Genomic DNA, 57671 nt, shown 5'->3' with positions numbered 1-57671 from the left:
TGGATGTTGATAATAATCGCCTAAGTACTAAAGAAGGAATAACCTATACGTATGATTATCTAGTAGTCTGTCCTGGATTAGTGAATGACTTATCCTTGATAGAAGGACTAGCTGATGCTGTAGAGAAAGGTGTGGTGTGTAGTAATTATATAGACCCAGAATATACTTGGAAGCTATTACAAGAATTTAAAGGAGGAACTGCTATTTTTACTCAACCGAATACACCTATTAAATGTGGTGGAGCCCCTCAGAAGATCATGTATTTGGCATGTGATTATTTTCGCAAGAAAGGAATAGATAAGAATACTAAAATTCATTTCCCGATGCCTGGGAGTGTTATTTTTGGAGTTAAACCTATTGCAGAAACTTTAATGAAAGTAGTTGATAGATATGGTATTGACTTTAGACCTTTCCACAATCCGATTAAAATAGATGCTGATCATAAAAAGGCTTATTTTAAACGCACGAATATGCCAGATAATAAATGTGTGGTAATCTCTGACGGCAGTACTACTGTAGCTGATGACAGTGTAGTAGAGATGTCTTTTGACTTCTTACATTTAGCACCGCCTCAAGTGGCACCACAGTTTGTAAGAGAATCTAATTTAGTAAATACTGCTGGTTGGCTAGATGTTGATTTAAACAGCTTACAACACAATAAGTATACTAATATATTCGGGCTTGGAGATGTGGCAGGTTTACCTACAGCTAAGACAGGTGCTGCAATACGTAAACAAGTTCCTGTAGTGGTAGATAATTTATGTAAGCTATTAGATACTAAAGAAGCATCTAATAAAGGATACGAAGGTTATTCTTCTTGTCCATTAGTGACAGGTTATGGTAAGATGGTGTTGGCTGAGTTTAATTATAAGAATGAGTTTACGCCTGATCCTAAGTTAAAGCAAATATTTATTTCGAATAGTGATCAAGAGCATTGGCGCTTATGGATGTTGAAGAAATATATGTTGCCCTATTTATATTGGAATAAAATGATGAAGGGGAAGCAAGTGTAGAATGTTTTATCTTTATCCTCTTAAAAAGAAGAATATGAAATTTCCAAAAGAAATAACAGATTTTATAGCAAAAGAGATAGAATGCACTCATTATTTTATGCCTCAGTTTTATCCTCAACACGGCGATATTGAAGGTTTTCAAGATGGGTATAAGTATAATAGCGTTGAAGGAAAGGATATCACAGGAACTAAGGAAGGTGATTTTCATCCTAATTGGTATGTAATATGTGGAGGTTATGCACAAGATCCATATTGGATAGATATCACAGAAGAAGAAAAAGGCTTTCCTGTTTATTTTGCAGAGCATGGAGTAGGTAAGTGGGAACCATTATTAGTTGCAGATTCTTTAGGTGAGTTTGAAGAGTGTGTGAAGTATATGATTTATTTGACAGAATCTGAATTGTCTAAAGAAGAAATAGAGAGATTGTATAATGAGCGTTTTGATTTAGATAGCCCTTTTTGGGAATTGGTGTGGAGTGAGTTTTCTTTTGACGAAGAATAGTGAAGTTGGTTAACTATGATGTAATGAGTTATTGCCTTTTAAGTGTATTATTTTAGTATTGTTAAAAAGGTGTTTGATATGTTTAATTTTATGTTCTTAAATCATTTTATCTTTAATATATAATAATGGTTGTTTCTTTATTAGGAAACATTTAATTTTGTAATCTATTGATAATGAAAGATGGTTTAAAGTTTAATGTCATTTTTTTAGAAGAAGCTAAAGAGTTTTTAGACCATTTAGATTCTAAAGCTAGAGCAAAGATTATTTATAATATAAATAAAGCAAGCATCACTTCAGATATTGAATTATTTAAGAAGTTACAAGGTGATATATTTGGGAGTTTAGAACAATGTATAGCTCTTTTTATTATAGGCTATTTGCCTTTTGGGATAAGTCAGATAATAAAAATACAATGGTGATTTCAACACATGGTATTATAAAAAAAGAGGATAAAATTTCTAAAAAAGAAATAGAAAGAGCTGAACGATTGAGAGATGTCTATTTTAATAGTAAAGAGAAGTAAAATGAAAACATATAGCTTAGAAGAAATTACTGATTTATATATTGGTGAGAGAGGAACAGAGAGTAGAGAAGAGTTTGATAATGAATTAAGGCTTGACTTGTTAGGACAACAAATAAAACAAGCAAGACAAAAGCGTAATTTAACACAAGAGGAATTAGGTCTCTTAGTAGGAGTAAAAAAAGCTCAGATCTCAAAGATAGAGAATAGCACTACAGATGCTCGTCTGACTACTTTATTAAAAGTATTTAAGGCGTTGGGATTAAAGGTGAGTTTTAATGTTGAGTTAGATAGTCAAGCAACTATTTAAGAATTGGATAAGGTATATCGTAGGCTATCTTTTAGATAGCCTTTTTTGTATCTAATAAATAGTATTTTTACTTAAAAGAACATCATGAGAAGTGATAATATAAAGTGGGCAGCTTTAGTACCAGAGTTTGTAGTATCTGATTTAGCTAGTAGTTTACAGTTTTGGTGTGATTATATAGGGTTTGAAGTAATGTATGATCGCAAAGAAGAGTACTTTGCTTATTTAGGTATGGGAGATGCACAAGTAATGCTAGAACAATATAATCCTGCTGATAGAGAATGGGAGACAGGGATATTAGAAAAGCCGTATGGTAGAGGAATAAACTTTCAGATAGAAGTAAATGCCATAATACCTATTCTAAAACGACTTCAGGAAGCTAATTATACTTTATTTATTGATGCAGAAGAGCGTTGGTATAGAGCAGACGATGTAGAGTTCGGTCAGAAACAGTTCTTAGTACAAGATCCTGATGGGTATTTATTGAGATTAATAGAGAACTTAGGAGAGCGAAAATTAGCTGAATAAAGTGATTGCATTAGAAGACATAAGTCAATACTTTAGTGCTGTGATAAAACATAGAAGAGATGAAAACAAGAGAAGAGCTACAGGGTAAGTGGTATAAGAAAGGCGAGAAGTATGCTAAGGAGATTAATGAGATGGTCGCTTTCGGTACAGAACACGGCTGGGATAAATGGGATGGTGAAGAAGCAGAGGACACAAGAGGTAAACTTGCAGAAGCAGTTATTGAGTTATTAAGAGAAGCTAATGTTAATGGTACAGTAGATACTTTTAGACAAGAGTTTCCTCCTGCACATGCTCCTATTATACCCATGTTAGATGACAAAGGGAGTTATATAGGAGATATTTGTTATATAGCAGAAGATAGTGTTGCTTTTATGCAAGGGACTTCTTATGAAGAGCGACAAGCATATATAGTGAAAGGAACAGAAGTAGTTGCATTAGACAAAGAGATTAAAAGTATCGGACAGTCTATGCGCAACCTTGTTTATGCGATAGCGTATGCAGATAAGATAGTGACTCGTCAAGGATGGGAAGGAGAAATTATAGCAGAGTTTACATTAGATACTTTAGCGAATATAGGAATTACAAGACTTATTCCTTTTAATGATGGACAGAAAGTCTTGTTCATCTCTTCAGAGGGAATTTATTTATTAAATACTAAAGAAGAGAAACTGTTGTTTCCAATACTAGAAGAAGGGGAAGAAAACAATGGATTATCTATGGATCATGCTACTTTATCTCACGACAATAAGTATATTGTAGTAGGAGAGCAGTGTAGTGATCACATCGTTTTGGACAGTGAAGGGAATAAAGTAAGATCAGTAGGACCACAATCTGAGTATCCTCATTATTGTTTGTTTACTAAAGATGATAAACAACTTTTGACTAACTCTTGCCATTTTTACAATGGGATATCGATAGGGGTAGATGGAGATAAGTTAGATGGAATGGATATACCAGGATGGGATGATCATGAGGATATTACGATATTAGATGAAGGAATGCGTGTGTATGTTGGTGTAGCTTTTAATGACTACTATATCTTAGGAGATGCTTATGGATATATCAGAGCAATACATAAAGACGGAAGAGAGCTGTGGCAACATTTCTTAGGTTCTACCATAAGTGGAATGGTATTATCAGAAGATGAGAAGACATTATATGTAGGTACATATGCAGGTATATTACACAAGCTGACTTTGAATAAGCCTGTAAGAGATACACATACTATTGGTACTGCTGATATTTATGAAGACTTCCGTTTGTTACTTTGGAAGAATGAGAATAACGTATTGGTTTGGTAATCAATTGATATAAGAATGAATAAAGCTACTTTACGATATGTTAAAGTAGCTTTTTTTTATACTAAAGGTTTTAGTTAAGTAGTTATCTATAGAACACTTAACTAAAACTTATAATTATGAAACGCTTAATTTTATACAGTATTCTACTGATTACTTCGATGTGTTTAGGACAGAATGCTAAGACTGACTTAGAAACCTATGTCCCTAAAAAAGACAATTACTCTTTTACTACGATTAAATTTAATGTACCTGCCTTTCATTGGAAAGAAAAGATAGATAGTGTTTCTTTTGAAGGTAGTTTAATCATACCTAAGACAGGCTTCGATAAAGTAGTGATTATTAAACCAGGTACAGGATATAATACACGTAATACACATAGCTATTTAGCAGAAGCCTTATTAGATCACAATATAGCTGTATTTAGATATGATGAAAGAGAGAAGGGAAATTCAGGAGGAACAGGAGGTGGAGATATGTCATATACATCTACCATGATGGGAGCGGAATTAGCTTCTGCCTTTCAGATGTTAAAGAAGAGAGAAGAGTTAAAGGATAAAAAGATTGGATTGATAGGACATAGCATGGGAGGGATTGCTATTATGGATGCTTATGCTCATTCTTTTGATCCTGATTTTTTAGTGATGTTATCATCACCTGTTGTTTCTGGTAAAGAGATGTTTTTATACCAACTAAGACAAGAGAAGAATGGTTTTCAAGATTATTTTGCCTATGATACTCAAGAAGAAAAAGAAAAGGTGTATAATGAATTAGTTGATTTTTATATTGCCAATAAGGATGAGAAGAACTATTGGAGGTTGTATAAGAAAAAAACGAAAGAAATAGGATATACCAATAAGAGATATAACACAAGATTTGGATTCCTAATAGGACGTGCAGCAAAAGATTTAGTGGCAAAGGATAATAAGGATAAGTATAGAGAGATCGCTATACCGATGTTTTATATGATAGGGGATCAAGATGTATTAGTAGATCCTATCGAGAATGTTGAATTGCTTAAGAGTTTTCACAATAAGAATATAACAGTAGAAGTATTAGAAGGAGAGAATCATTTCTTTGCAGATGGAGAAAGCTATGAAATCCATCAAGAACCTAAACAAAAAATAGTGGACTGGGTGTTAAAGCAATAGTTGATTTAATTAGCATTTCAATACCTTATCTTTACCATTATATTAAGAATTGATAGAGTAAATTAGAGCTTTATAATTTCACTCTATACCTCATGCGACATTTAAGATATATAGTAGTGGCACTATGTGTTACTACATTCTGTATTGGACAAAATCCACAAGACAAAAACACAAGTATAAATGACAGTTTAGCTTCTTTATATCAATCTAAAGAAGAAGTAAACCCAGGTAATAAACTTACTCTACAGCAGTATGTAGAAGATCTTTATATTAATACCTGTAAGTTGTATCACAAGGGAGCTATTCCTACTATAGAACCTGGGAACTTTAGTGTGATGGTAATAGATAAAAAAGGAGATGGAAATACGATGATGAAGTCAAAAGACTTAGCCTTGTTAAAAGTAGAAGATGTAAAAGAAATACGCTTCGAAAAGTCAAAACAGACAGATGTCATGTATGGCTATAAAAAAGGTGATTTTGGGATGATTGTCATTACGAAATAGATATAAAAAGAGGCTGTAATCCCATTACAGCCTCTTTTTGATTAACTTAATTATGGTTTATACTGAGGGTTTTCTTTGTAGAAGTTGTTCCAAAAGCCATCATTGTAAGATACCCTATCTAGTAAAGTTTTGCTTTTGTTTTTAAATTCATACTCTATGAATTCGACGTCATTTGTTTTTAAATCAAATAAATGTGAGTCAGTAGAGTTGGTGAAATTATGTTTTTCTCCATTATGATAAGTTTCATCACTAAAGGATCTATAGAAGAAGTTAGTAGCATAGTATTTACCATTATTGAGGAGATCTTTGAATACGCTGATATTTTCTTCCTTAGCAGTCCTTAATGCAATACGCTCTATATTAAAATTGTGTTTATACTTACTTTTTAAATAGTCAGCATCTAATGATGATTCCCATGTTTCAACCACTTTTACTATGGCATAGTTATCTTGATTAATATAAATTCTACCTGAGTATTTAGAGGGATCAGCTTTATTAGTGTAATTCCAACCCTCTCTCTCTGTTTCGAATGCGATAACATATAAGTTACTATCATTAGGATCTTTTGATTCTATAAACGAGAGTTTAAACTTCTTGTATTTTCTTTTGTGTAATATATTAGAGTATTGAATTGGATTCTCTCTGCCTCTAAAAATATGGTCTGTATTTTTTATGTTCTTAATACCTCTATTGTTCCATTTTACTTGTTGTACCTCAAAAGTTGTTCTGTTCAAGCCTAAATAGGTTTCCTGGTAATCTTTAGTTATTATTTCAAGGTCAAATATTTTAGTATCGTTCTTATAGATTAATTCATGACTAAATCTAGTGAAGTTAAATGGTTCAGTAGGGTGGTTCTCAGCTTTCTTTTTGATAGCAAGGCGGAGTACTTCTTTTGGAGTAAGTTGTTTGGTGATAACTAATTCATCTAGTAAGTCAAAGTTGGCTTCTAATGAGATAACAGAAGCTAATTCATTTAAGGATACAGTATAGTTATCATATCCTAGAGCTTGTATCTCTAGTGTAGAGTTACCTTTTGTCTTAGGGTCAAAAGGAAGTTCATAATACCCATTGTCATCCGTTACTCTATAGATATCTTGTTCTACTAAGATAATAGTTGCAAAGGCGATAGGCTGTTGAGTATCTTTATCTAATAGTTGCCCTTTAAAAGAACCTTGTTCTTGTTTGATTTCTTTAGAAGGTACAGTTACCTTGTTTTGGGTATCTTGTTTCTTTATCTTTTTTCGTTCTGCTTGTGAAGCAGTATTTAGAAATATATAACCATCGTGAAATAAGTCTAATCTCTCCTTAGTATACTCTACGAAGTGAAGTAGCCTTGTATCCATAGGTAGATGCATTGCTTCCTGATTAGAAGAAATATACAGATAAGGAGTGTTTAACTTTTGTAACTGATCTTCAAAAGAACCTTCTTGAATAGGAGTAGCATGTAAGGTACGTGTCCCTGTATCGAACAGGGAATCATTGGCATGTAATGTACCTAGACTAAATACTTTCTCTTTATAATAATCTTTTATTTGTCGTCCCATAGAGATGAAGGCTCTTGCCTGTACATTTCCACTATTCGGGTTGCTGTACATAACATGGATATTATCAGCCCATACCATGATTTTTTCTTGAGGATGCCTTTTAATATACTGTATTAAGTTATCCGCCATCTGTTTATCGCGATAGTTGTCATCTTTAGAGGCAAGGTCACTTGTCATAATTGGTTCTTTCGTATCATTGACTGATTGTGCAGTGCTTAGAAGACCTTTAGTGATTTGTACCCAAGTAAGATTAGTGTCTGTTTGAGGTAACTTCTCTATAGCAGTAATTATTCTTTTAAGCTCTTTTTCAAAAGCAGTAAACTTGATATCTTGATTATCGTATTTATAAGTAACTAGCAATGCCTCTAATGCGATACCGAAGTCATCCGAGTCAAGCTTTAAACTTATTTTTTGTTGCTCTAGGTAAGTAAAGAAGTCTTCTATGAAGATATCCTCATTTAGGATTTGCGAGTCATATCCTATCACTTTAAGGTTGTTATCTTCTATATACTTAACTAATCTTTGAAACTCTTGACTATTACTCCATGTACTAAAAATAGCTTGATTAAACGCATCAGGATTAAACCCCTGTTGATTCATCTTCCATATATCATATACAGGAGACTCCATAGCGAAAGTAGTAAAGCCCATTTCTTGGTGTAGGTATTCAACTACTCTTGCCTTCATCTCAAAGATATTATCATACATATGTGTTTGTTCTCCTAACATGACGATTTGCTTGTCTTTGAGCTCTTCTTTAAGGAAAGACAGGTCTGTTAGTTCCTTAGTGTCTGGTGGAAGTAGTGGCTGTATTATTAACTCTTGTGCTTTAGTCATGGTGATTACTAAAGCCATTAGTAAGGTGAATAAAAATCTCATATTATAGTGATTATTTCTAGTTGGTTATAGATATAACCTTAAATATAAGGTTCATATTGTTTAATCAGAAGGTGTTATTTGATTGTTTAACATATTTGTCATAAGGTGTCATGTATTTTGAAATTAAAATAACTACAGTTAGTATATCTAAATAAAACTTTATTTTATCACCAATAAGTCTACCTATTACTTATATAATCAGAGTAATTTTTTTACTAGTTTTTGTTTAAATTTGACGCTTCAAGATAAATTGAATAATTGTGATAAAAGAGGCATTTTCTTATAAAGGGACTATCAACAGAAAGGCATATATCGTAAGTCTAGTAACTTACTTTGTGTTGTTGTTTTTAAGCTTCTCAGTATTTGCGAGATTAAGTGGCGCTTTTTTCGGAATACTATTTCTAATAGTCTTTATAGGGTTACATATCTATCTTTTTGGTAAAGGGACTAGACGCTGTCACGATTTAGGTAAGAAAGGGTGGGAACAGTTTAGTTTCAGAACTTGGTTAGGTATGTTATCTAGAGAGATAAAAGTGAGTAAACCTGTATCAGAGTCAATAGAAGGTTAAAAAGGATGTAGTGGGTATTATACCATTACATCCTTTTTAGTTCCTTCGTATAAAGGGTATACTCTTAGAACACACTGTTGTTTAGAAGAGCTAACTCTTCTTCTGTAGGTTGATTTTTAGGATCTATAAATGCATTAAAAGCAGGTGTGTCATCACAGTAGATAATGTCAAAAGAGAATCTCTCATCACCATACAGCCCTCTGTGTATACTATTCGCAGAGAAGATAAATAGATCACCTCTATTTAGATTAAACACTTGCCCTCGTTCCAGAGCATCACTTGGATGACGACCATGCTGAGATAGTCGAGTGTCTTCTTCTATAGGCATATCCCATAACCGATGAGTAGCAGGGATGATTTCTATTCCATTTTCTTTCTTCAGTGGGATTCTAAAGTGAACTACATTTTCTGTCTTAATCTTTTCTTGTTGTTCTTCTATCGAAAGCCCTGTATACTGAATATCCCTATGCCAATAGTTCTTTTGTTCCTTGTGATAAGGATCAAAGAATAATTGAGTATTTAAGAATTTAGCTTTATCAGGAAAGATAGATTCGACAATATCTATAAGTTTAGCCTGAGCAATGAATTGGAATAATGTTGGCCTTTCTTGTTTAGTAATAAAAGGACTACTCGTAAGGCTATGACTGTTGATTAAGCCGTTCTTATACTCTTGTTCATTTTCTATTAACCATTGCTTGTGAAAGTTGTTAAGTATCAATTCTATAGATGTTAATTCTTCTTCCATAAAGAAACTAGGTAGGTATAGATAACTATTTTGTTCAAAGTCTAGAGGCATAACACAGCTATTAGAGATTTTATAATACGAAGATAAACTACTGAAGTGAAATAGTGTAATGCTAATTTAAATTGTCCTATTTATTCCCCTATTTTCACAATAGATTCTCAATATTATAACTAGAATTAATGAACAAGATATTTTTATTGGTGTATATTTGTTGATGTCTCATTAGAGGCGGTATGGCAAAAAAAATAAATTATCAATGGAAATTTATAACAAAAGACAGTTATTATTTAATACTAAATACAATGCTATAAGAAGTAAATATAAAATAGTAGGAGCAATACGCTTGATCGTATTCTTCGCTATTATTTATTTCTTCTATCTAGCTTTGGCTAACGCGGATACCTTTTACTTATATTTTACAGGAGGGCTTATTGTTGCTTTCTTAGTATTACTACGTGTACATGTAGAGTACTCTTGGAAAATGCGCTATGTACAGGCTCTTAAAGAGATTAATACAGATGAGCTTGCCTTCTTAGAAGAGGATAAAAGACCTTTTGATGCAGGGGAAGAGTTTAAGACTACAGAACATCCTTATGCTTTTGACTTAGATATTTTTGGACATAAATCTTTGTATCAATACCTAAATAGAACAGCAACATTTATAGGAAAACAAAAGCTTGCAGATTTATTAAAAGGCAAATTGACTTCAGAAGCTATTTTAGATAATCAAGAAGCGATTAAAGAACTTTCTCAGAAGGTAGAATGGAGACATGAGATTAATGCTTATAGTAAATTGTCTAATCTAGATGAGAAAGCGTATACAAGATTAAAGAAATGGAGTGACACAGCCGTAGTGCCTATTAGTAAACTTGGCCGTGCATTAAGCTATGTGTTACCTGTGCTATTAGGGATTTCGATTGTTTTATACTTTTTGTTAGACCTTGACTTTATGGGATATGTGATCTCTACCTTATTCTCTTTTAACTTAATACTGACTTTATCACAGATAAAGAATATTCAGGCAGAGCTAGGAGGAGCAGATAAGGTACATGAGACTATAGAGAGCTGTAGTTCTATCATTAAGCGTATAGAAAGAGAGACTTTCGCTACGGATAAAATGAAATCCTATATCAGTGAATTAAATAAAGATTCTTTTCAAGCGAGTAAAGAGTTAAAAGAACTATCAAAATTATTCGAACAGTTAGAGACTGTGGCTAATATCTTTGTGATGGTTGTCTTTAACGGTTTTGTGCAGTATCATGTGCACGTATTACACCGATTTTTAGAATGGAAAAAGAGCAAAGGACATCTTGTACCTAAAGCAATAGAGATCATAGGAGAGGTAGAAGCGCTTAATTCGCTAGCGAACTTCTCTTATAACAACAGACATTATACCTTCCCTACTATCAGTGAAGAGGGAGAGATGAAGTTTAAAGATCTAGGACATCCACTGCTAAATGAGAAGAAGAGAGTCTGTAATGATATCAACTTTAGCAACCAACGCTTTGTGATTCTGACAGGATCTAATATGTCTGGTAAGAGTACTTTCTTGCGTACCATAGGGGTTAACCTTGTACTAGCTAGTATAGGAGCGCCTATCTGTGCTACGAAAGCTACTTTCTTCCCACTGCCGTTATTTGTATCGATGAGACTGACAGATTCATTAGAAGATAGTGAGTCTTACTTCTATGCAGAGGTGAAAAGGCTAAAGATGATTATCGAACAGGTGAGAGAAGAACCATGCTTCGTTCTACTAGATGAGATACTTAGAGGGACGAACTCTGATGATAAGCAGAGCGGAACGATAGGAGTGATCCATAAGTTGATTAGGGAGAAGACCTATGGTGTGATCGCTACTCATGATTTAGAGGTATGTGAGACAACGAATAAATTCCCTGATATTCTTATCAATAAATGTTTTGAGGTGGAGATTAAAGAAGATGATTTACACTTTGACTACAAGATAAGAGATGGTGTATGTCAGAATAAGAATGCCACATTCATTATGAAAAAAATGGAAATTATAGATTAATTTATAGCAATAGAGAATTCAAAAAAGTCACTTCGGTGGCTTTTTTTTGTGCCATTTATTGGAGTGGTCGCATAGTTATCGCATAGTGATGGTATACTGCTCGCATAGTTTTGGCTGTTTTTAATGCGATCACTATGCGATAAAACTGCCATTATGATACTAGCAGGAGAAAGAAGGTGAAAAAAAGAACCTGTTTAGGTTCTCTGTAGTATTCTTAAAGAAAACCACGCAGAGAATCTAAACAGGTCTCAAAAAAAAGAGATACTTCTGCTGAAGAAGTATCTCTAAAAATTACATTATAAGAAAAACTAATTACATAGTCTTAATTAACTCATTAATAAGCTCACGAGCGATAGGCTCAGCAGCTTCTACAGCTCTAAGTACATCTTCGTGATGTGCTTCTACGATACCTTCTTCATTCCCCATATCTGAGATAACAGAGATACCGAATACTTTCATATCCATGTGACGAGCTACGATTACTTCTGGTACTGTAGACATACCTACACAGTCTGCTCCTACAACGCGTACCATTTTATACTCCGCTAATGTTTCAAAAGTTGGTCCTTGTAATCCGTAGTATACTCCTTGTTTAATATCGAAGTTTTTCGCTTTAGCTATTTCTTGTGCTTTCTTAACTAAAGTTCCTGTATACGCATCATTCATGTTTACGAAACGAGGTCCGAAGCGCTCATCATTATGTCCTCTTAGAGGATGATCAGGGAATGCATTGATATGATCTGTGATGATCATAATGTCTCCTACTTTAAATGTAGGGTTAACACCTCCTGAAGCATTAGATACGATCAATGTTTCTACTCCCATATACTTCATTACTCTGATAGGGAATACTGTTTTTACCATTTCGTATCCTTCGTAGTAATGGAAACGACCTTGCATAGCCATTACTTTTTTATTACCAATCGTACCAAAGATTAAAGCACCTTTGTGTCCTTGTACAGTAGATACTGGAAAATTAGGAATTTCTGAGTAAGGAATTTCATGCTCTATTTTAATATCAGCAGTAAGGTTTCCTAATCCTGACCCCAATACAATACCTATCTCAGGTTTGAATTGTGTCTTTTCAATTAAATACTTAACCGTTTCTTGTACTTGCTCCCACATAGTTTAAAATTGTTTTATCAAACTCCTCTTGATTGTTTAAAAAGGAAGTCTGAATTGGTAAATAATATAATTTATTCGAGGGGATTAGTCCATTTAAGCGGACATAATCTTTCTCTGTTGTAATAATCTTACTCTCTTTTGCTTTGTTCAAAATTAACTCAATGTCAGTAGATGAAAAATGATGATGGTCAGGAAATGTTAAACAAATTGTTTTATCGCCCTTTAGATGGTCAAAAAAACTTTGTGGTTTAGCAATACCAGCTACCATTAAAAACTCTTCTTTTTTTAAGTCTTCTACTGAGATAGAATCAGCCTTTGAATATGCAAGTTTACTGAATTCAATATACGTAAAAAAAGACAATTGTCCCAGTTTGAGATTTAATTTTTTAACAATCGAGTTTTGTTCTGTTGAGGATAACGTAGGAGGGCATTTGGTGACGATGATGATATCTGCTCGTTTCGCTCCTCTACGACTTTCTCTAAGGTTACCTGTCGGCAACATATAATCGCTATAGTACGGTTCATCATAAGTAGTCAGTAGAATATTAAAACCACCTTTTACAGCTAGGTGCTGAAAAGCATCATCTAGAACGATGGCTTGAGTATCTGTTCTTCGTTTTAGGATATTCTCTATTCCGTTTACTCTTTTTGCATCTACTGCTACAGCGATATTGTCAAACTTGTGATGATATTGGAAAGGTTCATCACCGATTTGCTCCATAGTCGTATGTTCATCTGCGAGGAAGAAGCCCTCACTTTTGCGTTTATACCCTCTACTAAGAGTCGCTATTTTGTATTTGTCTTTTAAAAGTCGTATTATGTATTCCACCATAGGCGTTTTACCAGTACCACCTACACTTAAGTTACCTACTACTATAGTAGGTGTACTAAAAGAGGTTCTCTTCAATATATTTATTGAATAAAGGTAATTGCGCAGGGAAGTGATCCCGCCATATAAGATGGCAAAAGGGAAGAGTAATTTTCGCAGTAATTCCATAATACGAAATTACCAATTTTTTTATCTTTGAGAAAATATATAAATTACAGTTCAAAATTATTTGAGAAATGAAGTTAAGAGAAGTAATCACTGTGTTAGAAGAGATGACACCGTTATCGTATGCAGAGGGATTTGATAATGTCGGGTTATTAGTAGGGGACTATAACTTAGAAGTAAGTGGGATCCTAGTCTGTCATGATGCTTTAGAGACCGTGATAGACGAGGCGATAGAGAAGAAGTGTAATATGGTAGTATGCTTTCACCCAATCCTGTTTTCTGGATTAAAGAAGATAACAGGAAAGAGCTATGTAGAGAGAGCTGTAATTAAAGCGATCAAACACGATATCGCAATCTATGCTATACATACTGCATTAGACAATCATCAGGAAGGGGTGAATAAGATCTTCTGTGATACACTAGGATTAAAGAACACAAGTATATTAATACCGAAAGAGAACTATATCCAAAAGCTAGTGACTTACGCTCCTCGTGTGAATGCAGATGAAGTGAGAAAGGCACTGTTTAATGCAGGAGCTGGTGCTATAGGTAATTATGATTTGTGCAGTTTTACCACGGAGGGCAAGGGAAGTTTCAGAGGAAATGAGAAGAGTAGTCCTGTTATAGGAGAACCACTAAAATATGAAGAAGTAGAGGAGGTCAAAGTAGAAGTAATATTTGAGAAGCATCTACAAGGTAAGGTATTAAAAGCCTTGTTTGACTTAGACTTCTATGAGGAGAAAGCGTATGAAATATATACTCTAGAGAATAAACTACAAAATGTAGGAATGGGGATGATAGGTGAACTAGAGGAAGAGATGGATGAGGTAGCATTCTTACAGATGGTCAAAGCTAAAACAGGAACTGGAGGTATTAGACATAGTGCGTTATTAGGGAAGCCGATAAAGAGAGTAGCTGTGTTAGGAGGCTCTGGAAGTTTTGCAATAGGAGCTGCATTATCACAGAAAGTAGATGCCTATATCACCTCAGATTTGAAATATCACGATTATTACCAAGCTGAAAGTCAGTTGGTTTTAGCTGATATAGGGCATTTTGAAAGTGAAAGGTATACAAAAAATTATATAACTGACTTTCTTTCAAAAAAAATAACTACTTTTGCAGTTATTTTATCAACAGTAAATACGAATCCAGTTAACTACTTATAATGATGACAAAGAAAAAAGAATTAACCGTTGAAGAGAAGTTAAGAGCACTTTATGACTTGCAATTGATTGACTCAAGAATTGACGAAATCAGAAATATGAGAGGAGAATTGCCTCTTGAAGTTGAAGATCTACAAGATGAGGTTGCTGGACTGAACAAACGCTTAGAGAAATCAAATATAGACTTAAGTAATATCGAAGCGAGTATTAAGGATAAAAAAGCTGCTATTGAGGAATTCAAAGCTGCTATCGTAAGATATACTGAGCAACAAAATGAGGTTAAAAACAATAGAGAGTTTAACTCATTAGAAAAAGAGATTGAGTTCCAGAAGTTAGAGATTGAGCTTGCTGAAAAACACATCAAAGAGATGAAAGTTAGCATCGAGCACAAGAAAAACACAATTGCAGAGACAGAAACTAAGTTAGCTGCTAGAAAAGAGCACTTAGGACATAAAGAAGCTGAATTAAACAGCATTATGTCTGAGACTGAGCGTGAAGAGAAAATCTTATTAGAGAAATCAGAAGAGTTCAAACAAGATATCGAAGATCGTTTATTAGTAGCTTATAACAGAATCAGAAATGGTGTTCGTAACGGTTTAGCTGTTGTATCTATCGAGCGTGGTGCATCAGGAGGATCTTACTTTACTATTCCACCACAAACTCAAGTAGAGATTGCGGCACGTAAGAAGATTATTACGGATGAGCACAGTGGACGTATTTTAGTTGATAGTGCTTTAGCTGAAGAAGAAAGAGAAAAAATTGAAGCTATTATAGCTAAATTATAATATCAGAAAGCCTCTTGTGAAAGAGGCTTTTTTTATTTCTAGAAGTTATATATGGTTAAGTGTCTAGGTTTATTGATTAATTTATTGTCGTTATTTGCTCCTAAGAGAGCATGTGCTATTGCTTATAAGTTATTCTCTACTCCTCGTAAAGGGCAACTTAAGCGAAGAGATATTCCATACTTTTTATCTGAAGCTCATCAAGATAGATTTGTCTACGATGGACTGAGTATTCAATGCTATCGCTGGAATCAGGAACGATCAGAGTTGCCGTTAATGATGTTGTTTCACGGATGGGAGAGTAATGCTGGTCGTTGGGAAGAACTAGTGACTTATTTAGATGACCAGTACCAGTATATCAGTATAGATGCGATGGGACTTGGCCTTAGCGATGGAAGTAATCTGAGTGTTATCGATTATTCACACTTGATGGATCATTGTTTACGAGCGTTTAGACCACAGTATGTTGTAGCTCATTCTCTAGGAGCGTTTGCTCTATTACACCAGATGAGTGTAGTGAAATATGACTTTGTAGAGAAGGTTGTTTTAATGGCTTGTCTAGATCGTTTTCAGCATGTAATTGATAATTATATTGGCATGTTAGGATACTGGAAGAAAGTATCTAGCGATTTGTTACGATTCTTAGAAGGGTTAATCGATATGGATATGGGAGAGTATGCTAGTCGTAACTTTATAAAATCACTGTCTAATCAGACATTGATTATTCACGATAAAGAGGATGTAGTAGTAGAATTGGCTGAGTGTACAGTTTTTCATGATTTCGCCAACCAAAAGGGAATAGAGGTTTATTATACAGAAGGATTAGGACATTCTGTTCAAGATAGAATTGTCTTCGAAAAAATTAAGAATTATTTTATGAATTAGCTTCGCTATAGCATTGTTTAATAGCAAATAAAATAGCTAATTTTGTGATATGGAAAAAATGCAAACACGTTTAAATAAATATTTGTCTGAAGTAGGTTTTTGTTCTAGAAGAGAAGCAGATAGACTTATAGATGAGGGGAGAGTCACTGTCAATGGTGTAGTGCCAGAGATGGGGACAAAAGTGTCTGAAGATGATGAGATACGCGTAAATGGACAATTAATCGTTAATAAAAATGAAGAGAATGTTTATTTAGCTTTTTATAAACCTATCGGTATTGAGTGTACTACTAATACGAGTGTACGCGATAATATCGTGGATTATATTAATTATCCAAAACGCATCTTTCCAGTAGGACGATTAGATAAGGACAGTGAAGGGCTTATTCTGATGACGAATGATGGAGATATCGTGAATAAGATATTGCGTCAAAAGAACGATCATGAGAAAGAGTATATTGTTACTGTAAACAAGCCTATTACAGATCGTTTTATTCAACGTATGGGAGCTGGAGTACCTATATTAGACACAGTGACTAAGAAGTGTAGAGTAGAACAGATCAGCAAGACTGTGTTTAGAATATTCCTTACTCAAGGTTTAAACAGACAGATTAGACGTATGTGTGAGTATTTTGACTATGATGTAGTAGCATTAAAAAGGATACGTATTATCAATATTTCTCTAGATGTACCTGTGGGAACTTATAGAGACTTGACAAAAGCAGAATTAGATGAGCTTAATCGCTTAATAGAGCCTTCTGTAATGACAGAGGAAGCTAGTCTAAATAAAAATCAAGAGAGTCAACAGAGTGTTCGTCGTAGAATGACTACAGGAAGAGATTCTGGAAGAGAGGGAAGAAGAGGAGACGGAAATCGTGAGGATAGAAGACCGAGAAGAAACTTCGATAGAGAACGCAATAATAGCGTGAACAAACCAAAAGAGGTGAAGAACGAAAGATTAAGAAATAGAAGAAGAGAGAACTAGTTTAGTTCTCTTTTTTTATTTGTACTAATCTCTAAAGCTCTTTTATTTAGAATTAATAAGATTAAATAGTGCATTTTGTGTATAAAGTCAGAATTATGGGTAATTCTGACTTTTTTTATTTATAAAAGTTATTAGTTAATAATATGTAAATTTTAGTAAAATATTAAAGGTTGTTGTGTTTTGTTTTTAGAATATTACGATGACGATTATTGTCTCTTTTGTGTATCTATTTATATTTAGTCTAAGTTATTATGGTTGTTTAGTTATAAGTAAATATATTTGCTTTCAATTTATAATTAATCTAAATAATATAATTACTAACACAACATTAAGTTCTTAGAACAATGAAACACTATCTACTATTAATTTTTGCAATTTTTAATATAGGTCAGTTTACTTCTTTTGCACAAGAAAAGCCAGTTGTTATTTCTGGTATTGTACAAGATGCGAATGGCGAACCTATTGATTATGCTACAGTCAGCTTATTAGATACTCATCATAGTGAGTTAACTGATAATAAAGGACGATATACTATTAAAACAAAAAGACCTGGTAAGTACAAATTAGTTGTACAACACGTCAGTTATGAGTCTAAAGAGTACTCATTTGAGGTGAAAGCAGGAGAGAGTATAATACATAACTTCAAACTTGATACGAATAACTCTTTCTTAGACAATGTAGTACTACAAGTAAAACAGCCTATCGAGAAAGTTAGAGAATCTGCTTATAACGTAGTTGCTATAGATGCAAAGCCACTTTACAATACGTCATTAGATGTAGCTGGAGCACTTGATAGAGTATCTGGTGTGAAAGTGCGTAAAGATGGTGGGGAGGGATCTGACTATAATTTCTCAATGAATGGATTTAGTGGTAAACACATTCGATTCTTTATAGATGGTGTACCTATGGAAGGATTTGGTAGTGAGTTTAAAATAAACAACTTACCGATCACAATGGTTGACAGAATCGAAGTTTATAAAGGTGTAGTGCCTGTGGAGTTCGGATCTGATGCCTTAGGAGGAGTAGTGAATATTATCACAAACAAATCTAAAGAGACTAAAATAGATGCTTCATTTACTACTGGTTCATTCCATACATACAAGAGTCATCTGAATGTGAGTAAAGCCTTTAATAATGGTATAGTAGCTCAGTTAAATGCTTTTCAGAACTACTCAGATAATGATTATAAAGTATTAGTCCCTGTGGTAGATCTACAATCTGGGGTTTATTCTAAAGAGAAACAATGGGTAAGACGCTTTAATGATCGATTCCAAACTGCTACTGTAGTAGCTAAAGTAGGGGTGGTAGATAAGTCTTATGCTGACCGACTGATGCTTGGATTTACTTATGGAGAAGGAAAACGCGGTGTGCAGACAGGTACTATTATGGAGAAAGTGTTTGGAGATAAGAAACGTCGTTCTGTAACAATTATGCCTTCATTAGAATATAGCAAGAAGAACCTATTTATAGATGGATTAGATGTAAGTATTACATCTAATTATAATGGAGGGTATAATCAAAATATAGATACCTCTTCTTATAAATATAACTGGGCAGGTGAACGTATCAAAACGTTAAAACAAGGTGAGTCTGGTGGAGGGCCTTCTATGACTAAGTTCTATGATCATAATGGTTCAACTACTTTTAATGTAAATTATAAATTAAATGACAAGCACTCATTTAGTTTTAATGATGTGATGTACTACTTCAACAGAAAGACAAAAGATCCATTAGCTGTAAAAGAAACTCAATCAGAAAAGAACAGTGAGATAAAAAGAAGTAGTTTTAAAAATATTATGGCACTGTCTTATCGTTATAATATTCTAGATAATCTGAATGTATCTCTATTCGGTAAACACTACAGTATCAAACATACTTATCAAAGTGAAAGCACTAAAGTAGATAAAACAGGGTACGGTATCGCTGCTACATACCTGTGGAAAGATCTACAGTTCAAGGCTTCTTATGAAAATACATTTAGACTACCTACTGATAGCGAGTTATTTGGAGATGGAGACTTAGTATGGGGAAATACAGGTCTAAAACCAGAACAGGGTAAAAACTATAACCTTAATATCAGTTACTCAGGTGTGATTAACAAAATACATGCTGTATTCGTAGATGCAGGTTTTGTATACAGAGATACTAAAGATTATATCCGCAGTAATCCTTATGGTTCAGGATCTCGTGCAACTAGTGTGAATATCGGAGGAGTAGAGAGCTATGGTATCAATGTGGAAGCTCGTTATACGTACAATGATTTTATATATGCAGGAGGTAGTTTAACTTCTCAAAATATCAGAAGTAAACAAAAATATACTATTGGAGATTATGGAGTAGAGAACCCATACTACAATGAGAGAATTCCTAATGAGCCTTATTTCTTCGGATCAGCAGATGTGGGGATTATTATTAAAGATTTAGGAAAGAAAAACAACAATTTAAATATAGGGTATAACCTTCGCTATATAGATCATTATAGCTACGATTTTAAAGGAATCGGTGAAGATCCTATATGGATTCCGTCTCAAGCTGTGCACGATCTAAGTGCTTCATACAGTTTATTTAATAATAAAATACACTTAACCGTAGAGGCTAATAACCTATTCGATAAACTAGCTTATGATAACTATAGTTTCCAAAAACCAGGAAGAAACTTCATGTTTAAAATACGCTATACATACTAAAATTACTAATCTATAATAAATACAATTAAAATGAAAAAAAGAGTTTTTTCGACATTTGCTTTTGCTATGATATTTGGGGCATTGTCGGTGACTAGTTGTTCTTCTGATGACAATAGTACTCCTACACCTGAAGAAGGTGGAACTGATGGAGGAAATAAAGTAGAGTGGAAGTACGTAATCGGGGCAAGTGCTTCTAAAACGAACTTATTACTGACTACCAATGACCTTAAATCTGGAGAAATATCTGCTAAGGGAAATGGATTAACGGCATTAGGAACTACAGTTTATACTTATGGAGGAAATAGAGCTTATGTTTTTGAATATAGAAAAGGAGATCCTTCTGGAATGCAGAGCTGGTTATTAACACCTGCTGGAAAATTGAGTAAACATACTACAGTTGACCTACCTACTCGTGAGGAGTTTATTACGAATTTCGGTAAATATATGATCGCTACAACTGGTGGTTTGAAATTAACTACAGGAGAAAAGGCTCAGGCTTTTAACTTCATAGATGGAAATACAGGAAGAATTAATTTTACTTCTTATATTAATGTAGAAAACATTGCAGAAAAAGGAGAGTATGCTAACTTCGCAGGTCTTGAGACGATTGGTAATGATCGTTTTGTTATGGCTATCGAACCATTTAAAATCACCAAAGATGAGAAAGAAGATAATACTTCTGCTTACCGAAGTAGAGTGTGGTTAGCTGTATTTAAATTTAATGAGAGCGAAACGGATGTAAATAAGAGAGTACAGTTAGAAAAAGTAGTGAAAGATGATAGAATGAGTTTTGCAGTAGCTCGTTATCGTTCTAGTCGTATATCAACTATTGCATCTGGAAATGATGGATTTGTTTATGTATTCTCTCCTAATGCTATGTTAGGTAAAGATAAACCTTCTTTTTCTCCAATTCCTTCTTCTGTTTTAAGATTTAATACTAAAACTTTAGAGTTTGATAAAAATTATCAATATGACATTGAGTCATTATCAGGGGGACATAAAGTTCATAAAGTATACGCACTTACTAACAATAAGTTCTTGTTAAATATGAATGCTGATATTGCTATTGCTTGGAATTCATTAAGTACACCATACAATAAACTGGCGATATTTGATGGTACAACAGGAGAATTTAAATGGATAGAAGGATTGCCAGATGCTGAAAATATAAAACAAGCTCAAGCTCCATTTATAGATGGATCAGATGTTTACTTACCTGTTACAGCTGAGTCTAAATCATTTGTATATACATTAGATTTGGCAACTGCTAAAGTAACTAAAGGTCTTGAAATTAAAGATCTAGCTGATGGAAGTATTGGTACAATTGGTAAAATTAATGTAGAAAAATAATAATTTAATTATATAAAGTATTCGAAATAAATTAGGGTTGTTTATTATAAGAGGTTATACAGTTTGTATAGCCTCTTTTTTTGTTGAAGAGGATAAGGATGTAGAATTAAAAAATATGCAGCTAACTATAAATAGGCATTAGAGATATAAAAAACTTTGATACTATATCTTTAAATAAGTATATGTTTATCTGAAAGTGAGTGTACTATTAATGAGATGTATTGCTTTTTAAAACACTTATATCATGTGAATTGTGTTAAGTCCACCCCTTTGTCCACCCCCTTAAAGGTGACATTCTGTTATAGAGATTATACTTTTATCAAATAAATCTAAAGTTATAGTCTGCTTCATTATAGCATGACTATAAAATACACCACCACATATTATTTGACTTGGAAGTTACTACTGTATAGGTATAGATAATAGTTGAATAATGATAAAAGTATAAATATGAAGACCTTATTATTTTTAAGTATTATCATCAATAGAACAATGGAGTGTGCCTCTCTATTAAAGAAAAGTATGATATGGAGTATAAATGAGAAACTATCTAGTAGTTCAATAAAATCGAAAAGATTGCTAAGAAGAGTTAGAGGTTCTTCTTTAAAGGAAGAGGTGCTACAAATAAGTGCTGATCCTAATAAACAAACTAATTATATGTCTATAGGCATGGAGTGTTATCTGTGTCAAAAAATAAAAGAGTTTGAGAAACAAAGAAAATACTTGGATAAATCAATATCACTAAGTAATCTTTCTGCAAGCTTAGGAGTTAATCATCGCTATGTGTCTTACTACATTAATATGTATAAAGAAAAAGACTTCGCTACGTATATTAATGAATTGAGGATTTCTTATATGGTAGATACTTTAATAAGTAAACCACATTATCTGACATATAAGATAAGTTATTTAGCAGATAAGAGCGGTTTTGCTTCTCATAGTCGTTTTACGATTAATTTTAAAAAATATACAGGTGTATTGCCTTCAGAGTATATTAGTGAGTTGAAACAGAAAAAGACCATGGAAGGATGTAATATCTAAAATCGTCTTTACTTTTTAAATTGATTGTAATTCACTGCTTTAAAAGAACCATCTTCCTTTTTAATAAAAGTCTCTTTACCATTCTGTACTTCGGCATTCTGAGCTGCTATACAGTACCAATTTTTTTCTATTTTCTGAGTTACGAAAATGAATAAGTTGTTTCTAAGTTGAGGAGTTTCATTTTCTTGTAATGCTGATTGATTACTTAATTGTAGTCTTGCATGTACGATAGCTATAGTGTCTGTTAAGTATCTGATCTTGGTTCTTTTGATTACTAGTTGAGATTCTTTGAAAATTACTCGTAAGCCATAATCATGAGCTTTAAAAATGTCTTCTTTTTTATGCCACCATAACCCTGTGACATTGACAAAGTCTGCATCATCTACAAAAATATCGGCAAGTAAGGTAGCATCGTATTTATTCCAAGCAGTTACAAATTGCTGAACTATTTCTTCTGGATTTTGTCTAGTCATTGTCATCGTTTATTATAATTACGAAGATACTCAATGATTCATGAAGAGGTGTTAATGTAGAATAAGAAAGTGAGTGTAAATAAAAAAGGAACCACTATAAAGTGATTCCTTTTTGTCGGGGTGGCAGGATTCGAACCACTTCTTGTAAGTATCTTTAAATCAATCAATTGTCTTGTTTGTTTGAAACCAACTCACCTAATAGTTCACCTTAGTAAATTAGGTTAAAATCAAATATAATACTTTTAAATGTTTTAAAAAAGTACTAAAAAGTTAAATAATTACCTGTTTTTCTAAATGATGTAAGTAAATATTTTAATCAACATCTATGTTTTTACTTTGATTTATTTTTATCTTGTTTTTTAGTATTTTGTTATGTTTGTTTCATATTACCTGTTAATTAATTTAGTTTGATGTATTTTGTTATGGAATACTAAACTTGTTAAGGTGTTTTTTGGTTGTCGGGGTGTCTATTTGGCTTTAGTTAACTATTTTTATGGAGTAAAAGATTGAACTATTTTTAATTCTATTGAATAATGGATATAATTTATTGTTCTCAAAATTAAATGTTATCTGCTCTTTTTTTGTATTAACCATATTTCTGAATTATCTGATTTAGGATAATATTTATTCTAATACTAACAAAAATTAAATGGAAATTTTAATCTAAAGAATTCCCCGAGGCTTGCCTTGGGGTCAGAAGGAAAAGTTTGAAAAACAGATGGTTTTTCAAAACACTTTGAAAAAGTGTAACTTAGTTCTATGGATGATGAACATATTTATAAGAGTCATAATAAGACGTTACTATTGTATCATATAGTATTTCCTATGAAATATAGACGTAAGGTACTTACAGATGAGTCAGGTCTTAGTTTAGTGAAAGTTTGTGAGGAAATATCAGAGAGATATGAGATAGCTTTTTTGGAGATAGGTTATGAATCAGACCATGTTCATTTTTTGATACAGAGTGTGCCAAGTTTGTCATTAAGTCAAATAGTACGTACGATAAAGAGTATAACAGCTCGTGAAATGTTCCGTATTCACCCAGAAATAAAGCAATTATTATGGGGAGGTAATTTATGGACAAGTGGTTTTTATGCAAATACAGTAGGCTTATATGGGAACAAAGAAGTAATACGAAAGCATATAGAAAGTCAAGGTAAATCAGATAAAGATTATCAGAAAGTATATTCTGGTCAACTTACTCTGTTCTAACAATACCTCGTGGGCTTGCCCCGAGGTATTTTATTAGACCTGCGCAAGAAAATTATGAAGCATTAGAGCCTACGATTTTAGCTATTATTTCAAAATCCTCAATTGAACAGCTTTTAAAGCAATCTATTACTTTTGAACAAATAGCTCGTATCGCAGTAGAAAATGAATTATTAACTGCTCAACGTTTGATAGCATCATTTGTTACAAAATCTGCAGAGCAAAGATATGTTGATTTGCTTGCTAATCAAGGTGATTTATTTCTTCGTGTACCTCAACACTATATTGCAACGTATTTAGGTGTTTCTCCTGAGACATTAAGTAGAATCAAACAACGTGTAGTTAAAGGGTAATTTCTTGACGATTGTCAAGGTTTTTTGTATGCTATATACTGTAGTTTTGTTATAGTAGTAATTTGTAAGTATTATGATAAATCAACAAATAAGAGTATTAGTAGCAGGAGCTACGGGATATTTAGGAGGTTATATAGTAAGAGAATTGAAACGAAATGGTTATTGGGTTCGTGTCTTAATTCGATCTGAAAATCAAAAAGAAAAGGTGCTTTTGGCAGATGAAATTTTTATAGGTGAAATAACTAGATCTGAAACAATAAAAGGGTGTACATTAACTATAGATTGGGTGTTTTCTACTGTGGGAATTACCAGGCAGAAGGAAGGGTTAACTTATATGGATGTGGATTACCAAGGGAATATGAATCTTCTTCAAGAAGCAGTAAAGACGAAAGTAAAGCGTTTTTTATATGTTTCGGCCATTCATGGAAATCAATTAAAACATTTAAAAATTTTTCAAGCAAAAGAGGGATTTGTAGATCAATTAAAGTTTTCTGGATTGGATTATCGAATTATTCGTCCTAATGGCTTCTTTTCGGATATGCTTGATTTCTTAATGATGGCTAAGTCAGTTCGAGTTTATTTATTTGGTATAGGAGAGAAGAAACTTAATCCAATTGACGGTGAAGACTTAGCGCAGTTTTGTATTGAACAAATGCAAGGAATCAATAAAGAATGCGCAGTAGGAGGCCCCGATGTTTTTAGTCAAAAAGAATTAGCGCAATTAGCACTAGATACTTTAGGAAAAAAAAGAAAAATTACTTGTTGTCCTGATTTTTTGCGTGTTCTTATTATAAAAGCACTTCGTTTGTTTACAACATCAAAAAGATATGGTCCTTATGAATTTTTCTTAACTGCAATGGCCATGGATAATGTAGCACCTAAATATGGACAAAAGCATTTAAAAGACTTTTTTGAAGAAAAAGCACAGAAATTAGTAGAATGATGTTTTATACTAAGATTTTCCTTAATTATATTTTATTGTAGTAAAAATATATGTATCTCCGTTTAACGGCATAATGCTATATTTGTAGTCTAAACCATAAGAAAGTCATGCTAAACCTTTTTACCTTTTCGGCTGAATTTACAAGTGAAGAAGCTTGCCGTTTACACTTTAAAGAACAACGTGATAAATTAGGTGTAACTTGTCAAAGATGTGGTCATGATACCCACTATTGGATTCAAAGTAGATGGAGTTATGAATGTAAAAAATGTCGTTCTCGTATGACTTTAAAAAGCGGAACAATTATGGAGCATTCTAAACTATCTTTTCTGATATGGTATAAGACAATGTTCTTAATGACAGCGACCAAAAAAGGCTTTTCTACTTTAGAAATTCAGAAGCAATTAGGACTAAAAAGATATGAGCCAGTATGGGCAATGGTCCATAAACTTCGCAAGGCAATGGGTAATCGAGATAGCAAGTATACTTTAGAAGGAATGTTAGAGATGGATGAGGGATATTTTAAAGTAGAAACATCTAAAATAGAGAAGTCTAAAACAAAAAGTGGTCGTGGATCTACAGGTGTCCAAAATGTTGCAATTATGGCAGAAAGTACAGTTTTAGAGGACATAAAAACAGGTGAAAAACAAAATCATGTACGCTTTTTTAAAGTTGTTGTTTTAGAAGATCATAAAGCTGAAGGTGTTAATGAAATGATTAGGAAAAATATTGAAGAAAGTAGTATTGTCTTAACTGATAAGAGTACTTCTTATGTAGATATTTCAGATTTTGTTCAGATACATATCACTGAAAAATCATCTGAAAAAACAACAAAAGAGACTCTAAAATGGGTACATATAGCTATCAGTAATGCTAAAAGAAATCTACTGGGAAATTACCATAAAATTAAACGAAAATATCTTCAAGCGTACTTAGATGAATTCGTTTATAAACTTAATAGAAGGTACTTTGGTGATAAGCTCTTTGATAGGCTTATTATTGCCAATATTACAGCTTATGACAAATAACGGACATACATTTAAAAATATTATAAAAGTTAAATAAGGATAAGAATTCATAGAAATAACTGTCGTATAGTAGCTAACAAAATTAATTTTCTATTTTTGAGTTTGTAAACTATGTATAACATTAAAAAAAGAAGAGTTATTTTTATGAGGCAATTGGACAAAACACCTATTGAGAGGATGGTATCACCGATACAGCGATTTATGCAACAAGAAAAATCTGGAGGGATCGTTCTAGGTATAAGTGTGATTATAGCGTTAATATTAGCAAATACATCATTTAAAGAACAGTACCATCACATATTAGAGTATAAATTTGGTTTTCAATGGGCAGGCAATAGCTTCTTTGAATATAGTATTCACCACTGGATTAATGATGGGTTAATGGCTATCTTTTTCTTTGTTGTAGGGCTAGAGTTAAAAAGAGAGATTGTAGCTGGAGAATTATCAAACCCACGTAAAGCAATGCTTCCTATTGGAGCTGCATTAGGAGGAATGATTGTTCCTGCGGGTATTTATTTTTTTCTAAACCCAAATGGAGAGATGTCTAATGGATGGGGAATTCCGATGGCAACAGATATTGCTTTTGCCTTGGGCGTCTTGTATTTATTGGGTAGTCGTATACCCTTGACATTAAAGGTTTTCTTAACTGCATTGGCGATTGTAGATGACTTAGGAGCGGTACTTGTGATTGCATTCTTTTATACCTCTGAGATTTCTATGTTACATTTAATCATTGGTGCTGCTATTTTATTAGTGATGTATTTGGGAAATAAAATGGGAGTTAGAAATATTATGTTTTATGCAATCTTGGGTATTGGTGGAGTTTGGACAGCATTTTTGCTTTCAGGAGTACATGCGACAATTGCAGCAGTATTAGCTGCTTTTACAATTCCTGCAAATGTGAGAATTAGCGAGAAAGTATATGGCGATAAGATGCAAGGTTTGTTAGATAGGTTTAGAGGCATTGATCCCAATGATAAAATTCCGACATTAACAAACGAACAATTGCATATCTTAGAAGAGATTGAGCATACAAGTAGTGCTGCTACTCCTCCATTACAACGTTTAGAACATATGATGCATCCGATGGTAACCTATCTAATTATCCCTATATTCGCTTTAGCTAATGCTGGGGTATCTTTAGATATTGATATGGATCACTTGTTTAGTACTAATGTAGCTCTTGGTGTAGCTCTTGGCTTATTAGTAGGGAAAGTAGTTGGAGTAGTTGGATTTACAGTGCTTTTAGTGAAATTAAAAGTAGCTCCTTTCCCTGAAGGAATGAATGTGAAAAATCTATTAGGATTAGGTTTGCTAGCTTCTATTGGATTCACAATGTCTTTGTTTGTAACTTCGTTAGCATTTACTAATGAGGAGTACATGACTCAAGCGAAGATAGGTATTTTTGTAGCATCCATCATTGGTGGTGTACTAGGCTATATGGTATTGAGTAAGTCAACGAAATAATGTTTTAAATGACTAGTAAGTTTTTTGATTACATCAATCTTCACAAAGGTGAGGAGAAGGGCGAAAAAGTCCTTGAAAATATAGTAGCAAATATTGCTTTTAAAGGATCAAATCTTTGGATTTTGGCATGTGCAATTATCATTGCGTCGATAGGATTAAATGTAAATTCTACAGCGGTGGTAATTGGAGCTATGTTGATCTCACCATTGATGGGACCAATTGTAGGAGCTGGTTTTGCACTTGGTACCTATAACTTTTTATTACTGAAGATTTCTATTAAAAGCTTGGTTGTAGCTACAATTGTAAGTTTGGTTGTATCTTCAGTTTATTTTTACTTAAGCCCATTTAAAGATGTGCAATCAGAATTACTTGCTCGTACTGCACCGACGATTTATGATGTGTTGATTGCTTTTTTTGGTGGATTAGTGGGAGTGATTTCAATTACTCGAGTAGAGAAAGGAAATCCTATTCCAGGAGTAGCGATTGCTACAGCCTTGATGCCTCCTTTATGTACTGCAGGATATGGTTTAGCAACTTTTAATTTTAGTTATTTTTTAGGAGCATTTTATCTGTATATGATTAACTGTTTCTTTATTTGTATAGCGACGTTCTTAGTAATTAAATACTTGAAATATCCTACAGCGACTGCATTAGATACAAAAAAGGAGAAACGTATGCGATACGGTATTAGTTTATTGATTTTAGTGTTGATTATACCAAGTTTTTACTTGGCCTATAATCTATTCAATGAGAAGAAATTTACCAAGACTGTTGAGGAGTTTATCAATACAGAGTTTACTGCTAGAGGGGTAACAGTTATCTATAAAAAAATTAATTATAATACCTCGCCACGTAAGGTAGAGTTAGCCTTTTTGGATAAGAAATTGTCTAAAGAGAATATAGAGATGTATAACCGACTTCTACAGGAAAAAGGGATAGATAATGTAGCTTTGACCTTCAAGCAAGATGAGCAAGATATCAAGTCTGAAATCATGAAGGAAATCAATAAACAAAATAGTAACCTATCCGAGAAAGACGTAATCATTAATGATTTAAAGCGCGAGTTAGCTAAGTACAAAGTGAGCGAGCCTGGTCTGGTGAAAGAGATCGGAGTATTGTTCCCATCACTCGAACAAGTATCTTTAGGTAAAGTAGAGCGAAACCTAACCGATACAACTAGTCAAGTTGATTGGGTGTTAATGTATAAAGATAGTGTTGTACCTATAAATTCGGAGAAGATACGTATCACGAATTGGTTAAAAGCTCGATTACAAGTAGATACTGTTTTAGTAGTGAATACATACCAGCCAGCTGTATATACTAAAGAGTAATTTAGTAATTAAAAACATATCAAAGAGCTCCTTACTTATTTTTTGAGTAGGGGGCTTTCTTTTTTTGTTACTAATGAGAAAAATATATTGTTAAAATGAAGTAAATTGTCATATGTAAAAAAGAGAAAGATGGAAACAGCAGTTTTAGTTTGCTTGAGTGTTTTATCTATATTAATAGGTATGTCAGGTGTTTATATGACAATGTTAGAGTTTGTGCCTGTTCGCTTGGTATATTATATGAATAGGGTACGTTTACCATTAGCAATAGTAGTTTTATTAGTAGTTTGGGGATTGACATTTTTTTGGTTAGACCAGTGGTCTTGGATAGGGTATTTTTCTCTTATATTGGCAATTTTAGGAGTGTTTCTGGCTTATCGATTAACGCAAGAACGCATGTTTATTGCAGTAGATTTTCCAGATATTATAGAGGTAACAACAGGTGATTTACTACCCGATGACAGTGAGTTAGCTGTGATAGAATACAATGGAGTGGTAAAGTGTTATCCTTTAGATTATGTTATTCACTACCATATTATCAATGATTGGTTTGGTTCTAAGATGGTGTCATTGACTTATTGTGCAATGTGTAGAAGTATTATTCCTTTTGATGTTACCGCTATAGGACCTTTATATGTTAGCTCGTTTAAACATGCCAATATGATTGTCTCTGATCGCAAGACAGGAACCTTTTTTCAGCAGGCTAACTTCGAATCACTTGTAGGGAAATTACACCCTAGTGAACTGATTGCTATTCCTTTTCAGATAGTGACTTGGAGGGAAGTAAAGAAAATGTTTGAAACCCCTGTTTTACCAGTATTGAAAGAAGGTGATCTAAAACCTTTTAAACTTCCAATTAAAGGATTGTGGAAACGCATTGTCGTTTCAGAATTCACACCAGGATTATCTAGTAAAAACAGGGATAAGACTTTTGCTGCTAGAACACGGGTTATAGGTATCGTAGATAAGATAAATAATGTAAACGTAGTCTATTTAAAACAAACTATATTAAATCAAGGATTAGTTGTAAATGAAACAGCTAATTTCTTTTTAGTAGCTCACCAAAACAATGTAATTGCTTTTAGATGGGATCACAAGCAGGATTTAGCGTTAGATTTATCAGCTAGATGTATTACAGCAGATAATGGTTTTCAACGTTGGGATTTGAATGGAAAGTATCTCTCGGGAGACAAAAAGCAGAATTTAGTTCTCATCCGGCTGTCTGATGAGTATTGGTTTTCTTGGAAACGCTTTCATCCAAATACTCAGTTCATTGATTTGTAATATATAAAAAGAACCATATTAACTTTAAACTAATATGGTTCTTTTTTGATACTAGAATAAGTAGACTAGTAATATATTATCTTAAACGATGATTGGAATCACTACTGATAAACATTTCATTTTTCTCTTCAGATATAATTTCAAGGAATCGTTCATAGTGTTTTAATACGTCAGAAATTAGCTCATTTTTAGTAAAGATGTGAACATCATAACCTTGTCTATAATCACCAAAATAAGCTTTTGGATAAAAGGTTTTATTATCGTTAATATCAGGTAAGTTTTCTTCTGATAATAAGTAATCAGAAACCATTTTAGACTCTGTTCTGACACCGTAAATAAAGTTATTTACCAAGTCGTGTTTAATCTCAATTTCTAGTCGATAAGGACCTTCATAAGTATTGATAACAGCATCAATATTATTTTTAGCAAATTCGGTTTCTAGCTCTTTAAAGGCTTCTTTGACTGTCGTATCAATAAATTTGTGTACAGATTCTTTATCGTCAAAGGATACAATTTGTTTTAATCGCTCTTTCCATGAATCTCCTGACCAGGTAACCGTTGTAGTAGAAAAGTCAGTTTCATAATATTTTTTATCGATAACTAGTGCTTTGATCAAGCTTACGATAAATAATAGCATTATAATAGAGAATGGAAGAGCTGTAATTAAGGTCATGCTTTGTAATGCACCTAATCCACCTGCGTTTAACAATAACAAAGCTAATACAGCTAGTAATACTCCCCATCCAATAGTTTGCCATTTAGGGGATATTCTAGCATTCTTGGTTGATATACTGTTCATTACAAACATTCCTGAGTCTGCAGAAGTAACAAAAAATATGATGATAATTGATATAGTTAAGAAGCTAGTAATTGAACTTAGAGGTAAGTACGCTAAAAACTCAAACATCAACGCATCTGGGTTGTTAGCAATAGTACTCAATGCACCATCAGCTACATTCATATCAAACCAAATGGCACTATTCCCGAATACAGACATCCAAATAAAGTTGAATAGTGTCGGTAGTAATAATACTGCAGCAATATATTCACGAATAGTACGTCCTTTAGAGATTTTAGCAATAAATAATCCAACATATGGAGACCATGAGATCCACCATGCCCAGTATAGGATAGTCCAGTCATAAAACCAGGGTTGTGTTTTATCATTAAAGGAGTGTGTACTAAAAGTCATGGTAAAGAAGTTTGATATATAATTACCAATACCTTCTGTAAAGCTTCCAATTAAATAAACGGTAGGGCCTAAAGCGAGTACGAAAACAAGCAATACGACTACAGCAATGATATTGATACTACTTAGTAGTTTTACACCTTTGTCTAATCCACTAACAGCAGAGATAATAGATAGAGATACTAATACAGCTACAATAAGTACTTGATAGATAAAGCTGTTTTCAGGTAAAATATTTAAGGTTTGAAGTCCAGAGTTAATCTGTACAACACCAAAACCTAATGTTGTTGTAATACCAAAGAAGGTACTACACAAGGCAAATACGTCAATCATATTTCCCCATTTACCTTTTATTTTATCTTTTAAAAGAGGATAAAAACAACTTCTTAGAGATAGCGGTAAACGATATCTATAAGCAAAATAAGATAGTGCTAGACCAACAATAGCATAAATAGCCCATGCGTGTATTCCCCAGTGAAAGAAGGTGTACATCTGTGCATCTTGTGCGCGTTGTAGTGCGGTATTGTTACTGAAAACTTCATTTGAATAGTGTTGGATCGGCTCAGCAACACTGAAGTACATTAGCCCAATCCCCATACCAGCAGCGAATAACATTGATATCCATGAAAAGAAGGAATAATCGGGTTTACTATTATTTCTTCCTAAGCGAATATTACCGTATTTACTGGCCATTAAATAAATCAAGAAGATAATAAATATAGTCACAGACCATACATATATCCAATTGAGGTTAACAAAGATGAATGTTTTGATTACGTTTAATAGCTCATTGGTTATCTGTGGAAAAATTGCAGCAAGTAAACTGACTCCAATAATAAAAATTAAACTTGGTAGAATAACACCTTTACTCAAGGTTGTACGTATTCTAGGAAATTTAGACATAATTTTTGTTTTTATGTATTAAAAATATAGTTTTATTGTTTTTGTTTCGAATATACATAATATTTAGTATTTTTTGTGGTTTTATTCTGTGTTTTTCGTTGTTGAGAATTAAAAAGAAGATGTTTTTGGAGTTTTTATTTCTAGTAAACTTTCATTTTTTTAAAGGTTAAAAATTGTAGTTTTGTCTTCTATAAAGCCTCAGAAGCATATGTTTTTTTGTTGCTTTATTTTGCTATTTTAGTTAAAAAGAATGCGGCAAATAATAAGAAATTAATACAAAATTGTTTTGAATTTATCTAATCGTGATAGTAGAGTAACTTTAATTTTTCAATTAGTAATCTTTTTTATTTTCACAAAGGGTATTGCACAGCAACCAGTGAGAGTTACTATTGACTCATTATCGAAAGTGTATTCCCAGAATGTATATTCCCAACCACTTGAAGCTAGAAAGGCCGCATTTGCTTGGTTAGCTTTAAGTGAAAAGCATAACTTAGAGAAGGAAAAAGCTCGTGCTTATTATTCTTTAGGAAATTTGAATTCTATTAATGGAGATTATAAGAAGTCTATAGAATATGCATTGAAGACTATTGAATCCTTAGAGAAATTAAAAATGGAGCAAGGTTTACCTGCTGCTTATAATCTATTAGCACTTAGTTATAAGAATTTATCGTTATACTCCAAGGCAATGGAGAGCTTTATGATATGTATTGAAAAAGCTAGAGCTGTAGACGATGTACTTCAAGAGGCAAATGCGTATCAGAATGTTGCTACACTATATATACAAAAGGATGAATATGATAAGGCTATAGAGAGCTTGAAAAGAGCGAATGATTTGTATAAATCTATTGAGGATACCGATGGGGTATTGACTACATTGTTTAACTACGTAAATATTTTGAAAGAGCAGCGTAAGTTTGATCAAGCTAGGGAGCATTATATGACTGTATTAAAGTTTCGTCAAGAGGAAGGAAATAAAACAGTGGAGGCCTATGTTAAAATTAACCTTGCTCAACTATTAGTAGAACAGCATAAGTTTAAAGAGGCTATACCTCACTTGGAGAATACTTATAAGCTTCTTGAAGAGTTAAATTATGTCACTGATATGGCTATTGTATTGAATGATTTAGGAGTGTGTGAGAGTAAAGTAGGGAATACAAAGAAAGCAATTAAGTATTTTGAGAGAGCATTGAGTATTACTGAAGAACGTTCTATATTAGCCTATAATACTAACTTTTTTTTGAATTTAGGTTCCCTATATGCAGATCAAAAACAATATGAAAAAGCATATAATTATTTATATCGAAGTATAATCGATAATACAAAATTTAATAGTATTGAGAAAGAGAAGCATTTAGCAGATCTGCAACAACAATATGAAACGGAATTAAAGGAAACTAAAATAGAGTTGCTGGAGAAGGAGCAAGAATTAAAAGAAGTAGAGCTTAGAGAAGTAGAGCAAGCTGTCATTCGTCAGAAACAACTTCGTAATACTTTTATCATTGGTTTTATTTTGGTTTCAATTCTCTTTATTATTGTGATGTATTTTTATCTACAACGTTTGAAAGTGCAAAGACAACTACAGGTGGAGGTTGAGAAAAATGCGAATCACAAGATTAATGAGATGGTTAAAGATCATAAAATTTCTATGATCGAGCGCTATCAGAAAGGACAAGAGGAAGAAAGAGCTCGATTAGCACGAGAGTTACACGATGGAATAGGAAGTGATTTAGCAGGAATTAAGATTGCTTTTGAACATCATTTCTCTCAGCAAGATACGGGAGAACAAACTAAGCGTTTGCAAGAAGCAATTAACAATGCGTGTAAGGATCTGCGTTTGCTATCGCATCAATTGCATCCACTGGCTTTCTCTTCAATTGGATTTAGTAGTTTTTTGAAAGAATACGTCGATACTGTAAGTCAGAAAAATAATTTGACAATTAAAGCTTATTTTTTTCCAGAGACAGAAATTAATAAGTTGACAGATGATGTATTGGCTGGTGCATATCGCATCGTTCAAGAGTTGGTCAATAATATCGTTAAGCATGCTAAGGCTTCAAGTGCTGAGGTACAATTGACCAAACACGATGACCACCTCAATATTCTTATTCATGATAATGGCGTTGGGTTTGCCAATGTTAAGAAACAAGGGATAGGACTGCGCAATATAAGAGAGCGTTTAGAAAAACTCAAAGGAAGTATAGAAATAGATAGTAATGTTAAATATGGGACTTCCATAACAATTAATATACCTTTAAATAAATAAGTAGTGAGTAGAGTAAATATAATCATAGCAGATGATCATTTGATGTTCTTAGAGGGGTTAAACACTATATTACTTGATATGGAGGAAGTAAAACAAGTGCATTTAGCAACAGAAGGAACACAAGTATTACGTTTATTAGAGCAATTTGACATACAATTAGTCATTACCGATTTGAATATGCCCAAGATGGATGGAGTAGAGTTATTAACTAGGGTAAAGAGTAATCAATCAGATGTCAAGGTTCTAATTTTGAGTATGCTTGATAATCCTCGCGTTGTTCATAAGGTAATCCAAAAAGGAGCAGATGGTTTTGTACCTAAATTTACAAATAAGCAGGAGTTACAAGTTGCTGTAAGGGAATTAATCAATGACAAGCAATATTTCTCAGAAGTTATTAAACAGCGCTATATGGAAAGTGTATTTGATAAAAAGAAGTATCAAGATATTGAATTGACTCAACGGGAGAAAGAAGTTCTAGCACTTTTATCAGAAGAAATGACTTCTAAAGAAATTTCTGAGAAACTGTTTATATCAGTTAATACGGTGGAGACACATCGCAAGAATATCTTGTTGAAAACAGGGTCTAAGACAACTACGGGAGCGGTAAAGTTTGCTATTGAATCAGGACTATTTGATTAGTGAATAATTAAAAGGTATACTTTATTGCTAATAGTGGTTTAATCTCTTCTAAAATAGAAATAAACGAATTTGGTTCAGTAATCGGTACGATTTCTCGATGAGTGACTACTTTGTTGGTAAGATTAATCGTTTCTAATAAAGCAGCTGTTACAGGAGTCTTGTGATAGCTGTTTTTTTCTTGTTCTACTTCTTTTGTATCGATTAACAGATGTACCCACACAGCTTTAGTGAAACAAGCTGTATCTACATATAATAAAGAAAAATCATGGGAACTGTAGAGGTGGTCTAATCCCGCTAAATAATCCATACGCTTCGGCAGCAATTTTTCTTGTAAAGTTTTGAAATAATTAGTTTCTTGTTTTAGTAAGCATTCTTTGACCTGCCATGAGTCCTCTATGCTATGTATAACAATCATAAAAATATCCTCATTATAGGTTGGAAGATGGATAGTAATTGTGAAAATACTATTGATTTTTAGTGCGTCCTTTTGTTGATTTAGTAAGTATAAGAGTTTTTTAGTTTTCGTTTTCAGCTCATTGGGATTTGGGTTAAAAAGATATGTCATGGTTAATGAATCATAACTAATGTCAATACGACAATCTAAATCAATCATTTTTAGTTTTATATCTTCTTTGGTATAGTAGTCAGCTAAGGCATCTTGGTATTGTTCTTTTACTGGTTTAGCATAGGAAACACCTTGTTCAATTCTGTTTTCATTTTTTAAAATCTTGGCGTCAAAGAATAAAACCCATCTTACTTGTGCTAATTGATGATCGTAGATAATAACCGAAAACATATTGGGATTCATATTAGAGGCATTAAAAAAGCGTCTAATTTCAACTGCTTTTAATTGCCCCTTGAATTCATGTTCAAGATATTCTTGTATTAAACGATTTGCTTTTTTCTTTCTCATACCTCCCATAATGAGAGATAGATTATTTACAGCTAGTGTTAGTGATAGAAAACAAAACCCAATTATTAAAAGTGTTTTTAGCATTTTTTGTAAAGTTTGAATACAAGGTAAGATACTTTTGGAAATTTTCATATCACGGAATTCCGTGATAAGCGCAATTACCGAATTTAGGTCTATGAAACCAATAGCAAAGATAAGACCTTTGAAATGTTAATAATAGTAATAATATAAATCATGGGATTACAAGAAAAAAGAGCTTATACAGCTATAGAGGAGCAATATGTAACTGAATATCAAAAAGAATTGAACGCAATTGTAGGTAAAGAATTACCTATTCAAATTAATTGGGATACTTTTGAATTAGAACATATTAAGTTTGTACCAAGTGTATGTTTACAACGCTTAATGGATGCAATGAAAGAAGTTTGTAAAGACAATTTTGGAAAAGAAGCAGTACAAGAGTCAATTGATAAGATTGAAGTAAACTGTATTGTAAACGAAGGAGCTGAAGAAAATAAAAAATTAGACCTTACAGGAAAAACTTTTACTTTGACAGCTTGTTGGGGAGGACATCATAGTGGTTTCTTTACTGATTTAGTGATTAGAGAGTATTTAGAAAGCAAGTTATAAGAATATAAGGATTCTTTGTATAAAATTTTTAGTCTGACTTTTAATTTTTGATTTAGTTAATATCAATAGTCGTAAAAAAGGGAAAGCCCAAAAAGACTTTCTCCTTTTAAAGACAACTAGTAAATAAGGAGAACTAGTTTAATGCTGTAAATCTCTAATATTGAATAAAATTATTTTTATCTAATTTAGAATTACAGTAGTAAAAATAAAGATTGAGATTTCTCATATTCAAAATAGTAAAATTAATAGATTAATAGTATCAATTACTGTTTTTTATTGAAATAGTTTTGTGAATCAAAAAAATACGCTAAAATGAAATTTAAAATTATGTTTTTGTTAAGTTTATGCTATACCATTTTATTAGCAAGTTGTGGTAATAAGAGTATAATTCAGGATGTAGTGCCTAAACATGATACTTTTAAACTAGAATCAAATCAATTAAAAGAAGAAAGAACTATTAATGTATGGACACCAAAAAATTATGAGAGTACTCAGGATTCTTTGCCTGTAATCTATATGGCTGATGGAGGAATAGAAGAGGATTTTTCTCATATCGCTACTACCATAGAAGAGCTTATAAATGAGCAAAAAATTCCTGCTGTAATCTTAGTAGGAATTGAAAATACACAAAGAAGAAGAGATTTGACAGGATTTACAACTGTTGCAAAAGATAAAGAAATTGCACCCGAGGTAGGAGGTTCTAATCAGTTTAGAGCCTTTATTAAAGAAGAGTTATTTAAGGAAATCGATAAAAGATATAGAACCAAAGAAGAAAAAACGATATTAGGAGAATCTGCTTCAGGTTTGTTTGTGATGGAAACCTTTTTTGTTGAACCCGCCATGTTTGCAAACTATATCGCCTTTGACCCTTCATTATGGTGGAATAATCATTATTTAGTTAGAACCGCAAAAGCTAGTTTAGATCAAAATAGTGCGGTAAAAAGAAAGCTTTGGTTTGCAGGATCGAATGCTGCTGATATTTCTCCCTATACAAATAAGTTAGCTACTATTTTAGCAGAAAATGAAAATAAAAATTTAGTGTGGCACTATGTAGATGAGCCAAATGAAGGACATACAACTATATTTAGAGCAACTAAAAAACAAGCCCTAATTTGGATATTAAATAATTAAAATAGCAGTAGTTTAGCATTTTATAATAAGATATGGATAGAGGTATTAAGAAAAAGACATTTTTAAATTTTGTTGGACTTTTAAGAAGTTTTTTAATCAAGTGTTTTATTGGAATTGTTTTATGTAGTAGCATAGCGTTTTTATATACTAACTTTATTTTTGAGCAAATATTATTTGCTCCTAAGAACCCTAATTTTCCTATTTATATTTGGCATCGTTCTTTGATAGATTTTTTTAATTTGAGTTCATCATTGTATATGGAAGGGATTGATTTTGATATTCAAAATCGAAAAATGGATGGTCAGTTAATGATTATGATTTGGACTAGTTTTACCTTTGGACTAATAGCTTCATTTCCTTGGATTTTGTATCAAATTTGGAAACTTGTACACCCTAAATTATATAATAGTAAGACAAGATACAGTATTGTATTTGTAACAATCACAAGTCTTTTATTTTTTATAGGTGTCTTGTTTGGATATTTTATTATAGTTCCTTTATCTATTCATTTTTTTATGAATATAGAGATTAGTAGTATTGTTGCCAATCAAATCGATCTTACCTCATATATTTCTCTTGTTAGAACCACCATACTAGCATCAGGTATTGTGTTTGTTTTGCCAGTTGTCATTCTAGTATTATACAAGATGGGAATTTTATCAACAGATACACTCAAAGGTTACCGCAGATATGCTTATGTTTTGATTTTAGTTGCATCAGCAATTATTACACCTCCAGATGTATTGAGTCAAGTTATTTTGGTTATACCATTAGTTTTATTGTATGAAGTGAGTATTTTCTTTTCAAAGTTTATGAAGTCTAATCACATTACAGAATAATATATTATCGTATTTGCTATAAATAATAATTAAATTTGCATAGTTTAAATATTCATCGTAATATTGCGATATATAATTAAGTGTAAAACAATGGGAGTAACAAAATCAGAATTATTTAGTGATAAAAAGAATAGGTTATCGCTTATGTTTAAGGTTTTAGGGCATCCAGCAAGACTTGCCATTCTTCAGTATATTATCAATCAAGATGCTTGTATTTGCAATGATTTGGTAGAAGAACTTGGATTGGCTCAAGCGACTATTTCACAACACTTAAAAGAGCTTAAGAATAGTGGACTTATAAAAGGAACAATTGATGGTAAATCCGTTTGTTATTGTATTGACGACGTAGTTTGGAATGAATTCTTCAAGGAGTTTGAATTCTTCTTCGCTCAAAATATACAATCAAAGGATTGCTGTTAATATTTTTTAATTAAACCAATCGTAATATTGCGATATTAAAGTAATTTAAAACAGTTAAAATATGAAATTATCAGAAGTAAAAGCGGTTTTAGCAAATTTAGATCGAGTAGATTTTCAATTTGAAGATGGAACGTTTGTAGCAGAACACTTCCATGTAACAGAAGTAGGTCAAGTAACAAAAAAGTTTATTGACTGTGGAGGGACAATAAGAGAAGAGGTTAAGGTAAGCTTCCAATTGTGGAATGCAGATGATTATCAGCACCGTTTAAAAGCAGGTAAATTATTAAATATTATCAGGTTGTCAGAAACAAAATTAGGTATTGTTGATGCGGAGATTGAAGTAGAAGTTCAAGGTAAAGAAACAATAGGAAAGTATTTCTTAGCATTTAATGGAACTCACTTTCTTTTAAAAAATACGTTGACTGCTTGTTTGGCTGAAGATGCTTGTGGAATTACACCAAGTAATCAGGTAACCCAAACTAATTGTTGTGATCCTAACTCTGGATGTTGTTAATCTTAAAAAAGTAAAAGATGTATAAAACATTATCAACTACAATTTGCACTATGCTTGAATCACAAGTGATAAGTGATAGTAGAAAAGAAGTTTTGGCTCCCTTGGTGACTTATATTCAATCTAAGGTTGGTTCAAAATCTCCAATTCGAATCAATTTTATATGTACACATAATTCAAGAAGAAGTCATTTAGCTCAGATTTGGATGCAAGTAGCAGCAAGTTATTATGCAATTCCCAAAGTTAGTTGTTATTCTGGCGGAACTGAGCAAACAGCGATGTATCCAATGGTTGCTACCGTTCTGAAAGAACAAGGATTTAACGTATTTAAAATTGCAGAAGGAGAGAATCCTATTTATGCGATAAAGTATGGCGATAATGAAGTTCCTATTATTGGTTTTTCTAAGAAGTACGATGCAGTTTTTAATCCAAGTAGCGATTTTGCAGCTGTAATGACTTGTTCACAGGCTGATGGAGGTTGTCCTTTTATAGCAGGTGCTGAGCGAAGAATACCTATTACATTCGAGGATCCAAAAGAGTTTGATGGAACAGAGAACCAACAAGAAGGATATTTTAATCGAAGCCTTGAAATTGCAAGTGAAATGTTTTACATCGTGTCACAAATTAAAAAATAAGTCATGCAAGTTAGAATGAAATTTTTAGATCGATACTTAACCCTTTGGATTTTCTTGGCAATGGGGATTGGTGTTCTCTTAGGAAATGTATTTCCAAGTGTTTCTAATGTGATGGATAAACTATCTATTGGGACGACCAATATTCCGTTGGCCATAGGGCTAATCATCATGATGTACCCGCCACTGGCTAAGGTTGATTATAATCTATTACCACTGGCTTTTAAGGATAAGAAAGTCTTAAGCTTATCTCTTTTCTTAAACTGGATTGTAGGACCTGTTTTAATGTTTGTTCTTGCTATTATTTTCATGCGTGATGAACCTGACTATATGGTAGGATTAATCCTTATTGGTTTAGCAAGATGTATTGCAATGGTGATTGTATGGAATGATTTAGCAAAGGGTAATAGAGAATATGCAGCCTTACTGATTGCATTAAATAGTGTTTTTCAAGTACTGTTTTATAGCTTTTTTGTTTGGCTTTTTATCAATGTATTACCTTCTTATTTTGGGTTTGCCGATTATGCTATTTCAATTAAGATGAGCGATGTTGTACAAAGTGTGCTTATTTATTTAGGAATTCCATTTTTGGCAGGTTTTTTAAGTCATAAGTACCTAATTAAACTAAAAGGAGAAGATTGGTTTAAGCGTAAGTTTATCCCTTTTATATCACCCTTTACTTTATATGCTTTACTGTTTACCATTGTGCTTATGTTTAGCTTAAAAGGAGAACAAATTGTTCAGTTACCTATGCAGGTAGTTAAGGTTGCTATTCCACTTGTTATCTATTTTGTATTGATGTTCTTTGTTAGTTTCTTTTTAAACAAGTCAATGAATGTGGATTATGATAAAAATGCTGCTATTTCTTTTACTGCCTCAGGTAATAATTTTGAATTAGCGATTGCTGTTGCAATTGCTGTATTTGGGATACATTCTCCTCAAGCTTTTGTAGGAGTTATCGGACCTTTAGTTGAAGTTCCTGTATTGATTCTACTTGTACGAGTAAGTTTATGGATGAAAAAGAAGTATTATTCAAAGTAAAATATAGCCTTTATGGAAAGTTTTGTAAATGATAATAAAGTTGATCAAAATGAGTATGATTTAATCCTTATTGGTGGTGGTCAAAGTGCTTTGGCTTGTGGGTTTTATTTAAGAAGAACACAAATAAAGTATTTGATTTTAGACCAGCAAGCTCAACCAGGAGGAGCTTGGATTCACGGATGGGATTCCTTGTCTTTGTTTTCTCCTGCTGAGTTTAGCTCTTTACCAGGCTTTATGTTTCCTAAATCAGAAAACTATTACCCTGTTCGAGACGAGGTTATTTCCTACATGGATGATTATCAGTCTAAATATGAACTCCCTGTAAAAAGATCTGTTCAGGTTATAGCAGTTTTAAAACAGGAGGGAGGATTTACTTTAAAAACTTCGATTGGCGATTTTAAAGCAAAAGCAGTAATATCTGCTACAGGAACATGGGCGAGTCCTTTTGTTCCTGTCTTTAAAGGTTTAAATCAGTTTAGAAATGAACAATTACATTCTGCCTATTATAAAAATGCTTTAGATTTTATAGGAAAAAAAGTATTGGTGATTGGTGGAGGTAATTCTGGAGCTCAAATATTAGCAGAAGTTTCAAAGTATACGGCTGTTACTTGGTCAACAATAGGAGTACCAGCTTTTTTGCCTGACGATGTTGATGGTAGAGTTTTTTTCGATGTGGCAACGCAAAAATATAATGAGCAAAAGGCGGGCAATGATCAGGTACAAGCAAAATATAATGTAAGAAGTATTGTTATGGTTCCCCCTGTTGTGGATGCTAGAGCTAGAGGTGTTTTAAATAGCAAAGGAGAGATTGAACGTTTTACAGAAACTAGTGTTGTCTGGAAAAGTGGAGAAGAAGAAAATTTTGATGTTGTTATTTGGTGCACAGGATTTAAACCTGCATTAAAACATTTAGAACCTTTGGGGATACTTCAACCAGATGGCAGAGTGAATACCAATGGTAACAGCAAAGTTGAAGGAATTAATGGTTTGTGGCTTGTAGGGTATGGTGATTGGACTGGTTTTGCTTCTGCAACATTGATTGGAGTTGGTAGGTCTGCTAGGAGTACAGTGGAAGAAGTTGTAGATTTTTTAAAGTTGTAAGAACAACTTTAGATAAATTGTTCGTATATTTACGAACAGATTAATTTGAAAAAGGATAAGGGTATGTTGAAAAGAGACTTAACAGAAAAACAAGTAGAGATAGCAAGAATAACGAAGGCTTTATCTCATCCTATACGAGTAGCTATTTTAGAGATGCTTGCTTCTCAGGAATGTTGTTTTCATGGAGATATGTCAGAGGTATTACCTGTAGCAAAAAGTACATTGTCTCAACATTTAAAAGAATTAAGAGAGGCTGGCTTGATTCAAGGAACGATTAATTTACCTACAGTAAAGTATTGTATTAATAAAGAGAATTGGCAAATTGCTAAGCAACTATTAAACGAATTTTTTGAGGATATTAAAAAGCCTTCTGAGTGCTCATAAAAAAATTTACCTTTAATGTTCGTAGTTTTACGAATTACGAACATTAAGAATTAGTAAAAATAAAAATTTAAATAACATCAAAATTACTATTTATGAAAACAACCTTTTTAAGCCTTATTTGTGTATTGGCTTTAGTTACTAGTTCATGTTCAAACAATAAAAAAACACAAGAACAAGATGCCTTAGTTGAGTCGAGCTTGGAAGTATTAGATCAAGAGCAACTCTTACAGGAAAAATCGGATAATACAATGGTCTATGTTTATTATTTCCATGGAAAGCAACGTTGTAAAACTTGTTTAGCAGTTGGAGATTTAACTAAGAAAACTGTAGAAGGGGCTTTTGCTAGTAATGAGTTAGTGAAGTTTATTGAAGTCGATACAAGTGAAAAGCAGTATAGTGATTTAATAGAGAAGTATGAAGTGACTTGGAATGCACTTATTATAGCCAAAGGCGATGATTCAATTAATCTAACAGAAGATGCTTTTGCAACAGCGCTAACAACACCAAAGGTATTAGAAGAGCTTATAGTTGAACAAGTTAATAAAAAACTTTAATGTTAGATGGAATTACTACAACAATTAGTAGACAGTTCTGATATTCCAATAGTAACTGCGTTTTTGTTGGGACTGATGACAGCTATTAGTCCTTGTCCTTTGGCGACTAATATCACAGCCACAGCTTATTTAAGTAAAGATATTACAGTTAAGCGTAAAGTATTATTTAATGGACTGTTTTACACCTTAGGTCGTGCATTTACTTATACTGTATTAGGTGTTATTTTCTATTTTGGAGCAAGTAAGTTTCAAGTAGCAAAACTATTGCAAAATGTAAGTGGTGTTTATTTGGGGATTGGATTAATCCTTATCGGTATTTTAATGCTTGATATTATTAAATTAAATATACCAGGAGTAGGATCACTAAGTCAGAAGGTAAATCAAAAGAACTTTAAGAAGAATTACTTCAATGCTTTTTTACTTGGTGTTTTATTTGCTTTAGCGTTTTGTCCTTACAGTGGAGTATTGTTTTTTGGAGTGATGATTCCTTTAATTATGGCGAGTGCTTCAGGATTATTATTAGCACCAGTTTTTGCTTTAGCAACGGGGTTACCTGTAATCATCATAGCTTTTTTACTTGCTTACAGTATATCTAATGTAGGGCATTTTTACAATAAGATGAAGAGTTTTGAAATATGGTTCAGACGTATTATATCTGCTGTTTTTATTGTTGTAGGTGTTTATTATATATATGTGAATTTATAAAAAAATAGATATGGAAATAATAGTTTTAGGTACAGGTTGTGCCAAGTGTAAGGTAACTTTAGAAACCGTAGAATCTGTAGTAAAAGAAGTAGGTTCTGATATCAAAGTTACAAAGCAGGATGATATCATAGAGATTGTAAAATATAACATTATGTCTTTACCTGCTTTGGTAATTAATGGAGAAGTTACTGTTAAGGGGTATGTTCCATCAAAAGAAGAAGTAAAAGAATTAATTAAAAAACATCAGATATGAAAAATGAAGTAAAGATTTACGATCCAGCTTTATGTTGTCCAACAGGGCTTTGTGGGGTTAATATTGATCCTGAATTAATGCGTATTGCTGTTGTAATAGAAAGCTTAAAGAAAAAAGGCATTTTAATTGAGCGGTTTAATTTACGTGACAATCCTCAAGTTTATGTAGATACTAAAGTAGTTAATGACTTTATCCAAAAAGAGTCTATCGATAATTTTCCTATTACTACCTTAAATGGAGTAATTGTTCTTACCAAATCATATCCAAGTAATAAGCAAATTTCAGAATGGCTTGAAGTGTCAGAATCTGATTTGATTGTTACAAAATAATCTAACCCAATTTTCAATTTCAGTTTAGTTCGGCATACCTAATTGTATGTCGAACAGGAATTGTATTGAATAAAAAAATAGTAGTTATGAGTAATTTTAAACTATATAATCCCTCTAATGAAGGATTTACAAAATATATTTTCTTTACAGGTAAAGGAGGAGTAGGAAAAACATCAATAGCATGTGCTACTTCCTTAAACTTGGCAGACAGTGGGAAAAATATATTACTTATTAGTACAGACCCTGCATCAAATTTGCAGGATGTATTTGATATACCTTTGAGCAATAAAGTGACTAAGTTAAAAGATATTCCCACTCTTTCTATTTTGAATTTAAACCCAGAGCAAGCAGCTTTAGAATATAAAGAATCCATAATAGGACCTTATCGAGGAAAGTTACCAGAGGCTGTTTTATTTAATATGGAAGAGCAACTATCAGGATCATGTACAGTGGAGATTGCTGCTTTCAATGAATTTGCAGATGTAATTACAAATAAAGAGAAACACGATTTATATGACCATATTGTGTTTGATACAGCACCAACTGGACATACACTTAGAATGTTACAACTACCAGCAGCATGGAATACCTTTATTGATGAAAATACAACAGGTGTTTCTTGTCTTGGGCAATTGTCGGGATTAGGTGATCGTAAAGTAGTATATGAGCAGGCAGTGAAAACATTGAGTGATAAAAATAATACAACTTTATTTTTGGTAAGTCGTCCAGATGAAACACCATTAAAAGAAGTTGAGCGTTCATATAAGGAGTTACTTGATTTAGATATACAATCTCAGCGTTTAATTATCAATGGAGTGCTAGAGAATTTTGATCAGAATGATTCTATTTCAAGTAAGTTGTATAAACGCCAGCAAAATGCTTTAGAAAATAGAACTAAAAAGCTTCTTGATATTCCAACCTATTATGTTCCATTAAGATCGTATAATATGACTGGAATTGATAATATTAGAAATATGCTTATTTCTAATACAAGTGCAATTTTGACTGAAAATAGCTTAGACAAAAACGAGTTACAAGATATTGATGTATTGATAGAAGACCTTTTTATATCTAAGAAAAAAGTGGTTTTCACGATGGGTAAAGGAGGTGTAGGGAAAACAACAATAGCTGCTCGAATCGCTAGAGGACTGGTTAAAAAAGGAGTTAAGGTTCACCTAAGTACAACAGATCCAGCCAATCACTTAGAGTATGTAAATACAAAGGTAGAAGGGCTTACTGTTAGTCATATTGATGAGAAGAAGGTGTTAGAAGCCTATAAGGAGAAAGTTTTAGCTAAGGCAAGACTAACTATGGGAAACAGTGATTTAAGTTATATTGAGGAAGATTTACGCTCTCCTTGTACACAGGAAATAGCTGTTTTTAACGCTTTTGCTGAGATTGTAGCTATAGCAGATCATGAAGTAATTGTTATCGATACAGCACCAACAGGTCATACTTTATTGTTATTAGATTCAACTCAAAGTTATCACAAAGAAGTAGAGCGTACACAAGGAGATATTAGCGAGGCTGTTCAGAATTTATTACCACGTTTAAGAAATGAACAAGAAACAGAAGTAGTTATTGTTACGTTACCAGAAACAACACCTGTATTTGAAGCACAACGCTTACAAGAAGATCTTGCAAGAGCAGGTATACACAATAAATGGTGGGTAATAAACTCAAGTTTATATCTCACAGATACAACAAGTACTTTTTTAAAAGATAAAGCAAAAACGGAAGTACAATGGATTAATAAAGTCAATGAACTTTCTAAAGGTAATTTTGTTGTAATACCTTGGATGGAAAAGGTTGAATAAAGAAGTACTTTTTAAAAACATCACACTGAATTAGAATGATATACTAATTTAAGTGTGATGCTTTTGTTGGTCTCAGATTATAATTAAAACTATACGTTAAAGTAAATTTAGTTTCCAAAACCTTTTGGGATTTATAGCCTTGTGTAACAGAAAATAAAACTCAATAAGGAAAGTTTAGTTATATTCTTTTAAATTTAACTATTTGGCTTGTATTTGTTTTTTATACATGAGATATAGTATGCTCTAGTAAAATATTAGGAATTGTATTGCTTATAATCGGTATCGAGGATACTTATATCAACAACTCCTTGTGCATTTTTGATTAATCTTCTACAGGATAAACTTAAATGTTTTAAATGAACTTGTTTATTAGCTTTAGCATATTTTTCAGTAAGTTTATTAATTGTTTCTATTGCAGACATATCTGTAATTCGACTTTCCTTGAAATCAATAATAATCTGATCAGGATCATTCTCTATATCAAATTTTTCAAGAAATATTGTAGTTGAACCAAAAAATAAAGGTCCATATATTTCATAATGTTTTATTCCATTTTTATCGATATATTTTCTAGCTCTTATTCGTTTAGCGCTTTCCCACGCAAAAACAAGAGCAGAAACAATAACTCCTATTAATACAGCTAATGCTAAATTATGCAATATAACTGTTATACTCGCTACTAGGATAATAACAAAGATATCGTGGCGAGGCATTTTATTTATTATTTTAAAACTAGCCCATTCAAAAGTTCCAATGGCTACCATCATCATTACTCCAACTAATGCAGCCATAGGTATTTGCTCAATTACAGGACCTGCAACTAAAATTATTAATAGTATAGAACATGCTCCTACAAGAGCAGAGAGTCTTGTTCTTCCCCCAGCACCTATATTTACTAGGGATTGTGCAACCATAGCACAACCTCCCATACCACCAAAAAATCCATTCGTAATATTAGCAATACCTTGGGCAGTTGCTTCTCTATTTGAATGTCCTCTTGTATTCGTAATTTCATCAACCATATTAAGTGTAAGTAAACTCTCAATAAGCCCAACTCCTGCCATAACAATAGAGTAAGGGAATATGATTTTTAAAGTTTCAAAGGTAAAGGGAATATTTGGAATATGGAAAGTAGGTAAGGAGCCTCCTACAGAGGCAATATCAATTACTTTTTTAGTATCAATATTAAAAAAGTAAACAAGTGCAAAAACAACAATAATAGCTGCAAGAGAAGATGGTATTACTTTTGTTACTTTAGGAAGTAAAATTACTATTGTAATTGTAAGTAAAGTTAATCCAATCATAAGATATAAGGCTGAACCTTCTAACCAATTTTCAACTCCATTTGTAGTAATTTTAAATTGAACAATTTGTGACATAAAAATGATAATTGCTAATCCATTTAAAAATCCATACATTACAGAGGAAGGAATTAACCGAATGTATTTACCGAGTTTTAATACTCCCACAAGTAGTTGTAAAAGTCCTGCTAATACAACAGCAGCAAAGAGGTATTCTGTTCCATAACTAGCTGCAAGAGCAATAAGTACTACAACAGTTGCTCCAGCTCCTCCTGAGACCATACCAGGCCTTCCTCCTAATATTGCTGTTACAAGTCCCATTAAAAAAGCAGCATATAAACCTGTCAATGGTGATAGACCTGCTAGTATAGCAAAAGATAAGGATTCAGGTATCATAGTCATAGATACCGCTAAACCAGCCAATATCTCATTTTTGTAATTGATTGGTTGACTAAAATCAAATAAATTGATTAGTTGCTTCATAGAAAAAAAATTAAATAAGTATGACGCTTTGTAATTTTAATTACAAGCAATAATAGATATGATATATGTACTTTTATAAGTATATATAAGATAAGTCCATGACAAAAGTGCCAAAGGAAATAATTGGATAAAAAAAACTATTAGCCTAAGATCAAGGCGGAGTAATTTGAGAAGATATTTTTACTGTTTTTTTCATAAGTTACAAAGTTATTGCTTTTTTATTGTATTCTGAAGACTTTTTTAATTTTTATTTGATAGTATGAAAATTCTCAAGATATTTCTGCATAGCATCGCGGCAGTGTCTAATGGATTTAAACAAATATTTTACAAACAAGTAACTGAATAATTTTTTTTAGTAGAAATCATCATCAATAGCTTAAGAGAAACTACTTTAATTAACAGTATTTGATGAAATAGATATACATTAAGCTATTTAATTATGTAAGTTTATGATTATAAGATTTTTAATAAAGTTATTTATTATTTTGATTAGTAGAGTATATACCCCAACAAAGCTCCTACTAAAACAATAAAAGCACTATTTACTTTTTTAAATTTAAAAACGAGTATACCACTAAGTAGGGTAATAACAAGGGTTTGCCAGTTGAGCAACACATCTCGTGTCATCGTTATACAAACAGCGACAATCAAGGCGACAGAGGCAACATTCACCGCATCTAAAAAGACAGATAATCCTTTTGAGTTGCGAAGTTTTTTCATCAATGGGTTTAGTAAGGCTACTAGAATAAAGGATGGTAAAAAAATTGCAACAGTTGAAAGAATTGCTCCAGATAAACCATTAATTTGAAAACCAATAAAAGTAACGGAAGAGAAAACAGGTCCTGGTGTGAATTGCCCTACAGCAATTGCATCCATTAGTTGTTCCCTTGTTAGTAATCCTGTTTGTACTAGTTCTGTATCTAAAAAGGCAAATAGCACATAACCACTACCATAAAGTATAGCACCTATTTTTAGAAAAATCCAAAATAACTGTCGATTGGTTGTAGTGAAAAACGTACTTTGTATGCTAAGTAAGAGTGGCAATGCAATCAAGCTTTGTAAGGTATTTTGCTTTCTCGTATTGATATAAAACAGGGCATAGGCTAAAAATCCAGCCCCAAACAATAAAAAGATTTCGCTACCCCCCAGTAAAGAAGCTACCAAGACGATTAGTCCTAAAAAGGCTAAAAAGGAGGAGGTAATCGATTTTTTAGCTAGTGGAAAAACGGCTCCAAGCATAATGACTATAATTGCTGGTTTAATTCCGTATATAAAAGGTTGTACATGGGGTAATTGTCCATATAATTTATAAAAGTAGGCGAGCGCACCTGTTAGCAAAATAGCAGGAAGAATAAAACACAGCCCTGCAATTATAAGGCCTTTCCATCCCCCTTTGTCATAGCCAATATGAATAGCCATTTCTGTACTGTTAGGACCAGGGATTAAATTGGTGGCTCCCAGTAGATCTAAGAAATGTTGTTCATCCATCCATTTTCTTTGTACAACTACTTCCTCTCTCATCATCGCAATATGCGCTGCAGGACCTCCAAAACCAATAATTCCCAGTTTTGTAAAGACTTTGGCTATTTCTTTTAAGCTTACTTTTTCTGACATATTGCTTTCTAATTTTAGTTTTTACTGCAATAGATATGTTCAAAGTTATTGCGTTATCTAAACAAGTGTAAAGCTAATGATAATTCAATATTCAAAGGTTACCTAAATGTAAATTAAAAGGTGCTTAAACCCAAAGCTAAGCACCTTTTTCACTATTCTTAATCTTGCTGTACATCCAAAATATTATCAAATAGATTTTATCCTGTAATTTACCAAACTGTTGTAATTAAATACCTAACAATAGGATACAAAATCTCCTATTGTTAGGTATTTAGTTGTTGCTTTTATGCATTATTTTACAACTGTAGCTTCAAGTTCTACAGTTAGATTTTCAAATAATCCTTTTACCTCAAGTACTGTTGTTGCTTGTTTGATTTTATGCTTAACAAGCCACTCTTGTAAAATAGAAAAGTGTTGCATCAACTCAGAGGTAGAAGTAGTATAAATATTTAATCTAACAATACCTTCAAGGGGATAATCGGCTGTTTTAATTACCTCTTCTAAGTTTTTAATAGAGAGTAGAAGCTGAGTTTTCATATCAGCATTACTTGAAACACCATTAGTGTCAATGGCTACTTGACCAGAGCAGTATAGTGTACTTTGAACATTTTTGACCTCTATTGCTTGAGCGTAGTTGCGCTCGAATTGCCATTGCCAAGGATTAATAGCTGTTTTTATCATTTTACTTTCTTATTTTAAGTTATATAGCAAATTTGCTATTAAACGCTTAAATCAGCAGTTGAGCTATATCACAAATAAAAAGTGAGGTAGATCACTTTAAATCTAATCGGCTTAGTGTTTCTCTAGAAACTCCAAGATAAGCAGCTAATAGAGATTTTAGAACGCGCTGCATAATACCAGGAAAGCGTTCTTGGAGTTCAAAGAACCGCTCTGTAGTATTGTTTTTCATCATGGATAAAATACGCTGCTGCCCTGCAATAAATCCCTTGTGCGCTTTATCTAAAAAGAATTCATTTATTACAGGAAGTTCTTTTCTTAGTTTATTATATCCATCTAAATCTAAAGCATAGACAAGCGTATCTTCAATACATTCTAAACTCATGCTTGCTAGAGATTGGCTGTAGAATGCTTTTAGATCCGTTTCCCACCAACCTTCCATTGCAAAGTCTACAATATGCTCTTTAGCATTATTGTCAGTAAAAACAAGTTTTAATAGACCTGTATCAATAAAGAACAGATAGGGGACAGGTTCTCCTTCTTGAATTAAAAATTGATGTTTCTTATATTTTTTAAACACAAAATAAGACAAGATAAAATCAAACTCCTTGTCTGTAAGGGAAATTACTTGCTCTATTTGTGTCCTAAGGAGATTATTCATTGTGATTTACTAAGTATTATAAGTTACAAAGGAAAGTATTAAAGATATTAATTTCAACTCTCTTTATCCATATACTCCTCTAATACTTCCTTTAATTTATCTAAATAACACGTTTTGGATTTAGCTCTTGTTTTCATTCTATGAAAAGCATGATGTATATCCAAGAGCTTTATACCAAATACCTGCTGAAACAACACCGCTATCTTCCGTATTTCCCCTTTCCCATTGTTAATTGACCCTGATAGATAAAGTGCGTAGATAAGTTCTATAAGAGCGTTTTGAGACTCTGACCATACTAAGTTAGATGAAGATATTGAATTGTTGCCAATATCATATTCTTGTATTTTCTCATGAAGATAATTCTGAAGTAAGTCATGAGCTATTATACGAGCTATTTTATAATCATAATAGGTGGAGAAAAGAGCATCTATTTCAAAGATAAAACTGTTTATACCGATGAGTAAATCTGTTTTACCAAGGGTAAAGTACTCGATGTCTTTATCTGTTCTATTTGCATTATAGTATTTATAAAATTCATTGTGAGCAAAATACTTCTTATACTCAAGGTTTAATTCTTCCAGATGCTTATGATAGTATTTATTCTTAACAACAATATCTATTGGGCAACTTGTTTCTATAGAATAGAGTTTGTTGTAAAAGATTAGTTTGCCTAAGACTTGAGGCTTAATTACTTTAAAAAAATCAATTTCGTCTATTTGATTTTTGAACCCCACTTGAAGTATTTCTTGTTTTAGATTTATAAGTAGTAATCTTAAAAATTGAATCATTTCATAAGCCTTTGAAATAGAAGTTGAGTCAAGTAAGTTTAGTTCAATTTCCTTTGATTCAATTGTTTTGAATACACTTGTGTAAAGAGCATTTTGTGTCATAATTATTGAGTTTTGATTGGTTAATTATTGACACGTTTAACCCTGCTTTTTTTCTGATTTTATTGCCCTATTAAAATAAAGCAATGCTACTTTTAAAATCAATACGTAAAAACACGGTAAATATGCGGAAAACACGTATTGTTTATTATTTGAAAATTATAAACATTTACATTATTAACTTTTAAATGTTTAGTTTTATGGAAATTAACAAAAATTCAGGCACGGTAATTAGCCTTGAAAAGGCAGTTGAGCTGACGTATTCATATCAAGAACAAAACAGTGAAAAACCGAATAGTTATTTTGTTGGACTTGATAAGTTAGATGAGTTATTAGAGCAAAAAGGATGTGTAGGATTACGTGTTTATCCTGGTCTAAATGTGAAAACAAATCAAAGTAATGTTGTTTTAGTTGGAGTTGATGAAAGTGGAGAAGATTTAACTAGTGGAATCATGCTTGATGAATTAGTGACTTGTCCGCATTTATGTCCAAAGAAAAGTCAATTAGTTAGAAAAATAGAGTGATATACAGCCTGATATTATATATAGCCTTAATTGCAGGAGGGATTCCAATGCTACTTTTTCTTGTTATGAGAAAGGATATTGTATGTAATAAAGCCATTATACCAATTATAACATTAATTGCATTTTCGTCTATCTATGAATATGTTGTAATTATTCAACTTCAGATGAAAGTGACGCATTGGTATCAGATACACTCCTTGTTTGAATTTCTGGCTGTATTTTATCTCTTTAAGAATTTAATTACGCAGAGACCTAGGTGGTTTTTTATAATTGGCTTAGGTCTTTTTCTAGTAGTTTACATTTTATCATTTATCTATTTAAATAATGAAATGATTCTAGTGTCGAAGAGTCTTAATAAATCCTATATGACTTTATTTGTTATTAGTTGTAGCTTTCTTTGGGTGAAGCAAGTATTTGATCAAAAGCTAATTATGCGATTATATCAAGAAAGTACTTTTTTTATTGTTATTGGACTTTTCTTTTATTATAGTACAACAATTTCTTTGTTCGTGTTATCTAATTATTTGTATAAGAGTGAATTGTTTTTTTACGATTATTGGCTTGTCAATATTATTGCCAGTTTAATTTTACGAATTTTATTATCTATAGGCGTATGGAAAATGAATTAAAAATACTTTTTTGGCTGGGAACCTTTATTATGATCTCACTTTGTATGATGGTGGTAATTTTAGTTATCATCTATCAGAAGAATTTAAATAAATACCGCAATGAACAGCTTGCCGAACAGCTCCGAACAAATTTATTAGTAGAGCATAAGGAAAGAGCTAGAATTGCTAAAGAATTACACGATGGACTTTGTGGTGATTTAGCTACTTTGAAAAACTTTGTTAGTGTTCTTAAATTAATAAAAGATAAGGATTTGGTTGCTACAACTATTATAGATATTCAAGAAAGTGTTTCTCAATGTTATGACGAGGTATTGAGAATTAGTTATAATCTATCACCACCACTTATCAAGGATAATCCAATTAACTTAATCCTAAGCAGTTATTTAATTAGAATATCTAGAGTTACTTCTATAGATATAACTTTTACCTCAGATAATCAGACGTTTAATCTTAGTGAACTTGAGCGATTAGAGATTTATCGAATCGTGCAAGAGTTGATACAGAATATTATAAAACACAGTCAGGCTACTTATGCAGAGGTTTCTTTGAAATGGCATCCGCTGCACATGATATTATCAATCAAAGACGATGGAATAAAATATGATTTTAATGCTGATTTAAAAAGACAAGATGTAGGTTTAGGACTAAGTAATATTAAGACAAGGATACAGCAAATAAAGGCTGAGTTTATTAATCAATCTAATGATTCTAATAATAGTATTCAATTAAAAATAAAAAGGCAAGATGATAATTAAAATAGGTATAATAGACGATCATAAGCTTTTTAGAAAAAGCTTTTCTTTTCTTCTTTCTCAAGTAGAGGGAATAGAAGTAGTTTTTCAATGCGCCAATGGCATTGAATTATTTGAATCCCTGAAGTTTAAAAAGATAGATATTTTATTTTTAGATATTCAGATGCCTGTTATGGATGGTTTCCAAATCGCGCATCGATTAAATGAAAAGTATCCTGAATTAAGGGTTCTTATACTTAGTAGTTTTAATGATTCATATAGTATTGAAAGGATGCTTAGGTATAATATATCAGGGTATTTAACTAAAAATATTGAGCTTGCTCAGTTAGAAAAAGCGATACATTCAGTATTTAATGGAGGTGTGTATTATGATAAGCAAATCAGAGAACTAGTAAAACATGTACAGACCCAACAGCAAACCAAAGATGTTATTATCACAGATAAAGAAGTAGAAATTATAAGATTATTTGCCAATCAATATAGTGGTAGAGAGATTGCAAAAAAGTTAAACGTTAGTATTCGTACTATCGAAAAACATAAGGAAATACTCATGCAAAAGACAGGTGCGAGTAATTTCATAGGAGTTATCATCTTTGCTATCATCAGACATTATATTACTGAAGATGATTTGTTTTAATAGTGTATCTAGTATCAATACGTAAAAACACGTATTTTTTAAGTGTTTACCATATAGTAGTTTGGCCATGTTTAATATTATTAACCAATCAAAACTATTTTTATGAAAACACTTAAAAATGTTACAGGAGAGAATTTAGTTGTAGGTTCATTCTCAGAGGAATTAGCTAGTAACAGACTATCTTTTCAAGATTTTCAACAAAGGCTTGCGACTTTAGATTTCAATGATGCAGAAGCATTACAGAAAGAAACTGCTAGATGTAGTAATAGATGTAATGGTAATGATGTAGATGTTGAGTTAAAAACAATTCAAACATTAGAGCCAATGAATCCAAAAGTTGGAGATGTGGCACAGTCATTCAGATTGCAATTTAGAATTGAAAACTAATTGTTAATTATTCCTCCAAAGATGGTATTGTAATAATGATTCTTTGGAGGAATCTTTGTTTTTAAAGATGGTATATATAGTAGCAAAATGTGTCAGTTTTCAAGTTTTAGAGAAGGAAGTTATTGTCGAAAATAAGATAACTCTCAAAAGATGTGCTTTAAACTTTGAATCATACTCGATAATTAATGCTTTTAAAAAGGTAGATTTTACTTATGAAGAGTTTTGTAGTATCAATATCAGTACAATAGAAGAGAAGAAATCTTTTTGGAGTTTTTTACTTAACAATCAGATAATTGTTTTAAAGTACGAGTATAATGTAGAACCATTGATGCGTCTTTATAATCAAAATTATTTTGGACTTCAAGCACAAGAATATAAAGAAGTAAGAAATAAAATATGCTTGTTAGGAATTCCCTATGCTATGGGAAATATTAATTCATTGAGTATAGAAAAAGGACCTTCTTATTTAAGAACAATTTCATCTCGATTTAATTTGGCACATTTAAATATAAATCTGTTGGGACAATTATTAGGGTTGGATAAGGAGTTATTAGAATCTAATAAAGAAGCATTGATTGATAATACAATGGATATTGGAGATTTGTTTTATTATTTGACAGAGTCACCAAGTAATTATTTTCGCAAAATAGATAAGTTGATTAGTCATTTGGTAGAGAATAAAAACACCCCTTTTTCAATAGGTGGAGATCATTCGATAAGTTATCCGATTATCAAAGCAATTAGCGATAGTAATGATATAGGAGTAATTCATTTTGATGCACATTCAGATACTTACTTCAGTGAAATTGATGAATTCTATGGAGATATTACGGTAAATCATCATGGTAACTTTTTAACGAAGGTATTAGAACTTGATAGAATAAAACAGGTAATTACACTTGGTCCCAGAGGTTTGAAAGGTTGTCAACTAACAGGAAAATTAAATAAGAAACACGTACTTTTTACTTCTTTTCAGATTCAACAGAGCAATGATTGGTTAAGTGCTATTGATACTGATTTGTCTTATTATTTAACCTTTGATGTTGACGTATTTGATCCTAATTTATTAGCAGGTGTTTCTGATCCAATTAGCAATGGACTTTCCTTTAATAAGGTTATATACATGCTTGATATCTTATTTAAAAAACTAAACATAGCAGGTATAGATCTTGTTGAAGTTGATCCACAAAGAGATCAAACAGGTGTAACAGGAGATATAGTATTACAACTAATAGTACACCTACTAACTAGAACAGTAAATAACAAATACAAAAATTAAGATGGACAAAAATATATTAGAATTTAAGTTGCCTTATAGTTATTACGAGTGGGTTATAGGTGCACGTTCATACTTTATGGAGACTGATTTTAAAAGTAATCCCATATTAATGCAATACTTCTATCAGATTGATCAGAATTTAAATAAAATTTCTTTTACTGTAGAAAGTCATGAGAACTTTGCAAGAGAGGTTAAGTATTTTCAAAGTTGGGCAAGTTTTGATCAAAAATATGTAGAGCTATTAGATACAATGGATGTAGTATATGATCAAAATAGTAAAGAGCTGTTAGATAATAAGCAATCGACAATCTATTGTACATATCATGTCGGTTCTTATCGAATACTTAATATGCACTTAATTTCAAAACAAATACCTTTTGTCTTGATTACAGATAAGCAATATATTGAAAAACAAGGTGATGAAACCTACCTGGATATAGAAAAACTAAATAATCAAATAAATAAAGGAGTTTTCAATTTTGATTTTCAAATCATAAATGCAGAGAACAGAAATTCAATTTTGCAGATTAGAGACTATATAAAAAGAGGATATTCTTTAGTTTTTTATATCGATGGAAATTCAGGTGTACCACTTCGCGATAATAAGAATTTAGAAGAAGTTGTATTTTTAGATAGTATTATACTGGCAAGAAAAGGAATAGCCTATATTTCATCTCGTTTTGAATTGCCAATTATTCCAGTTGTTGCTCCAAGAGAGGACTGGGGAAAAATAAAGCTGATATTTAAAGCGCCAATTTTACAAGTAGATCAAGATTCTGAATCTTATATAAAACAAACAACTCAGAAGCTATTCTTGATCTTGGAGCATTATATCAAGAAGTATCCTTCGCAATGGGAAGGATGGCTATATTTAGAAAAGTTTTTACCTAAAGAAACAATAGA

The 57671-nt window shown here is 32.3% G+C and carries 57 protein-coding genes and 1 pseudogene (2 of these 58 cut by a window edge); 46 read left to right on the top strand and 12 right to left on the bottom strand.

The window, feature by feature from the left end; translation table 11 throughout:
* From RT228_RS00530 to RT228_RS00495, 8 genes and pseudogenes are all read left to right on the top strand, one after another.
* A protein-coding gene (locus RT228_RS00530) for an FAD/NAD(P)-binding oxidoreductase (protein WP_006266526.1) crosses the window boundary here: on the top strand, positions 1-1013 show its 3' portion. It extends 244 nt beyond the left edge of the window; only the last 1013 of its 1257 coding nucleotides appear in the window; the start codon falls outside the window, past its left edge; the stop codon is at positions 1011-1013.
* A gap of 34 nt (positions 1014-1047) precedes the next feature.
* Positions 1048-1515: a hypothetical protein gene (locus tag RT228_RS00525; protein WP_006266527.1), complete on the top strand. Its 468-nt coding sequence runs from the start codon at positions 1048-1050 to the stop codon at positions 1513-1515.
* A 173-nt stretch (positions 1516-1688) separates the two neighbouring features.
* Positions 1689-2038 (top strand): annotated as a pseudogene (locus RT228_RS00520) (type II toxin-antitoxin system RelE/ParE family toxin).
* A 1-nt stretch (position 2039) separates the two neighbouring features.
* On the top strand, positions 2040-2345 hold the full coding sequence (locus RT228_RS00515; RefSeq protein ID WP_006256923.1) for a helix-turn-helix domain-containing protein: 306 nt from the start codon (positions 2040-2042) through the stop codon (positions 2343-2345).
* An 84-nt stretch (positions 2346-2429) separates the two neighbouring features.
* Positions 2430-2870, top strand: coding sequence for a bleomycin resistance protein (locus RT228_RS00510; protein ID WP_006256922.1), 441 nt, complete (start codon positions 2430-2432; stop codon positions 2868-2870).
* Between the two features lie 59 nt (positions 2871-2929).
* Positions 2930-4171 carry a YncE family protein gene (locus RT228_RS00505; protein WP_006256921.1) on the top strand — a complete coding sequence of 414 codons (1242 nt, stop codon included), beginning with the start codon at positions 2930-2932 and terminating at the stop codon, positions 4169-4171.
* Between the two features lie 116 nt (positions 4172-4287).
* Entirely contained in the window at positions 4288-5319 is a 1032-nt protein-coding gene (locus RT228_RS00500; protein WP_286401344.1) for a S9 family peptidase, read from the top strand.
* Between the two features lie 92 nt (positions 5320-5411).
* Complete coding sequence (locus RT228_RS00495) at positions 5412-5822, top strand: hypothetical protein (protein ID WP_006256919.1); 411 nt, start codon at positions 5412-5414, stop codon at positions 5820-5822.
* 50 nt (positions 5823-5872) lie between these two features.
* Here RT228_RS00495 and RT228_RS00490 read toward each other — a convergent pair whose 3' ends face one another.
* Complete coding sequence (locus tag RT228_RS00490) at positions 5873-8245, bottom strand: erythromycin esterase family protein (RefSeq protein WP_006266529.1); 2373 nt, start codon at positions 8243-8245, stop codon at positions 5873-5875.
* A 260-nt stretch (positions 8246-8505) separates the two neighbouring features.
* Between RT228_RS00490 and RT228_RS00485 the strand changes: the two genes are divergently transcribed.
* Entirely contained in the window at positions 8506-8814 is a 309-nt protein-coding gene (locus RT228_RS00485) for a DUF805 domain-containing protein (protein ID WP_006260746.1), read from the top strand.
* 64 nt (positions 8815-8878) lie between these two features.
* Here RT228_RS00485 and RT228_RS00480 read toward each other — a convergent pair whose 3' ends face one another.
* Positions 8879-9610 (bottom strand): phytanoyl-CoA dioxygenase family protein, encoded by a 732-nt coding sequence (locus RT228_RS00480; RefSeq protein ID WP_006263092.1) that lies wholly within the window; start codon positions 9608-9610, stop codon positions 8879-8881.
* Positions 9611-9815: 205 nt separating this feature from the next.
* Here RT228_RS00480 and RT228_RS00475 point away from each other — a divergent pair, with 205 nt between their 5' ends.
* Positions 9816-11591 (top strand): MutS-related protein, encoded by a 1776-nt coding sequence (locus RT228_RS00475; RefSeq protein WP_006266530.1) that lies wholly within the window; start codon positions 9816-9818, stop codon positions 11589-11591.
* A 312-nt stretch (positions 11592-11903) separates the two neighbouring features.
* Here RT228_RS00475 and RT228_RS00470 read toward each other — a convergent pair whose 3' ends face one another.
* Complete coding sequence (locus RT228_RS00470) at positions 11904-12716, bottom strand: purine-nucleoside phosphorylase (protein ID WP_006260749.1); 813 nt, start codon at positions 12714-12716, stop codon at positions 11904-11906.
* Positions 12688-13713, bottom strand: a complete 1026-nt coding sequence (lpxK, locus tag RT228_RS00465) for a tetraacyldisaccharide 4'-kinase (RefSeq protein WP_006260750.1) — start codon at positions 13711-13713, stop codon at positions 12688-12690. Before lpxK ends, RT228_RS00470 begins: the two co-directional genes overlap by 29 nt.
* Positions 13714-13781: 68 nt before the next feature.
* Here lpxK and RT228_RS00460 point away from each other — a divergent pair, with 68 nt between their 5' ends.
* From RT228_RS00460 to RT228_RS00430, 7 genes are all read left to right on the top strand, one after another.
* On the top strand, positions 13782-14876 hold the full coding sequence (locus tag RT228_RS00460; RefSeq protein ID WP_006266531.1) for a Nif3-like dinuclear metal center hexameric protein: 1095 nt from the start codon (positions 13782-13784) through the stop codon (positions 14874-14876).
* 2 nt (positions 14877-14878) lie between these two features.
* A complete protein-coding gene (locus RT228_RS00455; RefSeq protein ID WP_006266532.1) occupies positions 14879-15658 on the top strand; it encodes a zinc ribbon domain-containing protein in 780 nt (259 codons plus the stop codon).
* 51 nt (positions 15659-15709) lie between these two features.
* Positions 15710-16540 carry an alpha/beta hydrolase gene (locus RT228_RS00450; protein WP_006263094.1) on the top strand — a complete coding sequence of 277 codons (831 nt, stop codon included), beginning with the start codon at positions 15710-15712 and terminating at the stop codon, positions 16538-16540.
* Positions 16541-16589: 49 nt separating this feature from the next.
* A complete protein-coding gene (gene rluF, locus RT228_RS00445; RefSeq protein WP_006263095.1) occupies positions 16590-17522 on the top strand; it encodes a 23S rRNA pseudouridine(2604) synthase RluF in 933 nt (310 codons plus the stop codon).
* Positions 17523-17866: 344 nt separating this feature from the next.
* Positions 17867-20209: a TonB-dependent receptor gene (locus tag RT228_RS00440; RefSeq protein ID WP_006263096.1), complete on the top strand. Its 2343-nt coding sequence runs from the start codon at positions 17867-17869 to the stop codon at positions 20207-20209.
* Between the two features lie 30 nt (positions 20210-20239).
* Positions 20240-21559: a DUF4374 domain-containing protein gene (locus tag RT228_RS00435; protein WP_006266534.1), complete on the top strand. Its 1320-nt coding sequence runs from the start codon at positions 20240-20242 to the stop codon at positions 21557-21559.
* 450 nt (positions 21560-22009) lie between these two features.
* Positions 22010-22600, top strand: a complete 591-nt coding sequence (locus RT228_RS00430; RefSeq protein ID WP_006266536.1) for a helix-turn-helix domain-containing protein — start codon at positions 22010-22012, stop codon at positions 22598-22600.
* Positions 22601-22608: 8 nt separating this feature from the next.
* Here RT228_RS00430 and RT228_RS00425 read toward each other — a convergent pair whose 3' ends face one another.
* Positions 22609-23073, bottom strand: a complete 465-nt coding sequence (locus RT228_RS00425; RefSeq protein WP_006263099.1) for an SgcJ/EcaC family oxidoreductase — start codon at positions 23071-23073, stop codon at positions 22609-22611.
* Positions 23074-23832: 759 nt separating this feature from the next.
* Between RT228_RS00425 and tnpA the strand changes: the two genes are divergently transcribed.
* The 7 genes from tnpA (at position 23833) to RT228_RS00390 (ending at position 30682) form a co-directional block, all read left to right on the top strand.
* Complete coding sequence (tnpA, locus tag RT228_RS00420) at positions 23833-24285, top strand: IS200/IS605 family transposase (protein ID WP_286433785.1); 453 nt, start codon at positions 23833-23835, stop codon at positions 24283-24285.
* Positions 24286-24470: 185 nt separating this feature from the next.
* Positions 24471-24635 carry a hypothetical protein gene (locus tag RT228_RS00415; RefSeq protein WP_230493110.1) on the top strand — a complete coding sequence of 55 codons (165 nt, stop codon included), beginning with the start codon at positions 24471-24473 and terminating at the stop codon, positions 24633-24635.
* Positions 24636-24708: 73 nt separating this feature from the next.
* Positions 24709-25578 (top strand): SDR family oxidoreductase, encoded by an 870-nt coding sequence (locus tag RT228_RS00410; RefSeq protein ID WP_286382789.1) that lies wholly within the window; start codon positions 24709-24711, stop codon positions 25576-25578.
* 107 nt (positions 25579-25685) lie between these two features.
* Complete coding sequence (locus tag RT228_RS00405; RefSeq protein ID WP_286382790.1) at positions 25686-26603, top strand: IS1595 family transposase; 918 nt, start codon at positions 25686-25688, stop codon at positions 26601-26603.
* 144 nt (positions 26604-26747) lie between these two features.
* Entirely contained in the window at positions 26748-28070 is a 1323-nt protein-coding gene (gene nhaA / locus RT228_RS00400; RefSeq protein WP_286382792.1) for a Na+/H+ antiporter NhaA, read from the top strand.
* An 8-nt stretch (positions 28071-28078) separates the two neighbouring features.
* The gene (locus RT228_RS00395; protein WP_160339805.1) at positions 28079-29401 is read left to right on the top strand and encodes a DUF389 domain-containing protein; all 1323 of its coding nucleotides are present in this window, start codon (positions 28079-28081) and stop codon (positions 29399-29401) included.
* Between the two features lie 129 nt (positions 29402-29530).
* Positions 29531-30682 carry a DUF3179 domain-containing (seleno)protein gene (locus tag RT228_RS00390; protein ID WP_286382794.1) on the top strand — a complete coding sequence of 384 codons (1152 nt, stop codon included), beginning with the start codon at positions 29531-29533 and terminating at the stop codon, positions 30680-30682.
* Between the two features lie 76 nt (positions 30683-30758).
* On the opposite strand, the gene RT228_RS00385 is transcribed toward RT228_RS00390, so the two are convergent.
* Positions 30759-32774 carry a BCCT family transporter gene (locus tag RT228_RS00385; RefSeq protein WP_286382795.1) on the bottom strand — a complete coding sequence of 672 codons (2016 nt, stop codon included), beginning with the start codon at positions 32772-32774 and terminating at the stop codon, positions 30759-30761.
* A 286-nt stretch (positions 32775-33060) separates the two neighbouring features.
* Here RT228_RS00385 and RT228_RS00380 point away from each other — a divergent pair, with 286 nt between their 5' ends.
* Positions 33061-35037, top strand: coding sequence for a tetratricopeptide repeat protein (locus RT228_RS00380; RefSeq protein ID WP_286382797.1), 1977 nt, complete (start codon positions 33061-33063; stop codon positions 35035-35037).
* A 3-nt stretch (positions 35038-35040) separates the two neighbouring features.
* Positions 35041-35676, top strand: a complete 636-nt coding sequence (locus RT228_RS00375) for a response regulator (protein ID WP_006266543.1) — start codon at positions 35041-35043, stop codon at positions 35674-35676.
* A gap of 7 nt (positions 35677-35683) precedes the next feature.
* Here RT228_RS00375 and RT228_RS00370 read toward each other — a convergent pair whose 3' ends face one another.
* The gene (locus tag RT228_RS00370; protein ID WP_313138341.1) at positions 35684-36589 is read right to left on the bottom strand and encodes a hypothetical protein; all 906 of its coding nucleotides are present in this window, start codon (positions 36587-36589) and stop codon (positions 35684-35686) included.
* 234 nt (positions 36590-36823) lie between these two features.
* Here RT228_RS00370 and RT228_RS00365 point away from each other — a divergent pair, with 234 nt between their 5' ends.
* From RT228_RS00365 to arsA, 14 genes are all read left to right on the top strand, one after another.
* The gene (locus RT228_RS00365; protein WP_286382801.1) at positions 36824-37219 is read left to right on the top strand and encodes a hypothetical protein; all 396 of its coding nucleotides are present in this window, start codon (positions 36824-36826) and stop codon (positions 37217-37219) included.
* 312 nt (positions 37220-37531) lie between these two features.
* Entirely contained in the window at positions 37532-38350 is an 819-nt protein-coding gene (locus tag RT228_RS00360; RefSeq protein WP_286382803.1) for an alpha/beta hydrolase, read from the top strand.
* A 32-nt stretch (positions 38351-38382) separates the two neighbouring features.
* Positions 38383-39189: a twin-arginine translocase subunit TatC gene (gene tatC / locus RT228_RS00355; RefSeq protein ID WP_286382805.1), complete on the top strand. Its 807-nt coding sequence runs from the start codon at positions 38383-38385 to the stop codon at positions 39187-39189.
* Positions 39190-39279: 90 nt separating this feature from the next.
* Positions 39280-39609 (top strand): helix-turn-helix transcriptional regulator, encoded by a 330-nt coding sequence (locus RT228_RS00350; RefSeq protein ID WP_286382807.1) that lies wholly within the window; start codon positions 39280-39282, stop codon positions 39607-39609.
* A 61-nt stretch (positions 39610-39670) separates the two neighbouring features.
* Positions 39671-40123, top strand: coding sequence for a DUF6428 family protein (locus tag RT228_RS00345; RefSeq protein WP_286382809.1), 453 nt, complete (start codon positions 39671-39673; stop codon positions 40121-40123).
* Positions 40124-40140: 17 nt separating this feature from the next.
* Positions 40141-40755, top strand: coding sequence for a low molecular weight phosphatase family protein (locus tag RT228_RS00340; protein ID WP_286382811.1), 615 nt, complete (start codon positions 40141-40143; stop codon positions 40753-40755).
* Positions 40756-40758: 3 nt separating this feature from the next.
* On the top strand, positions 40759-41793 hold the full coding sequence (arsB, locus tag RT228_RS00335) for an ACR3 family arsenite efflux transporter (RefSeq protein WP_286382812.1): 1035 nt from the start codon (positions 40759-40761) through the stop codon (positions 41791-41793).
* A 12-nt stretch (positions 41794-41805) separates the two neighbouring features.
* Complete coding sequence (locus tag RT228_RS00330; RefSeq protein ID WP_313138340.1) at positions 41806-42894, top strand: ArsO family NAD(P)H-dependent flavin-containing monooxygenase; 1089 nt, start codon at positions 41806-41808, stop codon at positions 42892-42894.
* Positions 42895-42957: 63 nt separating this feature from the next.
* Positions 42958-43278: an ArsR/SmtB family transcription factor gene (locus RT228_RS00325; RefSeq protein ID WP_058699355.1), complete on the top strand. Its 321-nt coding sequence runs from the start codon at positions 42958-42960 to the stop codon at positions 43276-43278.
* A 92-nt stretch (positions 43279-43370) separates the two neighbouring features.
* On the top strand, positions 43371-43832 hold the full coding sequence (locus RT228_RS00320) for a nitrophenyl compound nitroreductase subunit ArsF family protein (protein ID WP_121966738.1): 462 nt from the start codon (positions 43371-43373) through the stop codon (positions 43830-43832).
* Positions 43833-43838: 6 nt separating this feature from the next.
* On the top strand, positions 43839-44537 hold the full coding sequence (locus RT228_RS00315) for an aromatic aminobenezylarsenical efflux permease ArsG family transporter (RefSeq protein WP_006266571.1): 699 nt from the start codon (positions 43839-43841) through the stop codon (positions 44535-44537).
* A 10-nt stretch (positions 44538-44547) separates the two neighbouring features.
* Positions 44548-44790 carry a thioredoxin family protein gene (locus RT228_RS00310; RefSeq protein ID WP_006266572.1) on the top strand — a complete coding sequence of 81 codons (243 nt, stop codon included), beginning with the start codon at positions 44548-44550 and terminating at the stop codon, positions 44788-44790.
* On the top strand, positions 44787-45119 hold the full coding sequence (gene arsD, locus RT228_RS00305; protein WP_006266573.1) for an arsenite efflux transporter metallochaperone ArsD: 333 nt from the start codon (positions 44787-44789) through the stop codon (positions 45117-45119). Before RT228_RS00310 ends, arsD begins: the two co-directional genes overlap by 4 nt.
* Before the next feature lie 86 nt (positions 45120-45205).
* Positions 45206-46936, top strand: coding sequence for an arsenical pump-driving ATPase (gene arsA, locus RT228_RS00300; protein ID WP_058699359.1), 1731 nt, complete (start codon positions 45206-45208; stop codon positions 46934-46936).
* A gap of 254 nt (positions 46937-47190) precedes the next feature.
* Here the strand turns inward: arsA and RT228_RS00295 are convergent, their stop codons facing one another.
* The 5 genes from RT228_RS00295 to RT228_RS00275 form a co-directional block, all read right to left on the bottom strand.
* Positions 47191-48720 carry a SulP family inorganic anion transporter gene (locus tag RT228_RS00295; RefSeq protein WP_006266575.1) on the bottom strand — a complete coding sequence of 510 codons (1530 nt, stop codon included), beginning with the start codon at positions 48718-48720 and terminating at the stop codon, positions 47191-47193.
* Between the two features lie 489 nt (positions 48721-49209).
* Complete coding sequence (gene chrA, locus RT228_RS00290) at positions 49210-50334, bottom strand: chromate efflux transporter (protein WP_006266576.1); 1125 nt, start codon at positions 50332-50334, stop codon at positions 49210-49212.
* 291 nt (positions 50335-50625) lie between these two features.
* The gene (locus RT228_RS00285; protein WP_006266577.1) at positions 50626-51015 is read right to left on the bottom strand and encodes a RidA family protein; all 390 of its coding nucleotides are present in this window, start codon (positions 51013-51015) and stop codon (positions 50626-50628) included.
* Positions 51016-51106: 91 nt separating this feature from the next.
* Positions 51107-51673: a Crp/Fnr family transcriptional regulator gene (locus tag RT228_RS00280; RefSeq protein WP_286382824.1), complete on the bottom strand. Its 567-nt coding sequence runs from the start codon at positions 51671-51673 to the stop codon at positions 51107-51109.
* Positions 51674-51726: 53 nt separating this feature from the next.
* Positions 51727-52563, bottom strand: a complete 837-nt coding sequence (locus tag RT228_RS00275) for an RteC domain-containing protein (protein ID WP_286382826.1) — start codon at positions 52561-52563, stop codon at positions 51727-51729.
* 197 nt (positions 52564-52760) lie between these two features.
* Here RT228_RS00275 and RT228_RS00270 point away from each other — a divergent pair, with 197 nt between their 5' ends.
* From RT228_RS00270 to RT228_RS00245, 6 genes are all read left to right on the top strand, one after another.
* Positions 52761-53084: a hypothetical protein gene (locus RT228_RS00270; RefSeq protein WP_286382828.1), complete on the top strand. Its 324-nt coding sequence runs from the start codon at positions 52761-52763 to the stop codon at positions 53082-53084.
* 673 nt (positions 53085-53757) lie between these two features.
* The gene (locus RT228_RS00265) at positions 53758-54468 is read left to right on the top strand and encodes a sensor histidine kinase (RefSeq protein ID WP_232297429.1); all 711 of its coding nucleotides are present in this window, start codon (positions 53758-53760) and stop codon (positions 54466-54468) included.
* A complete protein-coding gene (locus RT228_RS00260; protein WP_006266583.1) occupies positions 54458-55102 on the top strand; it encodes a response regulator transcription factor in 645 nt (214 codons plus the stop codon). The genes RT228_RS00265 and RT228_RS00260 overlap by 11 nt, the downstream gene beginning before the upstream one ends.
* A 102-nt stretch (positions 55103-55204) precedes the next feature.
* Entirely contained in the window at positions 55205-55489 is a 285-nt protein-coding gene (locus RT228_RS00255; protein WP_006266584.1) for a hypothetical protein, read from the top strand.
* A gap of 67 nt (positions 55490-55556) precedes the next feature.
* The gene (locus tag RT228_RS00250; RefSeq protein WP_313138338.1) at positions 55557-56768 is read left to right on the top strand and encodes an arginase family protein; all 1212 of its coding nucleotides are present in this window, start codon (positions 55557-55559) and stop codon (positions 56766-56768) included.
* A gap of 1 nt (position 56769) precedes the next feature.
* Positions 56770-57671 carry the 5' portion of a hypothetical protein gene (locus RT228_RS00245; protein ID WP_006266586.1) on the top strand. Its footprint extends 259 nt past the window's final position, so the window shows 902 of its 1161 coding nt (coding positions 1-902); the start codon lies at positions 56770-56772; its stop codon lies off the right edge, out of view.

This window comes from Myroides sp. (assembly GCF_032073645.1).
Classification (GTDB): domain Bacteria; phylum Bacteroidota; class Bacteroidia; order Flavobacteriales; family Flavobacteriaceae; genus Flavobacterium; species Flavobacterium odoratimimum.
Note: the sequence above shows the minus strand (reverse complement) of the source record. Positions and strands in the feature narration are given on the sequence as shown.

Excerpts from the sequence above, each read along its gene's own strand:
- RT228_RS00265 (WP_232297429.1), top strand. The coding sequence starts at position 53,758 with ATGATGGTGGTAATTTTAGTTATCATCTATCAGAAGAATTTAAATAAA.
- RT228_RS00435 (WP_006266534.1), top strand. The coding sequence starts at position 20,240 with ATGAAAAAAAGAGTTTTTTCGACATTTGCTTTTGCTATGATATTTGGG.
- RT228_RS00390 (WP_286382794.1), top strand. The coding sequence starts at position 29,531 with ATGGAAACAGCAGTTTTAGTTTGCTTGAGTGTTTTATCTATATTAATA.
- RT228_RS00295 (WP_006266575.1), bottom strand. The coding sequence starts at position 48,720 with ATGAAGCAACTAATCAATTTATTTGATTTTAGTCAACCAATCAATTAC.
- RT228_RS00450 (WP_006263094.1), top strand. The coding sequence starts at position 15,710 with ATGGTTAAGTGTCTAGGTTTATTGATTAATTTATTGTCGTTATTTGCT.
- RT228_RS00280 (WP_286382824.1), bottom strand. The coding sequence starts at position 51,673 with ATGAATAATCTCCTTAGGACACAAATAGAGCAAGTAATTTCCCTTACA.
- RT228_RS00405 (WP_286382790.1), top strand. The coding sequence starts at position 25,686 with ATGCTAAACCTTTTTACCTTTTCGGCTGAATTTACAAGTGAAGAAGCT.
- RT228_RS00495 (WP_006256919.1), top strand. The coding sequence starts at position 5,412 with ATGCGACATTTAAGATATATAGTAGTGGCACTATGTGTTACTACATTC.
- RT228_RS00430 (WP_006266536.1), top strand. The coding sequence starts at position 22,010 with ATGAAGACCTTATTATTTTTAAGTATTATCATCAATAGAACAATGGAG.
- RT228_RS00350 (WP_286382807.1), top strand. The coding sequence starts at position 39,280 with ATGGGAGTAACAAAATCAGAATTATTTAGTGATAAAAAGAATAGGTTA.
- tatC (WP_286382805.1), top strand. The coding sequence starts at position 38,383 with ATGGATAGAGGTATTAAGAAAAAGACATTTTTAAATTTTGTTGGACTT.
- RT228_RS00470 (WP_006260749.1), bottom strand. The coding sequence starts at position 12,716 with ATGTGGGAGCAAGTACAAGAAACGGTTAAGTATTTAATTGAAAAGACA.
- arsA (WP_058699359.1), top strand. The coding sequence starts at position 45,206 with ATGAGTAATTTTAAACTATATAATCCCTCTAATGAAGGATTTACAAAA.
- arsD (WP_006266573.1), top strand. The coding sequence starts at position 44,787 with ATGAAAAATGAAGTAAAGATTTACGATCCAGCTTTATGTTGTCCAACA.
- RT228_RS00260 (WP_006266583.1), top strand. The coding sequence starts at position 54,458 with ATGATAATTAAAATAGGTATAATAGACGATCATAAGCTTTTTAGAAAA.
- RT228_RS00515 (WP_006256923.1), top strand. The coding sequence starts at position 2,040 with ATGAAAACATATAGCTTAGAAGAAATTACTGATTTATATATTGGTGAG.
- RT228_RS00255 (WP_006266584.1), top strand. The coding sequence starts at position 55,205 with ATGAAAACACTTAAAAATGTTACAGGAGAGAATTTAGTTGTAGGTTCA.
- RT228_RS00425 (WP_006263099.1), bottom strand. The coding sequence starts at position 23,073 with ATGACTAGACAAAATCCAGAAGAAATAGTTCAGCAATTTGTAACTGCT.
- RT228_RS00440 (WP_006263096.1), top strand. The coding sequence starts at position 17,867 with ATGAAACACTATCTACTATTAATTTTTGCAATTTTTAATATAGGTCAG.
- RT228_RS00410 (WP_286382789.1), top strand. The coding sequence starts at position 24,709 with ATGATAAATCAACAAATAAGAGTATTAGTAGCAGGAGCTACGGGATAT.
- RT228_RS00385 (WP_286382795.1), bottom strand. The coding sequence starts at position 32,774 with ATGTCTAAATTTCCTAGAATACGTACAACCTTGAGTAAAGGTGTTATT.
- RT228_RS00345 (WP_286382809.1), top strand. The coding sequence starts at position 39,671 with ATGAAATTATCAGAAGTAAAAGCGGTTTTAGCAAATTTAGATCGAGTA.
- RT228_RS00370 (WP_313138341.1), bottom strand. The coding sequence starts at position 36,589 with ATGAGAAAGAAAAAAGCAAATCGTTTAATACAAGAATATCTTGAACAT.
- tnpA (WP_286433785.1), top strand. The coding sequence starts at position 23,833 with ATGGATGATGAACATATTTATAAGAGTCATAATAAGACGTTACTATTG.
- nhaA (WP_286382792.1), top strand. The coding sequence starts at position 26,748 with ATGAGGCAATTGGACAAAACACCTATTGAGAGGATGGTATCACCGATA.
- RT228_RS00275 (WP_286382826.1), bottom strand. The coding sequence starts at position 52,563 with ATGACACAAAATGCTCTTTACACAAGTGTATTCAAAACAATTGAATCA.
- RT228_RS00330 (WP_313138340.1), top strand. The coding sequence starts at position 41,806 with ATGGAAAGTTTTGTAAATGATAATAAAGTTGATCAAAATGAGTATGAT.
- chrA (WP_006266576.1), bottom strand. The coding sequence starts at position 50,334 with ATGTCAGAAAAAGTAAGCTTAAAAGAAATAGCCAAAGTCTTTACAAAA.
- RT228_RS00320 (WP_121966738.1), top strand. The coding sequence starts at position 43,371 with ATGAAAACAACCTTTTTAAGCCTTATTTGTGTATTGGCTTTAGTTACT.
- RT228_RS00510 (WP_006256922.1), top strand. The coding sequence starts at position 2,430 with ATGAGAAGTGATAATATAAAGTGGGCAGCTTTAGTACCAGAGTTTGTA.
- RT228_RS00315 (WP_006266571.1), top strand. The coding sequence starts at position 43,839 with ATGGAATTACTACAACAATTAGTAGACAGTTCTGATATTCCAATAGTA.
- RT228_RS00340 (WP_286382811.1), top strand. The coding sequence starts at position 40,141 with ATGTATAAAACATTATCAACTACAATTTGCACTATGCTTGAATCACAA.
- RT228_RS00395 (WP_160339805.1), top strand. The coding sequence starts at position 28,079 with ATGACTAGTAAGTTTTTTGATTACATCAATCTTCACAAAGGTGAGGAG.
- RT228_RS00250 (WP_313138338.1), top strand. The coding sequence starts at position 55,557 with ATGGTATATATAGTAGCAAAATGTGTCAGTTTTCAAGTTTTAGAGAAG.
- RT228_RS00525 (WP_006266527.1), top strand. The coding sequence starts at position 1,048 with ATGAAATTTCCAAAAGAAATAACAGATTTTATAGCAAAAGAGATAGAA.
- RT228_RS00500 (WP_286401344.1), top strand. The coding sequence starts at position 4,288 with ATGAAACGCTTAATTTTATACAGTATTCTACTGATTACTTCGATGTGT.
- RT228_RS00365 (WP_286382801.1), top strand. The coding sequence starts at position 36,824 with ATGGGATTACAAGAAAAAAGAGCTTATACAGCTATAGAGGAGCAATAT.
- RT228_RS00310 (WP_006266572.1), top strand. The coding sequence starts at position 44,548 with ATGGAAATAATAGTTTTAGGTACAGGTTGTGCCAAGTGTAAGGTAACT.
- RT228_RS00360 (WP_286382803.1), top strand. The coding sequence starts at position 37,532 with ATGAAATTTAAAATTATGTTTTTGTTAAGTTTATGCTATACCATTTTA.
- RT228_RS00460 (WP_006266531.1), top strand. The coding sequence starts at position 13,782 with ATGAAGTTAAGAGAAGTAATCACTGTGTTAGAAGAGATGACACCGTTA.
- arsB (WP_286382812.1), top strand. The coding sequence starts at position 40,759 with ATGCAAGTTAGAATGAAATTTTTAGATCGATACTTAACCCTTTGGATT.
- RT228_RS00490 (WP_006266529.1), bottom strand. The coding sequence starts at position 8,245 with ATGAGATTTTTATTCACCTTACTAATGGCTTTAGTAATCACCATGACT.
- RT228_RS00480 (WP_006263092.1), bottom strand. The coding sequence starts at position 9,610 with ATGCCTCTAGACTTTGAACAAAATAGTTATCTATACCTACCTAGTTTC.
- lpxK (WP_006260750.1), bottom strand. The coding sequence starts at position 13,713 with ATGGAATTACTGCGAAAATTACTCTTCCCTTTTGCCATCTTATATGGC.
- RT228_RS00475 (WP_006266530.1), top strand. The coding sequence starts at position 9,816 with ATGGAAATTTATAACAAAAGACAGTTATTATTTAATACTAAATACAAT.
- RT228_RS00285 (WP_006266577.1), bottom strand. The coding sequence starts at position 51,015 with ATGATAAAAACAGCTATTAATCCTTGGCAATGGCAATTCGAGCGCAAC.
- RT228_RS00325 (WP_058699355.1), top strand. The coding sequence starts at position 42,958 with ATGTTGAAAAGAGACTTAACAGAAAAACAAGTAGAGATAGCAAGAATA.
- rluF (WP_006263095.1), top strand. The coding sequence starts at position 16,590 with ATGGAAAAAATGCAAACACGTTTAAATAAATATTTGTCTGAAGTAGGT.
- RT228_RS00455 (WP_006266532.1), top strand. The coding sequence starts at position 14,879 with ATGACAAAGAAAAAAGAATTAACCGTTGAAGAGAAGTTAAGAGCACTT.
- RT228_RS00270 (WP_286382828.1), top strand. The coding sequence starts at position 52,761 with ATGGAAATTAACAAAAATTCAGGCACGGTAATTAGCCTTGAAAAGGCA.
- RT228_RS00505 (WP_006256921.1), top strand. The coding sequence starts at position 2,930 with ATGAAAACAAGAGAAGAGCTACAGGGTAAGTGGTATAAGAAAGGCGAG.